The sequence below is a fragment of the Marinobacter excellens LAMA 842 genome, from assembly GCF_001574445.1.
In the GTDB taxonomy this organism is placed as follows: Bacteria; Pseudomonadota; Gammaproteobacteria; order Pseudomonadales; family Oleiphilaceae; genus Marinobacter; species Marinobacter shengliensis.
Genome location: NZ_LOCO01000007.1, coordinates 1 through 57,476 on the forward strand (window position 1 = coordinate 1; position 57,476 = coordinate 57,476).

The 57,476-nt window shown below is 56.7% G+C and carries 54 protein-coding genes and 1 pseudogene (1 of these 55 running past the window's edge); 35 read left to right on the top strand and 20 right to left on the bottom strand.

Annotation, left to right across the window (positions count from 1 at the left end):
- Positions 1-107 precede the first annotated feature (107 nt).
- The 7 genes and pseudogenes from J122_RS08045 to J122_RS08080 all read right to left on the bottom strand — a co-directional run.
- Positions 108-464 (bottom strand): annotated as a pseudogene (locus J122_RS08045) (transposase); the annotation flags it as partial.
- 138 nt (positions 465-602) lie between these two features.
- Positions 603-1,765, bottom strand: a protein-coding gene (locus J122_RS08050; protein ID WP_156471739.1) for an IS3 family transposase whose coding sequence is annotated in 2 segments (ribosomal slippage) — positions 603-1,510 and positions 1,510-1,765 — 1,164 coding nt in all. Because the reading frame shifts where the segments join, the coding sequence is not laid out codon by codon here.
- The gene (locus tag J122_RS08060) at positions 1,734-2,237 is read right to left on the bottom strand and encodes a hypothetical protein (RefSeq protein WP_061331783.1); all 504 of its coding nucleotides are present in this window, start codon (positions 2,235-2,237) and stop codon (positions 1,734-1,736) included. Before J122_RS08060 ends, J122_RS08050 begins: the two co-directional genes overlap by 32 nt.
- Before the next feature lie 330 nt (positions 2,238-2,567).
- Positions 2,568-3,530, bottom strand: coding sequence for a type II toxin-antitoxin system HipA family toxin (locus J122_RS08065; RefSeq protein ID WP_156471740.1), 963 nt, complete (start codon positions 3,528-3,530; stop codon positions 2,568-2,570).
- Between the two features lie 5 nt (positions 3,531-3,535).
- Positions 3,536-3,871: a HipA N-terminal domain-containing protein gene (locus J122_RS08070; protein ID WP_058092321.1), complete on the bottom strand. Its 336-nt coding sequence runs from the start codon at positions 3,869-3,871 to the stop codon at positions 3,536-3,538.
- Between the two features lie 101 nt (positions 3,872-3,972).
- Positions 3,973-4,827 carry a metallophosphoesterase family protein gene (locus J122_RS08075; protein ID WP_061331784.1) on the bottom strand — a complete coding sequence of 285 codons (855 nt, stop codon included), beginning with the start codon at positions 4,825-4,827 and terminating at the stop codon, positions 3,973-3,975.
- On the bottom strand, positions 4,824-5,066 hold the full coding sequence (locus J122_RS08080; RefSeq protein WP_061331785.1) for a hypothetical protein: 243 nt from the start codon (positions 5,064-5,066) through the stop codon (positions 4,824-4,826). The genes J122_RS08075 and J122_RS08080 overlap by 4 nt, the downstream gene beginning before the upstream one ends.
- A 264-nt stretch (positions 5,067-5,330) precedes the next feature.
- Here J122_RS08080 and J122_RS08085 point away from each other — a divergent pair, with 264 nt between their 5' ends.
- Both J122_RS08085 and J122_RS08090 read left to right on the top strand, forming a co-directional pair.
- Entirely contained in the window at positions 5,331-5,936 is a 606-nt protein-coding gene (locus tag J122_RS08085) for a 3'-5' exonuclease (protein ID WP_061331786.1), read from the top strand.
- On the top strand, positions 5,933-6,598 hold the full coding sequence (locus tag J122_RS08090; protein ID WP_061331787.1) for a metallophosphatase domain-containing protein: 666 nt from the start codon (positions 5,933-5,935) through the stop codon (positions 6,596-6,598). The genes J122_RS08085 and J122_RS08090 overlap by 4 nt, the downstream gene beginning before the upstream one ends.
- A gap of 38 nt (positions 6,599-6,636) precedes the next feature.
- Here J122_RS08090 and J122_RS22475 read toward each other — a convergent pair whose 3' ends face one another.
- Positions 6,637-6,840 carry a hypothetical protein gene (locus tag J122_RS22475; protein WP_061331788.1) on the bottom strand — a complete coding sequence of 68 codons (204 nt, stop codon included), beginning with the start codon at positions 6,838-6,840 and terminating at the stop codon, positions 6,637-6,639.
- On the opposite strand from J122_RS22475, the gene J122_RS08100 reads away from it, so the two are divergent.
- A complete protein-coding gene (locus J122_RS08100) occupies positions 6,839-7,306 on the top strand; it encodes a nucleotidyltransferase domain-containing protein (protein ID WP_082780535.1) in 468 nt (155 codons plus the stop codon). The two genes, J122_RS22475 and J122_RS08100, sit on opposite strands and share 2 nt — an antisense overlap.
- A gap of 159 nt (positions 7,307-7,465) precedes the next feature.
- Here J122_RS08100 and J122_RS08105 read toward each other — a convergent pair whose 3' ends face one another.
- The gene (locus tag J122_RS08105) at positions 7,466-7,717 is read right to left on the bottom strand and encodes a hypothetical protein (protein ID WP_058091376.1); all 252 of its coding nucleotides are present in this window, start codon (positions 7,715-7,717) and stop codon (positions 7,466-7,468) included.
- A gap of 264 nt (positions 7,718-7,981) precedes the next feature.
- Here J122_RS08105 and J122_RS08110 point away from each other — a divergent pair, with 264 nt between their 5' ends.
- Positions 7,982-8,842: a hypothetical protein gene (locus J122_RS08110; RefSeq protein WP_061331789.1), complete on the top strand. Its 861-nt coding sequence runs from the start codon at positions 7,982-7,984 to the stop codon at positions 8,840-8,842.
- On the opposite strand, the gene J122_RS08115 is transcribed toward J122_RS08110, so the two are convergent.
- Entirely contained in the window at positions 8,820-14,351 is a 5,532-nt protein-coding gene (locus J122_RS08115) for a site-specific integrase (protein ID WP_061331790.1), read from the bottom strand. The two genes, J122_RS08110 and J122_RS08115, sit on opposite strands and share 23 nt — an antisense overlap.
- Before the next feature lie 286 nt (positions 14,352-14,637).
- Here J122_RS08115 and sstT point away from each other — a divergent pair, with 286 nt between their 5' ends.
- Complete coding sequence (gene sstT, locus J122_RS08120) at positions 14,638-15,858, top strand: serine/threonine transporter SstT (protein WP_061331791.1); 1,221 nt, start codon at positions 14,638-14,640, stop codon at positions 15,856-15,858.
- Positions 15,858-16,364 carry a shikimate kinase gene (locus J122_RS08125; protein ID WP_061331792.1) on the top strand — a complete coding sequence of 169 codons (507 nt, stop codon included), beginning with the start codon at positions 15,858-15,860 and terminating at the stop codon, positions 16,362-16,364. The genes sstT and J122_RS08125 overlap by 1 nt, the downstream gene beginning before the upstream one ends.
- Positions 16,365-16,387: 23 nt before the next feature.
- On the opposite strand, the gene J122_RS08130 is transcribed toward J122_RS08125, so the two are convergent.
- From J122_RS08130 to J122_RS08140, 3 genes are read right to left on the bottom strand one after another with little or no spacing between them, the layout of a single operon-like run.
- Positions 16,388-17,395 carry a hypothetical protein gene (locus J122_RS08130; protein WP_061331793.1) on the bottom strand — a complete coding sequence of 336 codons (1,008 nt, stop codon included), beginning with the start codon at positions 17,393-17,395 and terminating at the stop codon, positions 16,388-16,390.
- Between the two features lie 53 nt (positions 17,396-17,448).
- On the bottom strand, positions 17,449-18,657 hold the full coding sequence (locus J122_RS08135; RefSeq protein WP_061331794.1) for an acyl-CoA dehydrogenase family protein: 1,209 nt from the start codon (positions 18,655-18,657) through the stop codon (positions 17,449-17,451).
- A 17-nt stretch (positions 18,658-18,674) separates the two neighbouring features.
- Positions 18,675-19,979, bottom strand: coding sequence for an acyl-CoA dehydrogenase family protein (locus J122_RS08140; protein WP_061331795.1), 1,305 nt, complete (start codon positions 19,977-19,979; stop codon positions 18,675-18,677).
- Positions 19,980-20,196: 217 nt separating this feature from the next.
- Between J122_RS08140 and J122_RS08145 the strand changes: the two genes are divergently transcribed.
- Positions 20,197-21,945, top strand: coding sequence for an autotransporter assembly complex protein TamA (locus J122_RS08145; RefSeq protein ID WP_082780537.1), 1,749 nt, complete (start codon positions 20,197-20,199; stop codon positions 21,943-21,945).
- On the top strand, positions 21,942-25,721 hold the full coding sequence (locus tag J122_RS08150; protein ID WP_227510138.1) for a translocation/assembly module TamB domain-containing protein: 3,780 nt from the start codon (positions 21,942-21,944) through the stop codon (positions 25,719-25,721). The genes J122_RS08145 and J122_RS08150 overlap by 4 nt, the downstream gene beginning before the upstream one ends.
- Positions 25,722-25,731: 10 nt before the next feature.
- Here the strand turns inward: J122_RS08150 and J122_RS08155 are convergent, their stop codons facing one another.
- The 3 genes from J122_RS08155 to J122_RS08165 are packed head-to-tail and all read right to left on the bottom strand — an operon-like array spanning position 25,732 to position 28,158.
- Complete coding sequence (locus J122_RS08155; protein ID WP_061331796.1) at positions 25,732-26,421, bottom strand: SIMPL domain-containing protein; 690 nt, start codon at positions 26,419-26,421, stop codon at positions 25,732-25,734.
- On the bottom strand, positions 26,421-27,164 hold the full coding sequence (locus tag J122_RS08160; RefSeq protein WP_061331797.1) for a gamma-glutamyl-gamma-aminobutyrate hydrolase family protein: 744 nt from the start codon (positions 27,162-27,164) through the stop codon (positions 26,421-26,423). Before J122_RS08160 ends, J122_RS08155 begins: the two co-directional genes overlap by 1 nt.
- A complete protein-coding gene (locus J122_RS08165; protein WP_058090187.1) occupies positions 27,157-28,158 on the bottom strand; it encodes an amidoligase family protein in 1,002 nt (333 codons plus the stop codon). The genes J122_RS08160 and J122_RS08165 overlap by 8 nt, the downstream gene beginning before the upstream one ends.
- 166 nt (positions 28,159-28,324) lie before the next feature.
- Between J122_RS08165 and lexA the strand changes: the two genes are divergently transcribed.
- Entirely contained in the window at positions 28,325-28,933 is a 609-nt protein-coding gene (lexA, locus tag J122_RS08170; protein ID WP_058090186.1) for a transcriptional repressor LexA, read from the top strand.
- A gap of 40 nt (positions 28,934-28,973) precedes the next feature.
- Positions 28,974-29,465, top strand: a complete 492-nt coding sequence (locus J122_RS08175; RefSeq protein ID WP_061331798.1) for a cell division inhibitor SulA — start codon at positions 28,974-28,976, stop codon at positions 29,463-29,465.
- 6 nt (positions 29,466-29,471) lie between these two features.
- Here the strand turns inward: J122_RS08175 and J122_RS08180 are convergent, their stop codons facing one another.
- Entirely contained in the window at positions 29,472-29,732 is a 261-nt protein-coding gene (locus tag J122_RS08180) for a hypothetical protein (RefSeq protein ID WP_058090184.1), read from the bottom strand.
- A 61-nt stretch (positions 29,733-29,793) separates the two neighbouring features.
- Entirely contained in the window at positions 29,794-30,276 is a 483-nt protein-coding gene (locus J122_RS08185) for a DUF6586 family protein (RefSeq protein WP_061331799.1), read from the bottom strand.
- A 222-nt stretch (positions 30,277-30,498) separates the two neighbouring features.
- Here J122_RS08185 and J122_RS08190 point away from each other — a divergent pair, with 222 nt between their 5' ends.
- The 23 genes from J122_RS08190 to flhB all read left to right on the top strand — a co-directional run bounded on the left by J122_RS08190 (position 30,499) and on the right by flhB (position 52,119).
- Positions 30,499-31,857: a DUF1329 domain-containing protein gene (locus J122_RS08190; RefSeq protein WP_061331800.1), complete on the top strand. Its 1,359-nt coding sequence runs from the start codon at positions 30,499-30,501 to the stop codon at positions 31,855-31,857.
- 90 nt (positions 31,858-31,947) lie between these two features.
- A complete protein-coding gene (locus J122_RS08195) occupies positions 31,948-32,277 on the top strand; it encodes a hypothetical protein (protein ID WP_061331918.1) in 330 nt (109 codons plus the stop codon).
- Positions 32,278-32,347: 70 nt separating this feature from the next.
- Entirely contained in the window at positions 32,348-33,796 is a 1,449-nt protein-coding gene (locus J122_RS08200) for a sigma-54 dependent transcriptional regulator (RefSeq protein WP_061331801.1), read from the top strand.
- 202 nt (positions 33,797-33,998) lie between these two features.
- Complete coding sequence (locus J122_RS08205; RefSeq protein ID WP_061331802.1) at positions 33,999-35,237, top strand: sensor histidine kinase; 1,239 nt, start codon at positions 33,999-34,001, stop codon at positions 35,235-35,237.
- A 25-nt stretch (positions 35,238-35,262) separates the two neighbouring features.
- A complete protein-coding gene (locus J122_RS08210; RefSeq protein WP_058090178.1) occupies positions 35,263-36,720 on the top strand; it encodes a sigma-54-dependent transcriptional regulator in 1,458 nt (485 codons plus the stop codon).
- Positions 36,721-36,970: 250 nt separating this feature from the next.
- Positions 36,971-37,339 carry a flagellar hook-basal body complex protein FliE gene (gene fliE, locus J122_RS08215; protein ID WP_058090177.1) on the top strand — a complete coding sequence of 123 codons (369 nt, stop codon included), beginning with the start codon at positions 36,971-36,973 and terminating at the stop codon, positions 37,337-37,339.
- A gap of 15 nt (positions 37,340-37,354) precedes the next feature.
- Positions 37,355-39,058 (top strand): flagellar basal-body MS-ring/collar protein FliF, encoded by a 1,704-nt coding sequence (fliF, locus tag J122_RS08220; RefSeq protein WP_058090176.1) that lies wholly within the window; start codon positions 37,355-37,357, stop codon positions 39,056-39,058.
- Complete coding sequence (fliG, locus tag J122_RS08225) at positions 39,051-40,097, top strand: flagellar motor switch protein FliG (protein ID WP_058090175.1); 1,047 nt, start codon at positions 39,051-39,053, stop codon at positions 40,095-40,097. Before fliF ends, fliG begins: the two co-directional genes overlap by 8 nt.
- Entirely contained in the window at positions 40,097-40,885 is a 789-nt protein-coding gene (locus J122_RS08230; protein ID WP_061331803.1) for a flagellar assembly protein FliH, read from the top strand. Before fliG ends, J122_RS08230 begins: the two co-directional genes overlap by 1 nt.
- Positions 40,866-42,257 (top strand): flagellar protein export ATPase FliI, encoded by a 1,392-nt coding sequence (gene fliI, locus J122_RS08235; RefSeq protein WP_061331804.1) that lies wholly within the window; start codon positions 40,866-40,868, stop codon positions 42,255-42,257. The genes J122_RS08230 and fliI overlap by 20 nt, the downstream gene beginning before the upstream one ends.
- Complete coding sequence (gene fliJ, locus J122_RS08240) at positions 42,257-42,700, top strand: flagellar export protein FliJ (protein ID WP_058090172.1); 444 nt, start codon at positions 42,257-42,259, stop codon at positions 42,698-42,700. The genes fliI and fliJ overlap by 1 nt, the downstream gene beginning before the upstream one ends.
- A 133-nt stretch (positions 42,701-42,833) precedes the next feature.
- Positions 42,834-43,139, top strand: a complete 306-nt coding sequence (locus J122_RS08245; protein ID WP_058090171.1) for an STAS domain-containing protein — start codon at positions 42,834-42,836, stop codon at positions 43,137-43,139.
- Positions 43,114-44,907, top strand: a complete 1,794-nt coding sequence (locus J122_RS08250) for a SpoIIE family protein phosphatase (RefSeq protein ID WP_227510140.1) — start codon at positions 43,114-43,116, stop codon at positions 44,905-44,907. Before J122_RS08245 ends, J122_RS08250 begins: the two co-directional genes overlap by 26 nt.
- Complete coding sequence (locus tag J122_RS08255) at positions 44,900-45,250, top strand: Hpt domain-containing protein (RefSeq protein WP_061331806.1); 351 nt, start codon at positions 44,900-44,902, stop codon at positions 45,248-45,250. Before J122_RS08250 ends, J122_RS08255 begins: the two co-directional genes overlap by 8 nt.
- 85 nt (positions 45,251-45,335) lie before the next feature.
- A complete protein-coding gene (locus J122_RS08260; RefSeq protein WP_061331807.1) occupies positions 45,336-46,478 on the top strand; it encodes a flagellar hook-length control protein FliK in 1,143 nt (380 codons plus the stop codon).
- Positions 46,479-46,658: 180 nt separating this feature from the next.
- A complete protein-coding gene (fliL, locus tag J122_RS08265; protein ID WP_061331808.1) occupies positions 46,659-47,162 on the top strand; it encodes a flagellar basal body-associated protein FliL in 504 nt (167 codons plus the stop codon).
- A gap of 40 nt (positions 47,163-47,202) precedes the next feature.
- Positions 47,203-48,201 carry a flagellar motor switch protein FliM gene (gene fliM, locus J122_RS08270; RefSeq protein ID WP_058090166.1) on the top strand — a complete coding sequence of 333 codons (999 nt, stop codon included), beginning with the start codon at positions 47,203-47,205 and terminating at the stop codon, positions 48,199-48,201.
- Entirely contained in the window at positions 48,194-48,697 is a 504-nt protein-coding gene (fliN, locus tag J122_RS08275) for a flagellar motor switch protein FliN (protein WP_058090165.1), read from the top strand. The genes fliM and fliN overlap by 8 nt, the downstream gene beginning before the upstream one ends.
- Before the next feature lies 1 nt (position 48,698).
- The gene (fliO, locus tag J122_RS08280; RefSeq protein ID WP_061331809.1) at positions 48,699-49,145 is read left to right on the top strand and encodes a flagellar biosynthetic protein FliO; all 447 of its coding nucleotides are present in this window, start codon (positions 48,699-48,701) and stop codon (positions 49,143-49,145) included.
- A 4-nt stretch (positions 49,146-49,149) separates the two neighbouring features.
- The gene (fliP, locus tag J122_RS08285) at positions 49,150-49,911 is read left to right on the top strand and encodes a flagellar type III secretion system pore protein FliP (protein ID WP_061331810.1); all 762 of its coding nucleotides are present in this window, start codon (positions 49,150-49,152) and stop codon (positions 49,909-49,911) included.
- A gap of 10 nt (positions 49,912-49,921) precedes the next feature.
- Entirely contained in the window at positions 49,922-50,191 is a 270-nt protein-coding gene (fliQ, locus tag J122_RS08290) for a flagellar biosynthesis protein FliQ (RefSeq protein WP_061331811.1), read from the top strand.
- Between the two features lie 3 nt (positions 50,192-50,194).
- On the top strand, positions 50,195-50,980 hold the full coding sequence (gene fliR, locus J122_RS08295) for a flagellar biosynthetic protein FliR (protein ID WP_061331812.1): 786 nt from the start codon (positions 50,195-50,197) through the stop codon (positions 50,978-50,980).
- Between the two features lie 2 nt (positions 50,981-50,982).
- Entirely contained in the window at positions 50,983-52,119 is a 1,137-nt protein-coding gene (gene flhB, locus J122_RS08300; RefSeq protein WP_061331813.1) for a flagellar biosynthesis protein FlhB, read from the top strand.
- 282 nt (positions 52,120-52,401) lie between these two features.
- Here the strand turns inward: flhB and J122_RS08305 are convergent, their stop codons facing one another.
- Both J122_RS08305 and upp read right to left on the bottom strand, forming a co-directional pair.
- Positions 52,402-53,655: a uracil-xanthine permease family protein gene (locus tag J122_RS08305; RefSeq protein WP_061331814.1), complete on the bottom strand. Its 1,254-nt coding sequence runs from the start codon at positions 53,653-53,655 to the stop codon at positions 52,402-52,404.
- Between the two features lie 2 nt (positions 53,656-53,657).
- Positions 53,658-54,296 carry a uracil phosphoribosyltransferase gene (gene upp / locus J122_RS08310; protein WP_058090158.1) on the bottom strand — a complete coding sequence of 213 codons (639 nt, stop codon included), beginning with the start codon at positions 54,294-54,296 and terminating at the stop codon, positions 53,658-53,660.
- A 225-nt stretch (positions 54,297-54,521) separates the two neighbouring features.
- Between upp and flhA the strand changes: the two genes are divergently transcribed.
- Together flhA and flhF are read left to right on the top strand one after the other, a co-directional pair.
- A complete protein-coding gene (flhA, locus tag J122_RS08315) occupies positions 54,522-56,696 on the top strand; it encodes a flagellar biosynthesis protein FlhA (protein ID WP_061331815.1) in 2,175 nt (724 codons plus the stop codon).
- Positions 56,697-56,753: 57 nt separating this feature from the next.
- Positions 56,754-57,476 carry the 5' portion of a flagellar biosynthesis protein FlhF gene (gene flhF, locus J122_RS08320; RefSeq protein WP_061331816.1) on the top strand. It continues 594 nt past the right edge of the window, so the window shows 723 of its 1,317 coding nt (coding positions 1-723); the start codon lies at positions 56,754-56,756; the stop codon falls past the right edge of the window.

Genomic DNA, 57,476 nt, shown 5'->3' on the forward strand with positions numbered 1-57,476 from the left:
AAGAAGAGAAACCCCGCGTCGCTACGCTCCGATGGGTGGCAGCCTTGCTCCGGTCCGGGTGGCAGGCTTCACATGGAATGGGTGGCAACCTTCAGCGGTTTACGCAGGGTGCTCAGGCCCTTGGCGTAAAGAGCCAGGACCTGGTCATCCATCTGGGTCAGGCGGGACTGACCTTTACGGACGAACTGAGGCTCGAAGGAGCCGTCCCGGTCACGGGGAGCCTGTATCGGTACTTCGCCGTGTTGGCCCTTCAGGCGCTTGGCAGAATAGCCGTTACGGCTGTTGCCGGTGCCACGGCCTTCAAGAGCGTGCTTCTCGTATCCAAGATGCTCATCCAGTTCGGCGTTGAGTGCGGTCTCGACGGTGAGCTTGACCAGCTGCTGTGTGAGGGCTCCGAGATCTTTTTCAGACTTGATGTCCTCGGCCAGCTCGGCAGCCATAGCTTTGAGTTTTTCTTGGTCCACTTGTGTACCCACGATGGTATCCTTTTGAAAAGATTACTCAGTCGTGGGCAGTTACACAATTTGGTTTACAGGCTCGCGAGGATTCGTGTTAGGCAATCATTGGGCTTACCTTGGTAGACCTTCGGGCTTTTGTAGTGGTCAACTAATCCCGGACAGTATTTTAAGGTTTTCCTCTGCTGCAACGGGAGAAATGCCACCGTTGAACGTATGAGGCCTTTGCCGGTTGTAGTAGTCCATCAGATAGCCACCTACATCTTTTTTTGCCTCGGGCAAGTTCCGATATCCCAGGGCCGGTATCCATTCGGATTTCAGGCTCCGGAACAGCCTTTCCATCGGGGCGTTGTCCCAGCAGTTGCCGCGCCGGCTCATGCTTTGTGTCATTCGATAGCGCCAGAGCCTCTGACGGAACTTACGACTGGCATACTGACTTCCCTGATCCGAGTGGAACATAACTTTCTCTGGCTGACCACGCTGTTCCCAGGCGTGATCCAGAGCTTTTACAACCAGGTCCGCATCCGGACTGGATGACATGGCCCAACCAACAACTCGCCGGGCGTACAGATCCAGTACCACAGCCAGATAACTCCATCGCTGGCCGCTCCAGATGTACGTAATGTCACCACACCAGACCTCGTCGGGCTGCTCTACCGCAAACTCACGATCCAGGTGATTCGGGATATCCGGTCGCTCAACGGTGGCCTGCTTATAGGCGTGAGGGCCTGGCTGCTTACAGACCAGTCCCAGCTCACTCATCAATCGTCGAACCTTAAAGCGCCCGATGACAACGCCGTCGTCATTGAGCATGCCCTTGATTGTTCTGCTGCCGGCAGAGCTTCGGCTCTTAGTGAACAGGCGGTTTACCTGAGCCTTCAGAGCCAGACGCTCAACGTCTATATGGTTCCGCCGTTGGCGGTATTCGTAATAGCTGGAGCGGCTGATATCGAACGCATTGCAGACCATTTCAACAGGCATTTGCTCACTCAATTGGTCTATCAGCGCGTACGATTCAGGTCGTCCGACATCAAGAGAGCGGTAGCCTTTCTTAGTATGGTCTTCTCCATCTCAAGGCGCTTGCAGCGGGCTTCCAGCTCCTGAATCCGTCGCTGCTCCGGGGTCAAAGCTTTCCCCTTTGGGGTAATGCCTTCTCGCTCATCCGTCAGCTGTTGAACCCAGCGCCGCAAAGCACTTTCACCTACGCCCAAGGACGTACAAGCCTGGGCAATGGTGTAACCTTGATCCAGCACCAAGCTGGCTGCTTCCTGTTTGAACTCAGGAGTAAAGGAACGTCGTTTTCTGGTCATCAGACACCTCGCTTATGGTGGCGATCTTACCACCTACATTGGTGTCCGGAATCATTGAACCACTACACCCTTCACTGGCAAGTTTCTCGAATACGGCATCGACACCCTGGCCGAGAGGAATGAACACGCAGTCTTCAGGCAACGATTTGATCTCCGTCACGAGACCGGTCTGGATTTGATCCCAAAGGTAGCTGCTTGAAATCATGGCTCGGCCGCCCGAGAAATTGTTCCCTTGATCAAGAACTGGATTCCGCAATGCGGAGGTGAAGTGCACCAGGTCCTGTCGAGTTTGAAATAGGTCTCCGCAACTCTTCAAACCCAGCCAGCGCTGTAGCCCAATGAAGTCCATCATTTCCGTCAGATTGCGTCTCATTGCTCCGGCAAAACTGGCTGAGTGTTTGGCACGTTCGAGTATCTCGCCAGTCGGCAGACCTGCTTGGAGTCCTTCCTTTGCGGTTTGTAGCGCAATCACTGCTTGTTGAATACCAGGGGTAATCCCGCAAATGACCACCTTGGCTGAACTGTTAACGAACTCAAACGGAGCATAGTAGGTGGCAAAGCGCCCGTTTTCTGACAGCTTCAGCGGGGCTGGCAGGCGGTCTTTATTGATCGCAAGATCGAGAAGTGTGCTTCGAAGGGTATATGTAGGCCTTTCTTACCTTTCTGCGGCGTCTAACGCATCGAGAAATAATCCGGTCCTGGGCCTTCAGGAAACGCCGAATGAACCCGGTCCCCTATTTAGGTCTACCCAGAGTTGGAGAAATCCGGATCCTGAGTTTGGGAACGGTATGCGCAAGGGCTGTTATCCGAGATCTAAAAGTTCGACGAACCGTGCGCGGCGTTTAACCAGATCTAAATAATGATCTTTCATGTCTGGTGGCATGAGGGAGGTCTGAACTGTTTTTGGTGCCTCAGCTTTAATTTTTGCGACAAGATTGAGGATGGTTTCTCGAGCTACTGGCGCATCCAGCCCGGCCGCCTCGGCCAATTGAACGAAGTCCCCGCCGGAATAAAACCCATTTCCCATTTGTTGTAAGTACTCCGGTTCGCCATGGGTCAAAAAACTTAGAGCCATGGTCGACGACAGAGGTGAATTCGAGAACAAGGACGAGGCAAGAACATCGTATACCGGAGCCAATCTGAATGGTTGTTTCACGAAGGCAATGTTTTTCATATGATGATCGTCGTTGCCAATGAGGTAGCTAAAGACCAACCTGCGGAAAAGCTCCAGGCCGGAAGGCAAACCGCCATGTTTAATTGCCAGCTCTAGTACCACCTGATAGCTAGCGGCGGTGTATTTGTTCTCAGATCGCAGGTTAGAAGCCCCAAGTGCCTGCATCGCGTCTTCCTGGTGGATCTTTTTACCATCAGTTGTTCTGTCGAAGCGTCGAATGACGAAGACCTTGTGGCCGTCGCCCAATGAGAGGAGGGAGCACGGTGGCACGTCGAATCCAAGGTTCCTCATCAGCACCATTGAGGCGTGCTCGTTCTCGGCCGCAAAAGGGTACCGTTCCGGCGATGGCTTGAGGATAAAAGTTCCGCCCACGTCAGCCAGGTTAAGCCCGCCATCGTTGATGGTGAGATGGCACTTCATTTGGACGCCCGCGATTGAATAACCCGAAGCAAACGATGGCAGGGACTGTGTGAGCGCTCGTCTGTCCGCGGCCAGCTCGATATTGAGTGTGCTGCTGCCGAACAGCGTTTCCAGGCAGGATGAATGATGCTGAATGTAATGGCCTTCAGGGAGCGGTTGCAGGCAGGTCAAGCAATTCACGATAGTGCGTTCTCAAGCGGTTCGATGGTTACAGCTCCCGAGAGATCACGGCCATTGTTGACCAGCAGTCGCAATTCGTCGGTTTCATCAATCTTTTGTGAGAAAGACTGTAGCCGCCGGAGCCAGCCCTCACTGATCAAACCGCTAAAGAAACCATGGAGCGTGTCAGATACAAATGGCTCGAGTTGAAGGGGAAGGCTCAGGCTCAGTGGCTCCGAGGCGCCGGCAAGAAATTCTGGATCGTACTGAAACGTGAAAAGTCCGCCCCGCCGCGAAAGTTTACCCGCGATACGGTCGTGGAATTTCACGGTAGCATTGATGTTGTTGGGCAAGCGGGTATCTCCATCTCTTCGGAACAACCAAAAATTTCTAATCTACGACTGTCGTGGCCGCTCTTTTGACCAGGCCTACGCCAGCTGCTTTGTCATCGACCTTACGCTTTAGAAGACCGTTCGTCCTGCTCTTGCTCACCGGTGTCCTGGTTTGGCACCACTACAACAACTCTCCCGTCCACGTTTAATACTTGCCCCTCCCCCATCGGAATCAGCCAGGGCTCCTCCCATCGTGTATGGCCGAACACTGTCAGGCCCTCAAAACCAGAACGTAGGGAAAGCTCAAGATCGTGATCTCCCCGTCGGTCCGGGCGACTCGGGTCGGTTGGCCCTTGGTGGAGCAGAAGGATATCGGGCTTTTGATCCGTCACACTTTCCGTCATCTGTAAGAACGACTCAGCGCTTCTTCGTTGACTGCGATGTGGATCGCCAACGATACCGGACACGCCACCAACGGTGAGCCCATAGACATCCTCAACAACATCGCCATCAAGAAGATCGACTGCATTTGAAAGTCGCTGGGGGTCGGTTAATTCATCGTGGTTGCCCAGAACGCCAATCACGCGTGACGCCGCCCTGGTAAACGCCTCAAACACAGCATCCACGGGCCCCGAGCCGCCGCGTTTATGGCAATCCGGGTAGTCATAAAGATCGCCACAAGCGAAGATGGCGGCCGGCCGCGGAGTCTGGCCAGTTTCCACTAGGGCGTTTAACTCATCCGCGACGACCTCACCAAGCAATCGATTGGCACCTCCAATTTCGCGGCCCTGCAGATCCGACACGAACACCAACGATTGAATGCCCGGCGGAATGCCGTTTGCAAAGGCCCGGTGGAAGGACAGCCGGCATCGTTGAGGTTGCCGAGCGCCACTGGTTTGGTAAGGCAGTTCGTGAAAGGGTGTGGTCTCGATGCCCGTAATGACGAGCGAGCCTTCGTGACGCGACTGGCTATTCACTCATCACGCTCTCGGTTCGACGGTTGATCGCGATCCTCCATAAAATCCTCGCTGACGCCTTCACTGTCAAAGAACTCATCCCAGACAGGGTCGGTCGGGTGGTCATACTTCTTCACCGACCCACGGAGCTTTTCCAATGGTGTGAGCTCCTGCTCAAGGGGCTGAGCCAGCTCATCCGCATGAACTGTGTGGGCATTCAGACCTTTTAGCAATTCGCCCTCTGTGAGCCGCTTGACCATTCTTTATCTCCATCCGGAATCATTTTTCGGTCTCTCGCCAACGATGGGCGCGCCAGAAAATGCTCCTTTAACGATAGGCCGCCCGGCAAAAAAAATCTACAAATGATTTTTTGAAAAAGCCAATAAAATCAACAAGTATGCTCAACGCATACAATTGTATTTGAGATTTTTTTGAGGCATCTTGGGTAAAAGTCGGGTGACGCCTTCACAAATGTCTGATGGCAACGGCCCAAAAATCAGCCACACCGTGCGAGTGCCCGAGAGATGAAACCTGAAACCCTTCTCGTGATCGATCTGGAAGCTACCTGTTGGGGCGACCAGCGCACGCCCGATGGCGAGCCACAGAGCATCGAGAACATGGAGATCATTGAGCTCGGATGTGCGCTGGCCACCCGGGAAGGGCAGGTGTTGGATAGCCAGTCGTTTCTGGTGCGCCCCACTCGATACCCGGTTCTCAGTGGATTCTGTGCGGAGCTCACCAGCATCACGCAGGCGATGGTTGTTGAGGCGCCGGATTTCCCACGGGCAATTCAGTTACTGAACGAATGGCTTGGAAGCCCGTCGGAGGATTTCCTGTGGTGCAGCTGGGGGAACTACGATCGCCTGCATCTGTTGGCTCAAAGCCAATTAGACGATGCCAGGCCTTTGCTATTGAACTACCCACACTTGAACCTCAAAAGACTGTGGCGCCGTACCACGGGCCAAAAGAAAAAGACCGGGCTGAGCAGTGCCCTGGCATTCCACGACCTGACCTTTGAGGGCAACCACCATCGCGGGTTAGACGATGCCCGCAATATCGTGAGGCTGTTACCGTTTATGGATTGGTCTTTGGAATCTGAACTGTTAACTCCACCGGAGATCTCCGAATGAAGCTGGTCTGCATATCAGATACCCACAGTCTGCACTGGCGAATCCCCGAGATCCCAGACGGCGATGTGTTCATTCATGCGGGTGACTGTTTGGGGCAAGGCACGCTGGAGAACATCGAAGATTTTAACGACTGGCTGGGAACGCTGCCGCACCGGTATAAAATCGTGATTGCTGGCAACCACGACTGGGCCTTCCAGGAAACCCCGGAACTGGCACGGCAAGCCCTGACCAACGCCATTTATCTGCAAGACAGCGGGGTCGAGATCGAAGGTGTCCGACTCTGGGGTTCTCCCTGGACACCCACGTTCATGGATTGGGCGTTTATGCTGGAGCGGGGCGAACCGCTAAACCAGAAATGGCGGCTCATCCCGGACAATACTGATGTGCTGATCACCCATGGGCCACCCAGAGGCATTGGTGACGAAGCCAATATGGGGTTCAAAAGCCAGAACGTTGGTTGTGCTGACCTCCTTGATCGCATTCAGGAACTTGCACTCAAAGTACACATTTTTGGCCACATCCATGAAGGCTACGGGGAATACCAGCAGGGACAAGCAAAGTTGATCAATGCAAGCACCTGCAACGCACGGTATGAGCCGCGGAACTCGCCGATCGTGATTGATCTTGGAGGTGGCCAACGTTCAATAGGGGACGCAGAATGACAGCCGAAGAACTGATCGCACAGCTACAAAAGCTACCGTCAGAAACGCCAGTGCTCGTTGAGGGCTACGAAACTGGCTTTGATGACATTGTCGAGCTCACCCCCGAACAGGTTGTCCGGTACCGGCGTGCTCAGGAGTGGGATGGCGAATATCAGACGCTGGACCGGTTCTCCAATACAGAAACCAAAAGGCTGCCAGCCGCGGTAATCCATGGTCGCCGAGGCCACCGGAGGTAACGTCATGACAGAGAAGAAGACCTGTCACCTGGATGACCTCATAGCCCAGTGTGATCTAAACGCGCCCATGCCGGAGGCAGTTCGGGAGTGGGATCAGGCAACATCGGTCGGCCTGGAACAAACTGTGATGGGTGACCAGGTGGACATCCGGAATGCGGTTCTGGTGTTTTGCGACAAACTGACCGATCAGTTCGACGCCGTTCAACTGATCCTGTTTGGCAGCCGAGCCCGAGGCGATTATCACGACGAAAGCGACGCGGACGTAGCGGTTATTCTGGTTGGACAGCCCGGTGATTTCGTAGATACCAAGCTGGCGATGGCTGCCCTGGCGTTTGATGTGCTCACTGAAACCGGCGTTCTGATTCAGGCCCTGCCGGTTTGGGAGAGTGAGTGGTGTAATCCAGACAACTACTCCAATCCTGAACTGCTTCATGCCGTCGCACGGGATGGCATTATTCTCTGGCAGAGATGACACCTGCCGACAATTCCTGGCTTCTCTTAAGGCACGTCCACGAAAAATGAGCTCTTGTAAAATGGGACACGAGCGTCCGAGAAGATCGATCGCAGTATTCCCCATTCGGGCCTTAATAGGCACAACGCCGCTTAAGTTTGTATGGGACCCAACCACTCCTCAGGAGCTGTAGGTGTTTCGCAAATAACGACCTAGCAATTCCACCATCTGCTCGCCACTGATCACGTTGGCTCTGCGCAGAGCAACAATCAGATCCTCAACATCGTCAGTGACAACTTCGTCGCCTGTGAGGCGAGTGGCAACCGTGGCAATGTCGTCATCAGGTAGTCGCTGATAAGTCACGCCATTCTGCCGGGCTAAATGCCGGATGTAGTTTTCGATGTTGCCAGTCTTCTCTGCGGGATCATCCATCGGAGGGAGGCCTTCAATCCTGATCTTCGCCCAAATTTAGCAGTTTTATCCATAGCAGATTGGGAATGACACCGTTCAACATTGCTGCATTCGATGTTCGACATCCCATAAAAATGTGCGGAAAAACCCCAAAGTTTCCAAAACGACACAAGAACGCCTGCGTATGGCCGTCCACTCCTCAGTGGGCTCACTGCGTGTGTTAAAAGTCTATACACAGACGAAAATTCAAAGTGTTCCCAAGTTTACCAATGTTGAGGATCATGCATGCAGGAACTTCATTCGTTAGGAAGCATCATAACGTCCATCCGACTAAAAAACAGCGCCTTTAGTCCACTTTCAGATCATGTGTACCGTATTAATCGGAAGCGCACCAAAAATCCTGCGCTCGATAATTTCCTCGGAGGGGTGCGTGCGTTATTTGAGGATTATGCCGAAACGTTCATGTTGGAGAACGAACTGACATTTACATCCCAAGACTGCTTAATAGAAGCTTGGGATCCGGCAGACCCATTTTTTATCCTTCTCCTCGTAAACTCGGCATCAGGGCACGTCGGCGATTATACGATAGAGCAGCTGCGTCAGGTACTGTTAGAGTTTACCTCGTCAATTCTGGAGTTCGGAGCGGATATTTTCTCACCGCCCTCGAGCAATCTTACCGCCCAGCAACGCAAGTTTGTGGGGGCGGCAGCCACAGAGTACCGTCGACAACATAAAAATCAGACAATCACCGCACCGTTTGAGTGTTCGTTTCCCAATTCAGGTCTCCAATCACTTCCCATTCAGGGCAAAATCAAACCGGCCCTATCGGAGGTCATAGACTCGAGTGACGAGGTTTTTCTGGCACTATCCGATGGGATCAAAGCGGACGATTTATCCATCTTTCTTCGGAAGCTCAACGATATGGGGCAACCTCAGACGGACCGCACAGACACATACACCGCTGAACAGGAAAACCAGCTGCGCATCGCTGCTGAAGCTTTTCTCGCGCCCATCAAGGCTATTGAGGTAACCGTGTGCAAGAGACAAGACCTCAGAGGCGTTGTCAGACGCTACGTGAAGGATATCCGGCCAGTTACCGAGGGGGAGGTTCAGACAAAAATCGCTAGCAGTCAGTTGGCGCTGTAGAGCGCCACTGACTGTCGCCCTGGGCGGTACTGATGGTGCCGGGGTCTATTTGGATCAGTACACCGACAGCGAGAAATGCCAGAGCGAGCTCAAACGAATTGCGCACAATTCCAGTCTTAGATCGCGAGAGTATCAGGCCGCCATAGTCGGTCACGCGAGCATTCGTGCGTCGATCATTCATATACACTGGAAAGCCATCCAGGTTGAATCTGATTGAGGAGTCCGGAAGCACATCGAAACCAGCAGCCCGCATTTCGGTCATGATCTCCGCGTGTCCATTTTTTGCAACAACCTTAAATTGACTACTCGGTACTTGAAACAAATCCGTAACGTGTTTTGCCAATGCGAAATGTGAAGCCTGGTACATGAGCAGCTGGCGATTTGGGCTCACCATGTAGCGAAGTTCATCCAGGTAATCGGCCGAGACACCGCTCCAACCAAGGACCTTTTCTTCACTTAAAGACTCAGCGTGATGGATCAATCTACTCCAGGCTTGATCCGAAAGGGTCTCCAGCAGAGCATTAGGACAATCCTCACCCTTCAGTTTTACGTTTTTGTCAGTGGGTGAGCTGAACCTCATGCGATTGTTTGCTAGGTTGATGAGGGACTTCAACTGCGCCTGAACGTTAGGATGAATCTTCATGAGCTCTGCGGCCCGCTCGTAGCGTTGCCCCAACCCCACAAGCCGAAGTGTTCTCAAGAGGGCACCTAACGTAGGGGCCGGGTAATCCAGTGCAGCTACCATTTCCGGAGAGGCCGTTGCCGGTCTCGTTGGCAGTTCGGAAATTTGAACAACGCCGGCTAACTTGCGGGCTCGCTGGTGGACTACCGGAGTCAACCGATCGATCCAATCCGTCACCAGGTGACAGTAATTTTTGAGCCCTGTACTCGGAAAGCGATGCCCCATCAAGCGGCCTGCAGCCATTGCACTTCGACGTGAGACACCATCCGCTTCACCCAGTATCAAACGTTTCAAGGCAGGATGATCGAGGACGTCAGTTAGCTTATTCGACAGAGGGCTATCGAGGCCGAACAGCGCTGGAACAATCCGGTTGTAAAAACTGTGGCGACAGTGATGAAGAACCAGTGTGGGATTGCCCGTGACACTGCGAAGAATACGAATCAACGCCTCGGATATCCGCGGCGCAAGACTGGTGAGCACCGGAACCCCTTTGTCCGAGGTCTCACAGAGAATGGGCCGATTGGTTTCTGGCCAGGCAATCGTTTGATAGCGGGCCAGAACACCATCAATGAGATCTTGCTCGATCTCAGACAGCGTGAAAAGCAAAGGCACAGCACGACGACTTGGTTTGCTTTTCAATTTCCGGTACTGGTTATTTTGAACCAGGACCCAGTGGAACCGCTCATCTTCGCACCAATCTCTGCGCAATAGATTGATTGCCTCCTTGGCTCGCAAGCCAAAACGGTAGGTCAGGAGAAGAACAAATCCCAGCATCCTCTTATCATCGACCTCCAGACTACCGTCTTCCTGAATGACCTGTTGCGCAGCCTGGTACTCAGTTTCAGTAATTAGCCCAGGGCTCACCGACCGATAATCACTGGTGATATCCAGCTCATCCCACTCAGGCGAGGCCACGCCGTACCGTGAGGCCCAATTAAAAAAATCCTTGAGTCTTTTCCCGAACGCTCCGGTGTACCGGGATGTTAGAGTTTTGTACTCCAGCATTTCGGCGCACAGTTCCGTGATCTCATCGCTGTCGAGGCCCACCAAATCAACGTCATACAGCAAGCCCCTAACCGCCGGGGACAACAAGCTCCAATACGTCGTCAGCGTGTTCCTGGCGAAAGGATCAAATCTCTTTCGCCATTTCGCTTTTCCACGCCGAGCATGATCGGCAATCCATAGTCCACTGAGAATAATGCTCGGGCTGATCAAGCCGCGATAGTTCTCGCAAATCGTTTGAATACTATTATCGCACTCAAGGGCTTTGGACTGTCGCGGCTCATAATCATTCAATGCCGCCGTGACGAGTTGCGTGAAGGTTTTTGCGTTTTCCTGGAGTCGCGTCTTATCGGTTTCCTGATCTCGTAGGCGCGCAGGAAGTCTTGACGGAAGTTCGGCAGCCTGAGCCTCGTCACTTGGCAAATCAATAACGCGGTCATGAAGGATGCGGGCGAAATCCCATAGAGAAACACTGGTGGGTGGCGCGCGGTCACTCAACGCTGCCGCAACGATGCCAGGCATATCAGCTAGGTTGGATTGATTGATGACATTGCACAGCCAGTCAATCAGTTCCAACATTGATGGATCAGGATGACCTGAATGGTTGTCATGATAGATCGCCAACAGGCCCTTGAATTCGATGATATCTCTAGGAGCCGGCAGAGTGACATCATTCTTCTTACCCCGCCCGTGGGCCAGCAAGCTGGCAACCTTAAAACTGACCTCAAGCCTCTGAACCGGCAAAACGAAATCATCCGCCGTAAGCGTTTCGCTATACTCAAAGAAATACTGACGCCTGTGTTGTATCAGACGAAAATTATCGCCCTTGATCACATCGAGCAATAACTGCTGGTAGCCGAGTCGCTTTTCCACTGACAACAGCACGGTTCCCACGCAAAGGGCTCGGGATTTCGATAGCGCCGCCTTAAACGAGGATTTGTTGGTTAACTCAGCCCAGTGTTGCAAATGGCCATACACCGTCAGAGACGCTGCAATGTCTGGGTTTATCAACGATCGCTCATCGCTGACCTTGATGAGCCGTTTTTTCAGTATTTTCTGTCTTGCTGCGCCAGAGGCCAGCGCCCCATCCCGTACTTTCTGGTCGCCACCTTCGGGCTCAGTTTCAGTTATAGAATCGGTCTCTTGCTCGGGTTTTGTCATGAGCTTGGTAAAGACCCGAAAACGAACGCTGGCCTGCGGATGCGGCAAGTGGTTTTCTCTCAACAGCATCCGGGTACTCAGCCGGACCAGTTCGTTATCACTGATTTCGTTGAGTGATCGCCCATTCAGGATCAGCTCAATATCTGCCCGCGCTTGTTGAATCGCGGCTTTGAGTTTTTTCTTTCGCTCACGGGCTCTGGCTCTCTGCCCAAACATTTCGGGCTCTCTATAGCTTCCTGGTGGGGTTTCGGCTAGAAACAGCAGGGGCGGCTCCTGGACTGATGCTGGAAGCGCAAAGGGCAGTGAACGAACCACCTGTTCAATCACTTCGCGATAGTGCTTTGCGTCTTCTGCCCAACAGCGGGCGGAAAAATCACCATAACTTGCCGCCCCGCGTTCCGCATGCCCCATCCACCCTTCGATGACTTCCGGGTCAACCCCTTCTTTCAATAGCCGCTGGGCATACCTATGGCGAAACAAGTTATTGGGCAGACCCCAGTCGAACAGCGAACAACCCAGGTCAGCTGCATCAGCCATGGAGTGCCAGCGAAGATGATCATCAAGAAGAAAAAACAACGGTATGCTTGGCGTGGCCGGGCGCCCCTGGACCATGTCGGCTATTTGCTCCGCCAACTCTGGACGGTGGGTACCGATAGCCTGACTCAAGTGGTTCAGATGACCAAGATAGAGTGCCAGCAGCTCCATCGCAGCCTGCGGTAATGGCACCAAACGACCGTTATGGAGCCCTTCATCATTCTTGTCGTTGATGTAGACGCAATGGCACGCGAACGAGAAGTGACGAATCGATTCAAATGGATCCCTCAGCGGGCGGGCGCCGCTTGCAGCATAAAGTGCCGTTACAACGTATTGGGCCAGCGTATTGTGATAAAAAACAAGCCCACGCCCACTTGCTTGCTCGAGCTTTTCCGTGGCTTTCTGAATTTCCTCGGACAGAACCGACTCAAGCGGGGCCAGAAGACTTCCCATCACATGAATGGAGTCTTGCTCGTTGGGCCCTTGCGTTACTTCTAGCTGTAAGCCTTTTTCGATCGCTTTAACGTCCCAAGTGGCATAGCTACAAGCTCCCGGAAGTGCGCTTCTCGGGTGTGACGCTAACAACCGTGAAAAGCTGAAGTCTCCGCTTCGACCGAATAACTGCTGACCTTTGCATTGCGCCAACTTTGCGCTGGTGACCCGAGGAAAGTGCTTCTCAGCCTGGCCATTGAACCAGGTTTCCAGCTTGATCTCCGACAGCCTATTCCAAACCGCCCCTAGGGTTAGCTCCGTACTAGACTCGTTAGCATCAACCACCCACTCCAGGGACTGCTTAATCCTTTCTGGAACGATGATGGTTAGATCGTCACGGAATGGCTCGACGAGATTCCGACTAACCTCATCAGGACGCCACGCACTGTGGCGTCTCGGCGATCGCCGCTTCAGAAACATGAAGTCTGGGCTCAGACTCCATTCATCGGCCATCTCGGTTCCAATTGGTATTCGCTCAACCAGCTGAAGTGACCGAGATAACTGCATGGCTGCCCAAACCAGAACACCGCCAAACCGGTCTCTCCTGTCCATCGTTTGCAATGTGCGCTCAACCCAGGACTCGACCAACTGAACCTCAGGAGGCAAAAGGCGATCCCAGGTCCACGGCAGATAATGGGCCAGCTCCATCGTCTGCATGAACACACTTCCGGAGCTGAGAGTTTGCTGGGCCGCACTATCCGTTGGATCAACTTCGGTGACGTACGAAAAGGTTTCGCCCTCATCGTCATCAGAAACCGAGGGGATAACACTGTACGCCGAGTCTCCAGACTCGAACGGCAACTCATCAATCGGGGAGGATTTGGATTTTAAATGGAGGGGAATCGCAGTGGTTTTTGCTGAAGTTCGCGATTCGATTTGGCGACACGAGCCACTTGCGATGGAGAGTATCGCATTGAGAAATTCGTTATGGCTTTTCGGGCGAGACTTTACTTCCCTCATCACACCTGCCGCATTCTCCATTGCAGAGGTGAAGTTCTCAAAGGAATGTGGAGCGGAGCCGATCAGCTTCTTTGTTCTACCCAGCAACTCGTCAATCAATGCCCAACGACTGTCGAGCGAGTCGGCTTGTAAGAACCTGGCCGCACTGCTAACAGAGGTATCTGCAACACAACCAAAATCAATGAGCCGAATAGCTGCATGAACAATGAGCCAGATCCGCAAGCGCCGTCGATTACAAAAGACTTCCTCATCCGTGTTAACGGCCAGCGGGTTAACAATCAAGCTCAACAAAAAAGTTCGGCTTGCGAGATCTTTGAACTGTCGCTTGTTCCTCTTAGCACCCCCGCCGTGCCCAATGCTGGGGTAGAGTTTGGGTAACCTTGAATCAGAGGCAAACCCGTCAGCGAATTTCTTCAGCTCGTGGACAACTGGGTTGAATGACCAGTCTGAGAGGATGGACTCGGATTCAGGATGCCGTAACTCCTGCACCAGGTTTTCAAAGCCAACCGTGAACTCGTCTAAGCCTAGGATGTGGAAACTCAGCTCGACCGGAAACTCCAGTCCTTGATCTACCGCCCAATGACACAGGTCACCAAAGCGCTCTCCGAGCCTTAAGGTCATATTGTCCGCAACAGCCACCGAAGATCTGTGCCAATCCTGCGCCACTTCTTTTGTCATTGATTGCTCTTAATGCCATGGCGAAATTATGAGCAATCATCACTTATCATGTGATTTAATGCAATCTTAGGTATTTTAGCGACTATTTATAAGTCGCTATCGCTGTCCTTCTCATAACCGTTGGTTCGAATCCAGCCCCCGCTACCAATAAAAAAGGCAGATCAGTACTAACTGATCTGCCTTTTTGCTTTTTGTATCCAAAAAATACGATTTACCGATCTGAAGGTCGCCGATGGGTGTGCCCGCCTGGTGGACGGCCCCTTAGTCAACAAACAGGAGCTTTTACATGTCCAGCCGGCTGCCCGCTTTCCTCCGCCCGTTACTGCAAATGGGCTTGATCCCCCAAATTACCATCGGCATTTTTGCCGGCATACTGTTGGCCATTGTTGCGCCAGAGGCGGCGCGGTCAGTATCGCTGCTTGGGCAATTATTCATTTCGGCTCTGACAGCCGTGGCGCCGATTCTGGTATTTGTACTGGTGGCGTCGGCTATTGCTGCCCATCAGAAGGGGCAACCTACCCACATTCGCGGGGTGTTGTTGCTGTATGTGGTTGGCACCCTGCTGGCCGCTGTGGTGGCCGTTGTTGCCAGCTTTGTGTTCCCCTCTGAGCTTACTCTGGATGTGCCGGAAGTGGCCGGCAATCCGCCGGGCAGCATTGTTGAGATTCTGCAGAACCTGGTTTTGAGTGTGGTTACCAATCCGGTCACGGCACTGATGGATGCGAACTTCATTGCCATTCTGGCCTGGGCTATCGGCCTTGGGTTGATGTTGCGACAGTCCGGCGATGCTACCCGGTCGGTTCTGAACGATTTGTCTGACGCTGTTTCCGGTATCGTGAAGCTGGTCATCCGGCTGGCACCTTTGGGCATTTTTGGCCTTGTCGCCAATACCCTGGCGGAGTCTGGTGTGGCGGCCCTGCTCGAGTATGGTCATTTGCTGGCCGTGATTGTGGGCTGCATGCTGTTTGTGGCGCTGGTGACCAATCCATTGATCGTCTTTGCTTACACACGAAGGAACCCGTACCCCCTGGTGTTTACCTGCCTGCGGGGGAGCGCGATTACCGCCTTTTTTACCCGCAGTTCGGCCGCCAATATTCCGGTCAATCTCAACCTGTGTGAGCGCCTGAAACTCGACCCGGACACCTACGCGATTTCTATCCCGCTGGGGGCAACCATCAATATGGCCGGAGCAGCCATTACCATCTCGGTGATTACCCTGGCCACAGCCCATACGCTCGGCATTCCGGTTGACTTGCCAACGGCGCTGCTGCTTTGCGTGGTATCCGCGGTTGCAGCCTGCGGCGTGTCCGGAGTGGCAGGTGGTTCCTTGTTGCTGATTCCTCTGGCTACCAGTCTGTTCGGCATCTCCGCCGAGGTTGCCATGCAGGCGGTGGCCATCGGGTTTGTAATCAGCGTGGTGCAGGATTCCACCGAAACGGCGCTGAATTCCTCCACCGATGTCCTGTTTACCGCAGCCGCCTGCCATGCGGCGGAGGATCGGGTGTGATGTTGGATCCTACTGGCCGCAATCTGATTTTCATCGGCATGCCCGGCAGTGGCAAAAGCACCATTGGTGTGCTGGTGGCCAAGCGCCTTGGCATGGGGTTCATCGACACCGACCTGCTGATTCAGGAGCAGGCCGGCCGTACCCTGCAGGAGATTGTTGATCAGGACGGCTATGTGGCCTTGCGTCAGATCGAGGAGCAGGTGCTGCTGGCGCTGGACGTTCACAATCAGGTGATCAGTACCGGCGGCAGTGCAGTGTACAGTGATGCTGCAATGCAGCATTTGAAGCGCAACGGTACTGTGGTGTTCCTGGACATTTCACTGGAGACGGTGATTCACCGTATTGGCGATTACAGCCTTCGGGGGATTTCACGGCGGCCGGACCAGTCTCTGGCCGAGTTGTTCGAGGAGCGTTTCGCGCTTTACACCCGCTATGCAGACCTGACCATAAAAGGGGAGGGCTTCAATCAGGACCAGTTGTGTGAGGCTATTATCCGCAAGCTCTGAAGGTATTTGTCCGGGGGGACAGATTACGGCAGGTTTGCCCGCCAGTGTTTCACTCGTACCTGGTCCTTGATGGCGTCAATGACTTCCAGAATCAGGTTGATCAACGCCTCTTGTTCCTGGTCTGCTCCTTTCTCTTCTCCCGGCTCCGGCAGCATCACGTTCACAATATCTTCGATAAAAGCGTGATTGCTGGAAGACGCCAGATCTTCCAGGATCTGGTGGATCACGTTTGCAACAATATCGCCAACGGCATTTTCCAGCGTGTCCTGTATGGTTGGGCCAACCACCGGCAGGTATTTCAGTCTCGACAGTTCAAGATTCTGCTTCAGGGCGTTGTCTACACGGTCTTCCAGATAGACTCGCAGGGCACCTCTATTGGGAATATAGCCGTGCTGCGCAGCCAGGGCGACGCGTTCCGATAACCAATCCGACAACATGGACCGTCTCGGGAACAGAATGTCAGCCTGGATACGTTCGAACAGGGGCGAACCACGCTTTACCTCATCCTGAACGCCGCTCAGAACCTTCAGAACAATCCGGTCTGATAACTCTTCCATGAAGGCTTCGTAGTAGAACGACACAAACTGGTACAAGCGAGTGCTGGTGAAGTCGATGATCTTGTATTGGTGCAGGCGGTAGATGATCGAAATGATCCGCAGCGCCCGCAGGAAGCGGAAGCCGCCAACGGGGATGCAGCCCACCAGATCGTACCAGTGTATGAACGGGTAGAAATACCAGCGGTCGTAGACCTTGGCTTTGACGGAGTAGCCCCAGCGGACAAAAAACTCGGTCAGGAAGATGGAGACGAAGATCAGATCATAGAAAATAAAGCGTTCATGGATCGGCTGGTAGATCGCATTGACGGCGGGGAGGTTTTCTTCCAGCAGGTTCTGAACCGCAACGAAACTGTATATCGAATCCCAGATGATAAAGGCCAGGTTGATGATCAGTAGGCCCAGCATCAGGAAATCGATAAGGAACCAGATCAACTGATGGCTGGACCGAAGGTTTTCGCGGTTAATCCTGAGCATCCGGGCTACCTGTCATTGGTCAGGGGCATAATATAAGTCCCTGACAGGTTAGCTTATTTCAGCTCGGAGGACGACTTTCCGAGTAATCGTCGGGCGATGATCAGAAGCTGGATCTGCTGGGTGCCTTCGAAAATGTCGAGTATTTTGGAGTCCCGGGCCCATTTTTCGAGCAGTTCCGTTTCCTGGTACCCCAGTGATGCACACAGCTCTACGCAGCGGAGCGTGATCTGGTTACCCACCCGGCCGGCCTTGGCTTTGGCCATGGACGCTTCTTTGGAGTTGGGTTGGCCGTTGTCGGCCATCCAGGCGGCTCTGAGCGTCAGTAGTCTGGCGGCCTCCAGTTCCGCTTCCAGCAAATGCAGTTCCCGGACAGCGGCGGTGGTTGTCCAGCTTTGTTGCTGGTAGGCCAGGTCCAATCCTGCTGTCTTCAGAATTTCCTGAGTGCGCTCCAGGGCGGCCCGAGCCACTCCGATGGCCATTCCAGCGACCACCGGTCGGGTGTTGTCAAAGGTTTGCATGGCGCCGGCAAAGCCTTTGTCCACGCTGATCTCGGGATCACCCAGCAGGTTTTCTTTGGGAACCCGGCAATTGTGAAAACGGATAGCGGCTGTGTCTGAGGCGCGGATTCCCAGTTTCTTCTCCAGTCGCTCCACGGTCATTCCTGGTGTCCCTTTCTCCACCACGAACGACTTGATCGCGGCCCGGCCCTGGGATTTGTCGAGTGTGGCCCAGACCACAACGGCATTGGCCCTTTCACCGGCGGTCACATAGATCTTCTCACCGTTGATAATATAGTGGTCGCCGTCTTTGGTGGCCGTCGTCCGAATGGCGGCGGAATCCGAACCGACACCGGGTTCGGTGATCGCCATGGCTGCCCAGGTCTTGCCAAACCGTTGAAGCTGTTGCTCGTTGGCAACGGCGGCAATGGCGGAGTTACCCAAACCCTGGCGAGGGATGGACAGAGCCAGGCCAACGTCGCCCCAGCAGAGTTCCGTGAGACCCAGAACGGTTTTCATGTTGGTGCCATTCTGGTTGCCGGTGCCGGTGTCTCCGGCGGACCGGGCCAGGCGGCCAGCCCCAGCACCACCATCGGCCGCGCCATCGTTCATGCCGTCCATGATGGAGGCGAACATATCCAGTTCCTTGGGATAGGCGTGCTCGGCGCGGTCATAATGTCGGGAAATCGGTCGGAAAACTTCCCGGGCCACCTGTTGGGCCTGATGAACAATCGGTGCAAACTTTCCAGGAATGTCGAGATTCATAGCGAATGTCCTTGGTGTCAGGCGTGAACGCCGCCATGGTGAGTGGCGGTGGAGCGAAGATCCCGATACCAGCGCTCTACCGGGTGTTCTTTGACAAAGCCGTGGCCACCGAGCAGTTGGACACCGTTGGTTCCAATCTCCATGCTTTTCTCATTGCATAGCAAACGGGCCAGGCAGCTTTCCCGGTGGAAGCTTCGGCCGGTTTCGGCCCTACTGGCGGCGCGCCAGGTGAGCATGCGCATACTGTCGGTCTCAATGGCCATATTGCTGATCATGAACGCCACCGATTGCCGGTGGCTGATAGGCTCGCCAAAGGCCTGACGGTCGTTACAGTAGGGAATGACATAATCCAGCACGGCCTGCGCTGTACCGATGGCCAGGCCGCAGCGCATCAGGGCGGCTCTGTCGATGAAAGCCTGAAAACAGAAATCGTCATCGCCGAGCAGTGCGTCGGCCGGTACGTCCAGGTTGTCGAACCGGACTGAGGTGGCCTCCGCCGCGCGCAACCCCATCCCCGGGGTATCCGCTATTGCCAGGTTTAGGCCAGTGGTTTCAATAATAAAGACCCGGGGTGTGCCATTGAGGGCAGCCGAGACCAGCAACAACTCGCACTCGGCGCCTGCAATCACAAACGATTTTTCGCCGTTAATCCGGTAGCCCTGGTCGGTCTCGGTAGCCGTGGTGGATGGTTGCATTGGGTCAAACAGCGGCGTTGGTTCGTCAATGGCGAGACTGGCCACCGGAGGCGTATCCTCGCAGAAGGCCGGCAGATAGCGGGACTGTTGCTCTCCATTGCCCCAGCAACTGATCGCCTGGGCGACACTGAAGGGTGCCAGTAGCCGAATTGCCAGAGCCATATCGCCCCAGGCCAGTTGCTCAGCAATCAGCACGCTGGTCACCGGTGACTGCTGTTCGGCCACCCCACCGAATTCGCTGGGTACCGCGTACATGGGCAAGCCAAGGGCAGCGGCCTCGTGTTTAACGGCTTCAGGCAATCGGCCCTGTTCGTCGGCCTCCTGGGCTGCGGGCCTGAGGACATCCCGGGCCAGGCGTTTCAGGCTGTCGACAATCATTTGCTGGTCGTCGTCCAGGCTAAGGTCAAACAGGTCGCCTGGGGCCCCGGGTGGCAGTCGCTTCCGGGGTAGCCAGTTGCGAACCCGTTTGAACTCACGGCCCGCCAGGGCAATGGTCCGGAAACCGGTCCGAGTGCCTTGGTATGCCGTACGTTCAAGTGGAGATCTCAAGCCCAGTCGATCGAGCAAAGGGTTGCCGGATATCCGGTTCATGATCGAGAGTGCAAGTCCGATTGGATCCCTGGTCACGCTGAACTCCTGAGGTTGTCTGATTGATCGCACCACGTGGAACCGAGCATGGCTCCGTAGGTCACAATGGCCATTGGCAGGTGTAGCATTCCCTGATGGCATTGTGGTCAATTGTGATTTTGGCGCGCCAGGCGTAGAAGCGCGCATCCGCTATCGGTAAACTCACCCCCTGACTCAGGGATTCGTCAATCATCCAGGTGGGAAACCCAAACACCGCATGCTGTTACCCCGACATCACATACAGAGAATCCTGAAGCTGACCGGGCTTGCGGTGCTGTTGAGCGCGTCTGCCAGCCATGCCAGTCAGGTCAGGGTTGAGGTTGAGGGCGATCACAGTGACTTGAGAGACAATGCCCGGATTTTTGTGGGTGAGGTAGAAGGCCGCTCAGCCGATGGCCTGCGCCGTTACGCCTCCACGGCGATAGCCCAGGTTGAACAGGCCATTCGGGCCCTGGGGTACTACAATCCGGTGATCACATTCGAAGTCACCGAAAACGCGGATGGGCTGGCCGAGCTGGTGTTGACGGTGGTACCGGGGGAGCCCGTACGCATTCGTTCCCGGTCAGTGCTGATCGAGGGGCCAGGCAGCGAAGATCCGGTACTGGTTGATCAGATTCCGAAAGAGCCAGCGGAAGGAGATGTGCTTCATCATGGCCGTTACAACACGCTGCGGCAGGCCATACAGAATCGGGCGCGACGTCTGGGTTACTTTGACGGTGAGTTTGTGACCCGCCGACTGGAAGTAGACCCGTCCGAGAATTACGCAGATATTACCTTGCACTACCGTACCGGCGAGCGGTATCGCCTGGGAGCAGTTACCTTCCTGGAAGGCCATGGTTTTGATGACGGTTTACTGAACCAGTTTGTGACCTTTGAGCCTGGCATTCCTTTCCATGCCGATGAAGTGGCGAAGCTCAACAGCGATCTCTCAAGCAGTGGTTACTTTTCCGGTGTGGATATTGATGCTTCACCGAATCGGGCAGAGGATGGTGTGATACCGGTGGATATTGGTCTTACCCCCAGACCGCCCCGGTCGGTAGGCGCCGGTGTTGGCTTCTCAACAGACGTCGGCCCTCGGTTCCGCGGTAACTGGCGAGAGCATTACACCAACCCCATGGGTCATCGCCGCGGGGCAGACACGGAGCTTTCGGAGCTGCGGCAGAACGTCAGTGGATGGTATGAGCTGCCATTGGACCCGCCAATGACGGATTCCATACGGCTGGGCACCGGTTACCAGCGAGAAAATATCGAAGATGTGGAATCGGAGCGACTGACTCTGGGGCAGCAATGGCGGCATCAGTTGGATACCGGTTGGATGCAGGTGCTTTCAATACGTTGGGAAGGCGAGCGCTTCAAAATTGGGGAAGATGAGCGAGGCAATTCCAGTCTGTTGCTGCCAGGGCTAAGTTATTCAAAGCTCCAAGCCAACTCTCCCCTGGACCCATCGAGGGGTTATCGGCTGCAATTTGACGTGACCGGCGCCCATCGCGCGATTATTTCCGATGCAGATATCCTGCATGTGAATGTGCTCGCAAGGGGGCTGTATACCCTGGCTGATAATCACCGGTTCCTGACCCGTTTCAACTTTGGCGGGGTGGCGACCAACAGTTTTTCCGATGTGCCCCCCTCATTGCGCTTTTTTGCCGGTGGTGATCAGAGTGTCCGGGGCTATGGTTATGAAACCCTGTCGCCCCGTGATGACAACGGTGTAGCCGTTGGTGGCCGTTTTCAGCTGGTCGGTGGTGTCGAATATCAGTACGAGTTTGTCCGGAACTGGCGGGTGGCGGCGTTCGTCGACAAGGGCAACGCGGTGAATGATGTGTTTGACCGGCTGGCGACAGGTGCGGGCCTGGGGATTCGCTGGGTGAGCCCGGTCGGGCCGCTGCGTCTGGATTTGGCGAAAGGCCTGGACGAGGAATTTGACGGCGGCTGGCGTATTCACTTTTCCATGGGGCCAGAGCTGTGACCGATCATCCACCGGTGCCACCAGAGCAGGCTGAACGTCAGCCGAAGAAACACAAAAAGCCGCTGCGCCGGCGCTGGTGGTTCTGGCTGTTGCTGGTTGTCGCATTGTTGCTGTTTTTGCCTCTGGTGGTCGTTGGGCTGATTTTGCTGGCCCTGCATACCGAAAAGGGCACAGCCTGGACCATTGATCAGATTCCCGGGTTGCAGACCGAGGCCGACCGAGGTTCCCTGCTTGGCCAGTGGCAGGCCGACCGCCTTGAATGGCAGGGCTATGGCGTGGGTGTGGTGGTTGAGGCTCCGGAAGTAGACTGGTCTCCGACGTGCCTGTTCGAAAAAACCATCTGCCTGGACACGCTCAAGGCCGATCGGAGTGCAGTGACCCTGCAGCCCTCTGAATCTGATGATGAACGTTCCGGTGATATCAGCCTTCCCAGGATTAACCTGCCGCTGGCGGTGGTGATCGGGGATGTTGCCCTGGGGCCGCTGACGGTCAATGACGGAGCCATCTGGGACCGGTTTGAGCTGCAATCCCGGGCCTCCGGTGCCAGCCTGGAGCTTGAACACGTGCTGTATCAGCTGGAAGAGATGCGGGTATCGGCGAGTGGTCGCGCTGACATGCGGCGGGATTGGCCCCTGGATATCGATGTTGACGTATCCTTGCCGCCGCCATCGGGAGATGACTGGCAGGTCACCGTTAACCTGGGTGGCAGCGTCAGGGACTTGCGGTTGCGAGGTGCCAGCAGTGGTTATCTCAATGCGAATATACAGGGGCAGGTTCAGCCGCTGGAAAGCCGTCTGCCAGCGTCCATCAGACTCGAATCCGAGCGTTTTCTTGCCCATCATGATCTTCCGGAAACACTGACGCTGAAGAACTGGCGATTAACCCTTGACGGTTCCCTGGCCAACGGCTTCAGGACCCGTACCCAGGCGCTACTGCCGGGTACCGAGGGTGATATCCAGACGTCTATCCAGGGATTGGTCACCACAGAGAAGGTGACAGATCTGGTACTGTCCATGGCCGGCCCGGAAAGAGGGGGTGGTGAGCCACCCGGAACCCTGGAGGTGCAGGGCGAGGCCTCCTGGGCTGATGGTCTGGCCGCTGATGTGGGGCTGGCCCTGAACCGCTTCCCCTGGTACACCCTGGTGCCGGGGGTGGGCGAGCCTCCGGTTTCGCTCAACCGTCTGGAAGGTCGGGCAAGTTACCAGGAAGACCGCTACCAGGCGGATCTTGACGCGCAGGTTGCCGGTCCCCTTGGGGATGCCGAGCTGAAGGCCCGCCTTGATGGCGATACTCAGGCTGTCCGTATCACCCAGCTCGACATGACGACCGGAGCGGGTTCCCTGTCTGGCGAAGCCGAGCTCGATTTTTCTTCCCAGCTGGCTTGGCAAGCTGCCCTGGTTCTGGATCAGTTCAATCCGGGCTATTGGGTGCCTGTGCTGGAGTCCCGGTTGGATGGCAACGTAACCAGCGAAGGCCAGCTTCAGGACGACGCATTGCCCCGAATGTCGGCGGGCTGGAATCTGCAGGGACGATGGCAGGGGAACAATGCTCGCGCCCGGGGCCAGTTGGTCAGTGACGGTCGCGAATGGCAAGTGGATGATCTTGTACTTGTCGTGGGTGAGAACCGTATAGAAGGGCAGGGTCGTTACGGCAGCCAACTGGCAGGTGACTTGTCCATCCTGTTGCCTGAACCGGCGATGTTTGCCGAAGGTTTGGCTGGTGAACTGGAGGCCAGCCTGCAGTTTGCGGGCACCGTGGATGATCCCACCGCCGAGCTTGTCGTGGCTGGCCGCGGATTGAGCTGGCAGGATCTGTTGCAGATTGAGGCCGTGGATCTTGATGCCAGTCTGGCCAAAGGCCGTGTGCTGGATGCAGCGCTGGAGATCAATGAGATTCGTGCTGCCGACCAACAGCTGGAGAGCGTATCCCTTCGCCTTGAAGGTACCCGGGATGAGCATCAGCTAACAGTCAATGCCAGCCACAGTGAGGCGACCCTGCTTGCCGTATTTGCCGGCGCCCTGGGTGAAAGCCTTGATGCCTGGCAGGGTGCCCTGAACCGTGGTGAAATCGACATACCCGGCCCGGGCCAGACGTGGCAACTGGAATCTCCCGCTGACCTTGCCTACACCGAAGAAGGCAAACTGAGCCTAGGCGCTCACTGCTGGCGCTGGCAGGACAGTTCTGTGTGCGCTGACGATCAGCAGCTATTGCCGGATGCCCACATCGCCTTCCAGATTCGCCAGTTTCCGACCACGGCCCTTGAACCACTGTTGCCTGATACCTTCCGATGGAGTGCGCACCTGGATGCCGACGTGGATCTGTCACTGACCGACGCAGGGCCGGATGGCAGAATCACACTGGATGCCGGTGAGGGAACCTTCGAATTCCTGGTGCTGGATGACTGGGAAACCCTGAGTCATGAGGGTTTGACCGTTGATGCTCGTCTTCAGCCCAGCATAGCTGAGCTTTCAGTTGCCCTGCGAGGCCCGGAGCTGGGCGATTTTAATGCCGAGCTGGCGGTTGACCCGATGGCTGAAGAACGACCGGTACAGGGCCGTTTCAGCCTGAACTCACTGGATCTGGCTTTTGCATCCGCCTTCGCCGGGGTGGAAGAGATTGGAGGTCAGGTTAACGGCCAAGGCGAAATTACCGGCCCATTGTTACGTCCCATGATTCATGGCGAGCTGGCTCTTACGAATGGTCGTTTTTACGATCCGGGCCTGCCACTACCACTGAACGATGTGGTTCTGGTGCTCGAGTTTCTCGGGGATTCCGCTGATATCAGCGGGCGCTGGAACAGTAACGACCGCAGTAGCGGGCAACTTTCGGGGATGATCAATTGGCAGCAGGAGCCCGAGATTGAGCTGTCGATTGTTGGCGATAGGCTGCCAGTGAATGTCGAACCCTATGCCCGGGTTGAAGTCGGGCCAGACCTCACCATTGCTTTCCGCAGTGGTGAACTCTCTGTGTCTGGACGGGTGGAAGTACCCCGTGGTGAGATCGAGATCAAGGGGCTTCCGGAGTCAGCGGTTTCTATCTCCGAAGATGAGGTGATTGTCGGAGTTGAAACCGAGGAGCCGACCATCCGGCGTATGGTGATGGACGTGACTGTGGTGGTCGGCGAAGACCGGGTAGCGTTTGATGCTTTCGGTGTGACCGGGAATCTCGAGGGGACTCTGCGGATTGGCAACGACATGGATACCCGGGGTGCGCTTCAACTGGTGAATGGTCAATACCAGGCATTTGGGCAGGATCTGGAACTGCGGCGAGCGAGAATCCTGTTTGTGGGTGCCCTGACGGAACCCTACCTGGACATAGAGGCAGTGCGCAGAGTAGACACTGTTGTTGCCGGTATCAGGCTTAGCGGCCCCGTGAACGCCCCTGAAACCGAGGTGTTCTCTGAACCTTCCATGCCCCAAAGCGATGCGTTGTCCTACATCATTCTGGGCCGTCCGCCCCAAGGCCGCGGTGATGACGGCCAGATGGCGCAGGCTGCGTTGTCGTTGGGGCTGACCCAGGCCAGCAGATTGACCCAGGGCATTGGAGACGAGCTGGGCATTCGCAATCTCACCCTGGAAACGGAAGGCTCCGGAGACGAGGCCGCGGTGGTGGCCAGCGGATACATTACCGATGAATTGAGCCTGAGGTACGGCGTCGGGATATTCGAACCGATCACCACGGTCGCACTGCGATATGATCTGGGCCGGTATTTCTATCTGGAGGCGGCCAGTGGCCTGGCCGCCTCGCTGGATATCTTCTACACCCGGGATTTCTGATCGATGGTTGTTAATCCAGGTTGAAGGTGGCGTTGACGCTGGCCTGGATTTCCCGGGGGGCGATACTGGAAACGGTGTCGCTGGCGGCTCTTGCTTCCGCCATCATCATGGGCATCGGGCGGTGGCCGCCATTGATGTTGATGGTTTTCACCTCACCACAGGTTTTGCCCAACTGTTCCGCCACAAAGGCACACCGGCTGCGGGCATCCTCGATGGCCCTGGCCAGTGCCTGACGTTGCAGGCGCTCTTCGTCGGAATGGAAGAACTGGTGTTCGCTCAGATGGTATTGCAGACCAGCCTTGTGGGCCTGTTCCAGCAGAGGGTTCAGGAGTTCAAGATTGTCGATGGAAAAGCTGACTGTCTGGCTTGCCACCGCCATTCGCTCCGGTTGTTGCCCACGCTCCTGAACCGGTAGTGACCGGGTATACAGGTTAACGTTGGCGTCTGAATAGTCCACCAGTTGGTCGCGCATGCCCTGTATCGCCTTGCGCCATTGCTCCATGGTCTCGGAAAGGCGATCAGAAGCCCGCTCTGGGAGGTTGTGCTCGGCACTGGCGGTAAATTGCAAACGGGCGCTGTCCGGAGTGTAGCGAACGCTGCCCTCCCCACTCAGGCTCACTTCGCCAGCGGAAACGGCCAGTGGTGCCAATGAAGCCACGAACACCGTTGCGGCCAGTGCTTTGGTGTATTTTTTCATCATCAGTCTCCTTGCTGGCCAAAGGCCATATCTTGGCTTTGCAGCCGCTCCAGTTTCCGAGCCCGGGCGGCATGCACAAAGTGGCTGAAAATCCGCCGGTGGCCGGTGTGATACAGCAGGTATTCCGGATGCCACTGAACCCCCATCAACCATTGTTGCCCGGTGTTTTCGATGGCCTGCACGAACAGGTCGTTGTCCAGTGCCGTTACCCTGAGATTCCGCCCCAGGTGTTTAATCGCCTGGCTGTGAATACGGTTCGCGCCAATCAGGGTGCTGTGCATCAGCCGGCCTATCCGGCTGTCCTGGACCAGCTGGACCGTTTGAAGGGGCAGCAGCAAAGGGCGGTGGCGGGTTTTCATTCGCAGCGGGGTCACGTTCTGGCACAACGACCCGCCATGAAAGACATTGATGAACTGGGCCCCACGGCATATACCCAGTACCGGAATGTCTATTTCCTCGGCTTGCTCAAGCAGCCTGAAGTCGGTTTCGTCCCGTTTCAGGTCGTATCTCGCGGTCACTTGTGGCTGTTGGCCATAGCGGTTGGGGTGTACGTGGGTGCCGCCAGAGAGGACCAGGCCATCGAGCAGGGAGACGTCCGTGCTGGATCCGGGGCGAATGTAGTGCGTGTGGGCGCCATGCAGCCGCAGGCCCAGATTGATCAGTCTGTGGGCGGTGCTGCGCCTGGCGGGGCCGCTGATGCCAATGGTGATCCCCGGCGATTCTGGTGCTTCTGAGATCTCAGACATAGCCGCGCTGTTTAAGCCATTGTTCCGTGGTGTCACGCCATGAGCGGGTGAGATTGCGAAAACTGAATGTCTGGGCTTCGCGGAACAGTTCCCTGAGTTCTTTCAGGTGCTCTGGATGGTTTGCGATCTGCTCCAGTACCACCCAGTCGTTCCAGACCGTGGAAAAATGCCATCGGGGGTTGTCGATATCGCAATCGGGTAACCGGTAGTGAAGCGTCGGCCGGCTCTTGATTCTCGGGTCGTCCACATAGTCGTGCAACAGCTCTGAATCCAGATGTGCAAACAGTGGCAGAAGGTCCAGGGCCTTGTTCCGCGTCGGGTTGAAGTTCAGGTAGTCTTTCATCAGCGAGGCCTGGTCGGGAGCATAATCTTCCGCCATCAGCATGTCCGTGTAACGGCTGCTCCAGGGCTCGATGTAAGTGGTAAATTTTCGGCTTATGTCAATCTGATGCCGGGATTTGAGCCAGTCATAAAGTGCCGCGAAGGCCTGCAGGTAGGTGACAATGGTTGCGGGTTCCAGGTCCGGCAGTTCGGGATTGAGTTGCAGGCCGAAAGCAAAATAAATCGCTTCCCGGCTGCCTTCCGCGCCAAGTTCGCGCAGCTCGTCTACCAGTTCTTCGATCAGGCCCAGTCTGGAAAAGGGCAGAGGTGGCCCGACAATCTCAAGAGGCACAATGCGTTCTGCGGCAAAATCGATAACATCCATGGCGTGGGTGCCCAGCTCGCGGATTGACTCGGGCAGGCGTTCGTCCGCCAGGTCAAGATCCTTCACAGGGTCAGAGTCCAGCTCAATGGTGAAGGTGCCGGCGTCAGTCTCCAGACGGCTGACATAACGCGACTCCAGCTCCGGGCTGCCCTTGAGCAGGCGGGCGACATGTTCGACCAGTTCATCGTAGCCCAGTCCGGAGAGCTCAATCTCCACGCCAACTCTACGCTCTTCTCCTTGATGATTACGAAGCCGCTCCGGCATCGCACAACGCTCTGTCGAATTCATTGGCACCTTGCATCCATATAATTCACGGACTTAAACCATAACACACCGATATGCAGCGGCCCGATTACATGACAGAAAATTTCAATCGGGCTTTACACTGGATAAAACACTGTATATAGTCAAATCACTGTATATAAAACCAGGATGAAAAACCCGGAGTACATGCATGAAGCTGACCGCGCGACAGTCCCAGGTGCTGGATATCATCCGGCGGTACGTAGACGAAACCGGTTACCCGCCAACGCGGGCAGAAATCGCTGCCGAACTGGGGTTTCGCTCCGCCAATGCGGCAGAGGAGCATTTGCGGGCCCTGGCCAGGAAAGGCGCCATCGAAATGGTGCCTGGTGCCAGCCGGGGGATTCGACTGCCGGAAGTGGAGCAGGACCCGGGGTTACCGGTTGTCGGCCAGGTTGCGGCGGGCAGCCCGATTCTCGCCCAGGAACACATTGAAGAGCACTGCACTTTGCAGCCGGAATTTTTCTCGCCATCCGCCGATTACCTGCTCCGGGTGCGCGGCATGAGCATGAAAGACATTGGCATTCTCGACGGTGATTTGCTCGCAGTACATCGCACTCAGGATGTTCATAACGGGCAGGTGGTTGTGGCCAGGGTTGGTGAAGAAGTGACGGTAAAACGGTTTCGCAGGGACGGCTCGAAGGTCTGGTTGATTGCGGAGAACGAAGAGTTCGCCCCGATTGAAATTGATCTGGCCGAACAGGAGTTGTTTATCGAAGGTCTGGGTGTGGGCGTGATCCGCCGATCAGATTTGCATTGATAACCAGCAATAAGAAACGATTAGCGCAGGTAGGTGAGCAATGGAACAGTTAAGCTTCACTCAGAACATGGCGTTCCAGCCGGCGGCCATCATGCCCGCCCGCACGGTGTCTACAGGAAAAGCACGGGCCACAGCCCTTCACTCATCGTCAGACGCCGGTCGGGGAACCAGGGATTTTGTCGGTAACGTGACGGAAATTATTCTTCCTGAAGGCCAGGTAGAGAATGTCCAGTTGCTGCTCCCTATGCTCACCCAGCTGAATCAGGAGAAGCGCTGGCTGGCCCTGATTGACCCGCCACAGTCCCTGGTTGGCAAGTGGCAGAAAATGCACGGTATTGTGGCCAGTGAGTTGCTGGTATTGCGCTCAACCAACGATTACTCCGCACAGCAGCTGGCTGAGCGGGCTTTGAGTGCTGGTACCTGTCATGCGGTGGTGCTCTGGACTAACAAGCTCGGGCGTTCAGCCTTTGAGTCCCTTCAAAAGGCTTCGGCGCAAGGTAGCAGCCACGGCGTGGTGCTGCGTCATCGGTAAAGGAGTTCAGTGGAGGGTGTATTGGGGCTGGGATTCGGCCAGATCATTGTCGTCATCGTCCCAGTCAATATCGTGTGCGATATTGCCAGCGGCCTCAATCCCTGCCGCAATCATCGCCTTGGCAACGCTCATGTCGCGGTCTTCCATCATTTCCCTGGCCTCCTGCGAGAAGGAAATGCGCACCAACGGCGCTGCGTCGTCATCAATGCGGCGCAAGGCGTAGTCGCCATTGGCAAGTTGTACGATTTCAAAAAACGATGGTGACATTCGTTCAACCTTTGTCTTGGTGTATTCGATTCGGTGCGGGAATTTAGCCAACAGGGTGGGGCTACCACTCGCTGTGTTGTTCCTCAAGCCGTTTGGCCAGTTCAGTCATGGCCGCCAGAGTCTTTCTAAGTGTGGCGGCGGAACGGTCCGGGCCCTGTTCGACGGAAACCGCAATGATATTCTCTTCCGTAACATTCTTGCGTGTGGTCGGAGGCTGGCTCAAAGCTGATTCAACCTGGTCAAGATGGTCCCACCAGCTTCCCGATGTCTCTGCCAGTTCTCTTAAAAGCCGGGTCTCGTGTACCTCGTAAGGAAACAGCGCTTCCAGTTCTGCTAATGTCTGCGGTTTTTCGGCTTTGTGCTGATGGTATCGGGCAATCATGACCAGCAGCGTTTGCCTTGCCCGCAGCAGGAGCTCGGCGGAGCCCTGAGACAGCGCTTCCGTTTCCGCAGCGGAGCGCTTGGTGTCCGACTCAAGCCTGGCGAGTAAGGTGTTGGCCAGAAAAAGCTTTTGGGCTACCAGTGAGTACCATTGTGATGCCATCTACCACCCGCACTACGTGAGCGTTCAAGAGTCCAATCAGAACAACCGCCAGAGTCTATCATTTTTGCGCGCAAATTTCTCCTCCCCTGGGCTCCCCGTAGTAGCTGCATTTCACAAGAAACTACAAACAATCACTTGAAACGGTCGTTTGAAACTGGCAAAAAGGCGCACAGATTGAACAAGCTTTGATCGTCTTGTGGTCCATTATTGGAGGTAATAAGGATGCGGAACCGGATAATTGCTGCTATTGCAGCGGCGGTATTGGGGTGTTCAGGTCCGGCCTTGGCAAAGGTGTCGCCGGCAGAGGCCGAGCGTTTGAAGAATGATCTCACGCCGGTGGGTGCAGAGCGGGCGGGTAACGAGTCTGGCACCATTCCGGCTTGGACTGGCGGGTTGGCTTCACCCCCGGCCAATTGGCGCGAAGGCACCGTAGAGATTAACCCGTTCCCGGAAGACGAAGCGCTGTACGTTATTACCCGTGACAATCTGGACCAGTACCGGGACATACTGTCGGACGGCCACATTCAGATGCTGGAGCAATACGGCCCGGAATTTTTCATGCCGGTGTACCAGGCCCGCCGAACAGCAGCGTTCCCCGAGCATGTCTACGAGAAGTTTTACCAGAACGCACTGACAGCTGAACTTCTGGATAACGGTAACGGTGTTCGAGACACCATCATGACCAGTCCGTTCCCCATTCCACAGAACGGCCTGGAAGCGATCTGGAACCATATTCTCCGGTACCGGGGTGAGGAACTGTCGTTCCGCAGTGCATCGGCTACGCCGCAGCGGGACGGCTCGTTCAACCCGGTCGTTAACCAGTACGACTATTTCTTCGCCTACAGTCGCCCCGGTGCTGAGCTGGAAGACATTGATAACAAGATTTTCTACCTGAAAACCGAAACCGTCGCGCCGTCCAGCCTGGCTGGCACTATTACCCTGGTTCATGAAACCCTTGACCAGGTTCGCTCACCGCGACTGGCATGGCGTTACGATTCCGGTTCCCGCCGTTTGCGCCGGTCCCCGAATCTGGCCTATGAGACGGATCTGCCGAACTCATCGTCACTGCGTTCAGTCGACCAGAAGGACATGTACAACGGTGCCCCTAACCAGTACGACTGGGAACTCAAGGGCAAGCGTGAACTGATCGTTCCCTACAACGCCTACAAACTGCACGATGAAAGTGTTCGTCCAAATGACGTGATCCGGCCGAACCACATCAATCAGGACCTGACCCGATACGAGCTTCACCGGGTGTGGGTAGTCGAGGCGAAGCGACGCACCGGCATCAGCCATATCTATGATCGCCGCGTTTACTACATTGATGAGGACAGCTGGCAGATTCTGGCCACGGAAGAATATAACGAGGCTGGCGAACTCTGGCGTGTATCCGAAGCCCACAACATTGTCTATTACAGTGTGCCGGTCTTCTGGACCACCATGGAAATGACGTATGATCTGAAAGCACAGCGTTACTACATCGATGGCCTGGATAACGGCTACCCGGCCTATAATTTTGAGCCTGGGTATCGGGGCAACGAATTTACCGCTGCCGCCGCCCGCAGGGCCGCGCGCCGGTAAACCTTCCCCGGGTGCTGCCTGCTTATGGGCAGCACCCGCCTCAACCGACTGCCAGGCTCCGACATCCTGTTGAAATGTGGAGTACATCCCATGGCAGACCCCCAGGCTCTTCTTGAAAGTCTTGATCAACTCCGGTCCGAGCTGGACCAGGCCCTCGCTGCCCAGGACTGGGAGCAACTTGCGGAACTGAATGCCCGCGTTAAACCCGCAATTGAACCGTTAATGGTGGAGCTGGAACAGGGGCGCATCGATCCGGCCCTGATCAGGGACCGCCTGGACGCTTTGAATCAGTTCGTGGAAGCGGCAAACCAGGCTGCGGTCAAGGCCCGGGATGAAGCCCGGGAATCGCTCAAGGGCGTCAATGAAAACCGTACGGCGGCCCGTGCTTATCAGAACGTTTCAACAAACCGCCAAAGATAGCGTCATAAAATTGACTCCTGAGCTTATACAGTCTTAAATACCGCACAAATTCCCAAAGAGATTCTCGTGAATGTCCAAAAATAACAAAGTGCTGGTGCTGAGTGAGGATGACTCCAGGCGCAGGGACCTGATCACCATTCTCGAATTTGTCGGCGAAGAGCAGGTGCTGGCCGGTGACGAAGCATTGGCGCTTTTGGAGAGTGACGACGAGCAGACCAAAGAAAGTATCGGCGTAGCCGTGATCAACGGCGAAGAAGCCGCCAGCACCGCGCATGTTCAGAGGGTGTGCAAACTGGCCCAGGGGCTACCGATTCTTCTGGTGGGTGACCCGGATCTCAAGGGCGTGTCAGAAGACGATGCGAACCGCATTATCGCCAGGATGGAATGGCCCCTGAACTACACCAAGTTTGTGGATTCACTCTACCGGGCCCAGATCTACCACGACCAGTTCAGTCGCAGCAAGGAGCGGGGGCAGCAGCGGGGTGTTCAGTTGTTCCGCAGTCTGGTGGGCACCAGTCGCAAGGTTCAGCAGGTGCGCCAGTTGATGGAACAGGTGGCTGATAAAGACGTCAGCGTTCTGATCACCGGTGAATCCGGCACTGGCAAGGAAGTGGTCGCCCGTAACCTGCATTATCATTCCTCCCGCCGGGATAAGCCTTTTGTGCCGGTCAACTGCGGCGCCATTCCCGCAGAGTTGCTGGAGAGCGAGCTGTTCGGGCATGAGAAAGGAGCCTTTACCGGCGCCATTACCGCCCGGGTAGGGCGTTTTGAGTTGGCCGAAGGAGGCACCCTGTTCCTGGACGAAATCGGGGATATGCCGCTGAACATGCAGGTTAAGATTCTGCGGGTGTTGCAGGAGCGTACCTTTGAGCGTGTGGGCAGTAACCGTACCCAGTCTGCTGATGTGCGGGTGATTGCCGCCACTCACAAGCATCTCGAAGACATGATTGAATCCGGCGATTTCCGGGAAGACCTCTATTACCGTCTCAATGTATTTCCCATTGAAATGCCGGCGCTGCGAGAGCGGGTTGAAGACATACCGTTGCTGATCAATGAGCTGATCTCCCGGATGGAGAAAGAGAAGCGCGGCTCACTGCGGATGAACTCCGCTGCCATCATGAGCTTGTGTCGCCATGACTGGCCGGGTAACGTGCGGGAGCTGGCGAACCTGGTGGAGCGTTTGGCGATCATGCATCCCTACGGCGTGATTGGTGTGCAGGAGCTGCCCAAGAAGTTCCGCTACGTGGACGACTATGACGAGAATCGTCCGGTAGAGGACACCGGCATGCCATCGGCCATTCCCGGCCTGGTAGGACTGGATGCGCCGGCCCTGTTGCCGGTGAACGGTATCGATCTCAAGGATTACCTCTCCAATCTGGAGAAGCAGCTTATTCAGCAGGCGCTTGATGAAGCTGCCGGCGTAGTGGCGCGGGCGGCCGAGAAACTCAGAATCCGCCGTACCACCCTGGTGGAAAAAGTCCGAAAATACGGCCTTCGGGAAGAGTCAGACGAAGGTTGATCGCTCCCCCTGAGCGGCGTCAAAGGTTTGTAACCTTCGGCGCCGTTCGCATTTCTGACCGACGGAAACTTGTCGGTCTCCAGTTTGTATTTTTCTTAACACTCTAAAAAATATAATAAAATTCAAGTTGGCACAGTGTTGGCTTTACCAAACCTGAACGAAAGATCCGTTGGCCCGGTCAGGGCTCGTCAGGGGGAAGGTTATGAGTCACGCACGCGTTGCCATGGAATCCGGTCACCAGAAGTCAGGTGCCAATGCCGCTGCTGATGTTAATGACAAGGTCACCGCTCTGTTTCCACAACAGGGTGATGAGGCCGTGGACTCTGCGCTTGAGTTGTTTAATCGCATGTCCCGGCAGATTACCGACTCCTACCGAACCCTGGAATCCCGCGTAAACCAGCTTTCCGGTGAACTCTCCCACGAGACGCTTCAGCGTCAACAGGAGTTGGAGGAAAAGGAACAGTTGGCAGACCGGTTGTCGACTCTGCTCAAGGCCCTGCCGGCTGGCGTGGTGGTGCTGGATCAGCAAGGCGTGGTCAGCCAGTGCAATCCGGCGGCCATTGCGCTGTTGGGGGAGCCCCTGGATGGCGAGCGTTGGGTGGATGTTATCCGACGCTGCTTTTCTCCCCGCAGCGATGACGGTCACGAAGTGTCCCTCAAAGATGGCCGGCGCGTCAGCATTGAAATCCGGACCATGGAAAACCAGCCCGGCCAGTTGATTCTGTTAACCGACCTGACCGAGACCCGGCAGCTGCAGTCGCAATTGGCACATGCCCAGCGCCTGTCTGCCATGGGCCGGATGGTGGCGTCCCTGGCCCATCAGATCCGCACTCCGTTGTCTGCCGCCATTTTATACGGCGGTCACCTGAGCCAGCCGGATCTGGACGAAGAGCTGCGTCAGCGGTGCGCTTCACGACTGATGTCGAGGTTGACTCACCTGGAGCAGCAGGTGCGGGACATGCTGATTTTCGCCCGTGGCGAAACCCGCCTGGCGGAGGAGTTGTCGGCCGGCAAGCTGGTGGTCTCCCTGTCAGCGGCTGTGGAGGGCCTCAAGCCCGCCAGTGGCGTTACCGTGGCTCTGGATAGCCGGATTGATGAGCAGTGCCGTTTGATGTGCAACCGGGATGCCCTGGTCGGCGCCTGCATGAACCTGGTGAACAACAGCCTGGAAGCCGGTGCCACCGACGTGCAAGTTCAGCTGGCGTCCTCCGCTCAAGGTATGGAGATACGGGTGCTGGACAATGGCCCGGGCTTTTCGAAAGAGCAGTCTGGAAGGATCACCGAAGCATTTTACACCACCAAGTCTCACGGCACCGGTCTAGGCCTGGCCGTGGTGCAGGCGGTGGTCAAGGCCCATAATGGCCGGTTTTCTATTTTCTCGCCGGAGCAGGGCGGCGCAGTGGCGACACTGCAGCTGCCGACCCTGGCCGACAGAGCATAACGAATAGACGTTGGAGGCAGATACCATGGCGAAGGCCCAGATTCTGATTGTTGAGGATGACAGGGACCTGCGGGAGGCGCTGGTCACCACCCTGGAGCTGGCAAAGTTCCGGGTGCGGGAAGCTGCCAGCGGCCAGGAGGCGCTTGCCGCCCTGGCTCGCGACCCCGTCGATATGGTGGTCAGCGACGTCAACATGCCGGGAATGTCTGGTCACGAGCTGCTGGCGGAAGTACAGCGTCATTATCCCGGGCTGCCGATGATGCTGATCACTGCCTATGGCCAGATCAGCCACGCGGTGTCTGCCATGCAGTCCGGAGCCATTGATTATCTGGTCAAACCCTTCGAGCCTCAGGTTCTGGTGGAGGCGGTCACCAGGGTGGTTGGCGGAGCAAAACCCAAATCCGGTGACGAACCGGTGGCGGAAGATCCTATCAGCAAACGAATGTTCCAGTTGGCGGCGAAGGTTGCCGGCAGCGATTCCACGGTCATGATCTCCGGCGAGAGCGGCACCGGTAAAGAGGTGCTCGCCCGCTATATTCACCAGCAGTCGCCCCGGGCAGACCAGCCCTTTGTGGCGATTAACTGTGCCGCCATTCCCGAGAACATGCTTGAGGCCATACTGTTTGGTCACGAGAAAGGCGCCTTCACCGGGGCGGTGGCGTCGTCCCCGGGCAAGTTCGAGCAGGCCAATGGCGGCACCATCCTGCTGGACGAAATTTCCGAAATGGATCTTGGCTTGCAGTCTAAACTCCTACGGGTGTTGCAGGAGCGTGAAGTGGAGAGGGTAGGCGGGCGAAAAACCATCCCGCTGGATGTTCGTGTCGTGGCAACCACCAACCGCGACCTGGCGGATTACGTCCGTGAGGGCAAGTTCCGTGAAGACCTGTATTACCGGCTAACGGTGTTCCCCATGCACTGGCAGCCGCTGCGGGAGCGACCGCTGGATATACTGCCGCTGGCCAAATTCCTGCTCAAGAAGCACTGCCGTAAAATGAAGCTTACCGGTATTGCTCTGGCGGAGGATGCGCGCAAGGCACTGATCAGCCACCGCTGGCCCGGTAATGTTCGCGAGCTTGATAATGCCATTCAGCGGGCGCTGGTATTGCAGCAGGGCAATGTGATTCACGAGGGTGATTTATGCCTGGAGCTGGGGATCACTGGCCGGGCCGATTTCGGCTCACCGGGTTTGCACAGTGTCGCACCACAGATTAATCACCAGCCGTCAGAGCCCGACCCCCTCCATTCCGTTCCTATGGAGTCGGCACCGGAAACGCTTAGTGAGGAGCTTCACGAGGCCGGTTCACTGGGGGATGATCTGCGACAGCAGGAGTTCCGTATCATTATCCAGACGCTCAGGAAAGAACGGGGCCGTCGCAACCGGGCCGCAGAGCAGCTGGGTATCAGCCCAAGAACGCTCCGCTACAAACTGGCCCAGATGCGCGATGCCGGAATCGACCTTGAGTCCGAACTTGCGTTGGCCTGAAAGCCGTTTTTGTTTGTTGTCTAGACCTATACTCCTTCGGGCACCCTACGGGGTGCCGGTTTTTATACGCCTGTCCTTGCTACCTGTCTTCGTCAAATGTCCGTCACTGATTAACCCTCTCTGACATTAATGCTACTCAATCTATTGAATTGAAACGATAAAGTGTTTCTGGCCTGTCATTTGCTTAGCCATATCCATGTAACGAACAAGTGAAGCCCGAGGGCTTAGCCTGGTTAGCGTGGAGAGAAATATGGTTCAGCGTGCCGACATCAACAGTGTTCTGTCAGATATCCGTTCCCTGCGTTCCCAGATGATGCAGAACCAGCGTATTGAGCAGGATCAATCGGTTCGTGGCCGTGTTGACGGCCCGCGCAACGTTCAGGAACCCCGGGAAATTCCCAGTTTCAGCGATATGCTGGGCAATGCGGTCAACAGTGTGAATGATGCCCAGAAGCAGGCCGGCGACCTGCGCACGGCCTACGACATGGGCGACCCCAATGTCGATATCACCCGAGTGATGATTGCCGCCCAGAAATCCAGTGTGTCTTTCGAGGCGCTCACCCAGGTGCGTAACCGGGTGGTACGAGCGTACGAAGACATCATGAATATGCCGATCTGATAACGGAGCACCAGCATGGCAAGCGTACCAGCACAAACCACTGCCACTGACGTGCCGGCAACCCAGGACGCGGATGCACCTGAAAGCCGCAGCAACCTTCTGCTGGGCTTCAACCGCCTGAATCTGTTACGACAGGTTGGCCTGATGGTCGGCCTGGCGGCCAGTGTTGCGCTAGGGGTTGCCGTGGTGCTTTGGGCCCAGGAGCCCAACTACCAGCCGGTTGTGGGGGATCTCTCTGCTTACAACCCACAGGATGTCACGACCATTCTGGACAGCAATGGCATCAAGTACCGGATGGATCCGCGCACTGGCGCGCTCCTGGTTCCTTCTAATGAAGTTCATAACGCCCGCCTGAAACTGGCCGCCGAAGGGGTGACCGATCGGCGTACCATCGGTTACGAGTTGCTGGATCAGGACCGGGGGCTGGGTACCTCCCAGTTCATGGAAACCATCAGCTATCGCCGTGGTCTCGAGGGTGAGCTGGCCCGCACCATCGCCACCATGCGTGGTGTACGCAATGCCCGGGTACACCTGGCCATTCCCGAGCGTTCGGTGTTTATCCGGGATGCCCGAGAGCCAACGGCGTCGGTGTTCCTGGAAGTGTTTGCCGGTCGCCGGCCTGAACAGGAACAGATCCGCGCCATTGTTAACCTGGTCGCCGGCAGCGTGCCGATGATGAGCCGGGAACAGGTCACGGTGGTGGATCAGAACGGCAATCTGCTGACCGGGGACGAAACCCGGGCTAATGCCGACCAGATGAAAGACCAGTACGAGTATACGGCGCGGGTTGAAGACCGTCTTTCGCGCCGGGTGGCGTCAATGATCGCCCCGATTGTCGGCATTGGACGCTTCCGTACGGAAGTCACCGCAGATCTCGATTTCTCCGCCGTGGAGCGGGCAGAAGAACTGTATAACCCGGAACAGCAGGCGGTGCGCAGCGAACGGGAGCTGAGTGAACAACGCGGTGCCGGTGCGAACGGTGGCATTCCGGGCGCCTTGAGCAACCAGCCCCCGGGCAATGCAACCGTGCCCGAACAGGCAGCGGGCCAGGAAGGTGATGGTGCTCCCGCGGCACCTCCGGTGAATGTGCGTCGTGAATCCACCCGAAACTATGAACTGGACCGCACCGTCAGCTATACACGTCAGCAGTTGGGCGGTATCAAGCGGGTAACCGTTGCCCTGGCAGTGGATGACATGAAGGTGGTGAACCCGGAAACAGGGCAGGTTACCTACGAGCCCTGGCCGGAATCCGAACTTCAGCGCCTGAGTATGCTGGTGCGGGATGCGGTCGGTTACTCGGCCGCCCGAGGCGACAGTGTGACGGTTATGAACACGGCGTTTTCGCCGGAAGAATCGGTGGAGTTTGAGACGCCTGGATTCTGGGAGCAGCCCTGGTTCTGGGACCTGATGAAGCAGGTTCTGGCCGGCCTGGTGATTCTGATTCTGGTGTTAGGCTTGCTACGGCCCGCGCTCAAGAGCCTTTCTGGCGCGGGAACCAAAGAGCGCAGTGATGAATCTGACGGTGGTGGTTACGGTGGCTTGGATGGAATCGAGGGCGGCGATGCGCTCAGAGACGCCATGTCAGCTCAGGATGATCTGCTTTTGCCGGGTGCCACAGACAGTTATGATAGGCAATTGAATGCTCTCAAAGGCCTGATTGCGGAAGACCCGGCCAGGGTTGCTCAGGTCATGCGCCAGTGGGTGAATGTCGATGACTGAAGAGAACGCTCAGTTCCAGGGGGATAACACCCCCAGAAAACAGCAGCGCAAGATTCCGCGTGTCGAGCAGGCGGCCATACTGTTGATGTCCCTGGGCGAGGCAGATGCCGCCGAGGTGCTCAAACACATGGGCCCGAAAGAAGTACAGCGTGTGGGCGTTGCCATGGCCCAGATGAGGGATATCAGTAAAGACGACGTCACCTTTGTGTTGAACCAGTTTGTCGAAGCCGTGGGCGGCCAGACCGGGCTCGGGGTTGGTAATGACGATTACATCCGGGCCATGCTGACCCAGGCCCTGGGCGATGACAAAGCCGCCAGTTTGATTGACCGGATTCTGGTGGGCGGCAACACCACGGGCCTGGATACCCTGAAATGGATGGAGCCGCGGGCCGTTGGCGATATTATCCGTTACGAACACCCCCAGATTCAGGCCATCGTCATTTCCTACCTTGATCCGGACCAGGCCGCCGAAATTCTGGCAACCCTGGATGAAAAAGTCCGGCTTGATGTCATGATGCGGGTAGCTTCTCTGGAAAGCATCCAGCCCCAGGCCCTGCAGGAGCTCAACGACATTCTCGAAAAACAGTTCTCTGGCGGTTCCGCAGCCCAGACCAGTCGGATTGGCGGTGTCAAACGGGCGGCGGATATCATGAACTTCATGGACCGTGGCATTGAAGGTAACCTGATGGACTCCATCAAGGACATGGACCCGGATCTGGCCTCAACCATTGAAGACCTGATGTTTGTCTTCGACAACCTCAAGGAAGTGGACGATCGCGGCATTCAGGCGCTGCTCCGGGAAGTATCTTCCGAAGTGCTGGTGGTTGCCCTTAAGGGCGCTGATGATGCGGTCAAGGACAAGATCTTCAAGAATATGTCGAAGCGTGCCGCTGAACTTCTGCAGGACGATCTGGAAGCGAAGGGTCCGGTGAAAGTCAGCGAGGTGGAAGCCGCCCAGAAAGACATCATTACCGTGGCACGCCGGATGGCGGAAGCCGGTGAGATTTCCCTTGGTGGTGCCGGTGAAGAAATGATGTGATGAAAGATTCAGACCAGGACACCAAGCGCATTCCGAAAGAACAGCTGACCGCCTGGGAACGGTGGGAACTTCCCCTGCTTGATGAACGGGGCAACCAGGTGGTTCAGGAGCAGGAAGTCAAACCGCTGACAGCGGCGGATCTTGAAGAGATTCGTCAGGCCGCCAGGGAAGACGGCTTTCAGGAAGGCCGGGAGGCAGGCTACCAGGAAGGCTTTGAGAAAGGCCGTGCCGAGGGGCACCAGCAGGGGCTTCAGGCCGGCGAAGCAGAGGGCCGGGAACAGGGCCAGCAGCAGGCCGAAGAAGCGACTCGAAAGGAAGTGGAATCCCGGGTTGGTCGCCTGGAGCATTTGCTGGGCGAACTGGTGTTGCCGATCCAGCGCCATGAGGAAGAACTGGAATCTGTATTGGTCAATTTGACCACCGCGCTGGCCAGGGCGGTGGTTTACCGGGAGCTGAGCCTGGACTCTTCCCAGATTCGCCAGGTGGTCCGTAAAGCCCTTGCGGCCTTGCCTTCCACCGCCGATAACCTCCGAATACATATTCACCCGGATGATCTTGAGCCGGTTCGCGAAGTGGCCGAACGGTTGGAAGTCAGTCCCTCAATCATCGAAGACGACACCCTGATGCCTGGCGGATGTAAAGTAGAGTCCCGCTACAGTCTGGTGGACTACACCGTTGAGAAACGCTTTCAGAAGGCGGTACAGGGCATGCTTGAGGGGCAGTTGAGTAATCGCGCCGGCGCCGAAGATGAAGAACAGGGCGAGGACGATGACCTACCGCCTGGCTGAACGCCTGCGCCAGCTTCAGGGCGCCATTGTTGCTGAACCCGAACCGGAATTGTCTGGTCGACTGACCCGCATGGTGGGCCTGACCCTCGAGTGTGTTGGCTGCCCGATGGTCGTGGGTGATCGTTGCATCATTCAGGGTGAAGGCAGCGGCAGTGTGGAAGCAGAAGTGGTTGGCTTCGAGGAAGACAAGGTTTACCTGATGCCGCTAACGGCCATCGAAGGCTTGAAGCCCGGCGCCAGGGTGATTCCACTGTCATCGGCCAGCCTGGTGCCGGTCGGCCCGCAAATGCTGGGGCGGGTAGTGAACGGTGCCGGCGATCCGTTGGATGGCAAAGGGCCTTTGCAGGCTGAGGCCAGGGTCCAGCTGACTGGAGACATCATTAACCCACTGAACCGGGCTCCGGTTCGGCAGTCCATGGACGTGGGTATCCGGGCGATCAACGCCTTGCTGACTGTGGGCCAGGGCCAGCGGCTGGGGCTGTTCGCCGGCAGCGGTGTGGGTAAAAGTATGCTGCTTGGCATGATGACCCGGTTTACCGACGCCGATATCACCGTGGTTGGCCTGATTGGTGAGCGGGGTCGGGAGGTAAAGGAGTTCATCGAAGACATTCTGGGCGAGGAAGGTCTGGCCCGCTCGGTTGTGGTGGCTGCCCCGGCGGATGATTCGCCGCTGATGCGGCTGCGAGCCGCCATGCTGACCACCCGTATTGCCGAGTACTATCGTGATCAGGGGAAGCGGGTGCTGCTGTTGATGGATTCGCTTACCCGTTATGCTCAGGCCCAGCGTGAGATCGCCCTGGCTGTGGGGGAACCGCCCGCCACAAAAGGCTATCCGCCCTCGGTCTTCGCAAAATTGCCACAGTTGGTTGAACGGACCGGCAACGGACGGCCAGGTGGTGGCTCCATCACCGCCTTTTATACCGTTCTGACAGAAGGCGATGACCAGCAGGATCCGATTGCCGATGCTGCCCGGGCGATTCTGGATGGCCATATTGTGTTGTCCCGCCGGTTGGCCGAAGAGGGCCATTACCCGGCCATCGATGTGGAAGCGTCTATCAGCCGGGTCATGCCTCAGGTTACCGAAGCCGAACATTTCTCCCGCGCCCAGCGGTTCAAGCAGGTGTATTCCCGTTACCAGCAGGCTCGGGATCTGATCAGTGTGGGTGCTTATGTCAAGGGCTCTGACCCTGAAACTGACTTTGCAATTCAGCACATCGGTAATATGCGGCAATTCCTGCAACAGGGGCTGAACGAGTCCGCCCCCTTGAGCGAGAGCATAGAACAGTTGCTGGAGGTGGTTCCGGAGCGCCGCTCGCCAGAACGGCGCAAGACGGCCGTTCATAACCCCGCCGCTGAGCGTGGTGAAGGTTAATGTTACGCTCGAAGCGGCTGGAACCGGTACTCGCCCTGGAAGAACGTAAGGAGCAGGAAGCTCTGGAGCGCATGGGTGAGGCCCGCAAGCTGGCTGAAGCGCATCGGGAACAGGTGGAAAACCTGGAACGCTATCAGCAGGAATACCGTGACCAGATCCGTGCCAACCAGCAGGGGGTGGTGCCCGTGGCTCGCTTGCAGGCCTGGCAAGCCTTTATTGCCCAGCTCGATCAGGTGATTGCCCAGCAGAACCGCCAGTTGCAGCAGGCCGAGCAGGTGTTCGAGGTTCGCCGCAAAGAGTGGCAGCAGGCCTGGGAGAGACGTCGGGGCATGGAAAAGTACATTGAATCCTGTCGCCAACAGGAACAGCGGGACCAGGACATGAAGGATCAGAAGTTGGCGGATGAAGCCGCCGGCCGTGCCTTCGCCCGCCGAAATCGATGACATGCCGGGTTGATCTCAATCAGTAATGTCAGATGCATTTTTCGCTAACTTGGCTATGCTTACCCAGATACGGTAGAAGCTGAACAGGGAGAACTGCCATGATCGTTGAACACAGGGGCCGGGGGGTGACGGAATGCCAATAGAAACGCGCCGGAGTGACGACGGTCAGACTCTGACAATCCGGGTAGAGGGCCGTTTCGATTTCAGCACTCATCAGGCCTTCCGAGACGCTTATGAGCACAGTGATGCCAGCGTCAACCGTTATGTGATCGACCTCTCCGACACCACTTACCTCGACAGCTCCGCCCTGGGTATGTTGCTCCTGTTGCGGGACCATGCCGGTGGAGACAGTGCCAGTATCTCTATCGAGAACTGCAACAGCGATGTCCGGCGCATCCTCTCTATCTCCAATTTTGAGCAACTCTTCAGCATCGGCTGAGGCCGACGCCCTGAAGGTACTGATCGCTGAAGACAGCGACAGTGACCGGCTGATCCTCTCTGCCCTGGTTCGGCGACTTGGCCATCAAGTTGTTGAGGCCAGGGACGGCGTAGAGGCGGTTGCCATGTTCTGTGATCATCAGCCGGATATCGTCCTGCTGGATGCGCTGATGCCCAGGATGGATGGCATGGAGGCGGCCCGGCAGATCAAGGCCCTGGCCGGTGAACGCCTGGTCCCCCTGATCTTCCTGAGCTCCCTGTCCGATGCCGCTGAGCTGGCTCGTTGCCTGGAGGCTGGGGGGGACGATTTTCTGGCGAAACCCTATAACCGGGTGATCCTGGAAGCCAAGATCAATGCCTTCAATCGCATGCGCAAGATGCACCAGGTGTTATCAGACCAGCGGGACCAGATCCGCCGACAGCACGAACAACTGGTCGAGGAACAGATGGTCGCCCGGCGGGTATTCGACAACGTTGCCCATACCGGATGCCTGAATGCCCCCCATATTCGCTACCACGCTTCCCCGCTGTCTGTCTTCAATGGTGACGTACTGTTTGCGGCGGAACGTCCCGGGGGCGGTACATTGATATTTCTGGGAGATTTCACTGGCCATGGCTTGCCTGCGGCCATCGGCGCGATGCCCGTTGCCGAGATTTTCTACGGCATGGCAACCAAGGGGTTTGGCGCGGCGGACATTCTCTCTGAGATCAATCGAAAGCTGAAAAAGATCCTGCCGGTGGGGATGTTCTGTTGTGGGGCCATGCTCGATGCTGATTTCAAGCTGGGCCAGCTGCGCGCCTGGAATGGCGGATTGCCGGATGGCTGGTTGGTGCGTGCCAATGGCAAACACCTGACCATCCCCTCCCGGCATTTGCCGTTGGGGGTTCAGGCCCCCGATCAGTTCCAGGCCTCCATGACGGTACTGCCTGTGCAACCTGGTGACCAGGTTGTCATCATGACTGATGGCTTCCCGGAATCACGGAATGTCCGGGGTGAGCAATTCGGGGAAGCAGGCGTACACCGGGTTCTGGCGGATCTTGATCCACCAAAGGAGCCCTTTGATGCGTTGATGGAGCACATCCGGATGTTCACCGGAAAACCGGATGCCGCGGATGATCTGACGCTGTGTGCGCTGGAAATCATTCATCACGAACAGCTCCAGGCACGGAATGACCGGGCGCCGGAATCGGCGCTGTCCGGGCCGGTCGACTGGCACTGTGTCTATGAAGTGCGAGAGCGAACGCTAGCGGATTTCAATCCGCTACCCCTACTGCTCCACATTTGTATGGAAGTCCCTGGTCTTCGTCGCAAGAGCGGTGAGGTTTACACCCTGTTGTCCGAGCTCTACAACAACGCCCTGGAACACGGCGTGCTCGAACTGCCGTCGGATTGGAAAACATCCCCCGACGGATTTGGCCACTACTACAAAGAAAGAAGACGTCGACTGGCCCATACCAACGGCCACTATATCCGGTTTGCCCTGAGCCATCAGCCCACGGATACCGGCGGTCGGTTGCATGTGGTTTGTGAGGATAGCGGGCAGGGCTTTGATTTTGAGAGTTATTCTGAGAAGGTGTTGGAACAGAGGTTACCGCCCGGTACACGTTACGCGGGCCGCGGCCTTGAACTATTGCGCCGGATGACCCGGCAGTTGAGGGTGCATGGGCGCGGCAATCATGTAGAAATCGTTTATGATTGGGAGTCAACCGCACTCGCCGACAATGCGCCTTCCGGCCACAACGATACGCAGAGGATTGCAGATGACTGACAAACCACATCTTGACGAAGAGGCGTTGGCTGAATTGCAGGATGTCATGGAAGATGAGTTTGAAGTATTGATTCAGACCTATCTGGCAGACTCGCGAACGCGCCTAGACAGCCTCAGGCAGAACCTGGAAGCAGGCGACGCCGATGCCTTTGCCAAAACCGCCCATAGTTTCAAGGGCAGCTGTATCAATATCGGTGCGCCGTGTCTCGGGGCATTGTGTATGGAGGCTGAGCAGGCGGGTAAAGCTGGCAACCTGGATGAAGCAGAACCCATTGTCAAAGCCATAGAGGTGGAATTCTCAGAGGTAACCACACGGCTGACACCCTTTGGTGAATCAACCTGAGGCTTGTTCTGGCATCGCTTTTGCAATCTTCTGCTCAGAGCCCGATTGCGGGTAACTCAGGTTGATAAAGCGGCAAGAGGTTGCCATGCAGCAGATGATTCTTCCCCAAGCGCCATTTCCAGGGGCACAGAAGGACACAGCGACTAACAAACCGGCGGGCAATCGGGATTCCGGCTCTGAATCTCGGTTTGACGAGGTCTCCCGCGCAGAAAGGAAGCGCCTGGACCAAAAGCAGGCAGACCGTCAGGACCAGAGCCGAGCGGTTCAGGACAAGCGCGAAGCCCGGCGTGCCGACAAGAAAGACGTCAATGCGCCCAAAGAGTCCACTGCCTCGGAAAGTGCCGATAAGCCGGGCGCCCCGGTTACAGCGGGTAAAGAGCCTGGTTCACAGCGCACGGCGGCCGAACAGGACGATCCTGCCCAGATTGATGCAGTGACCATGACCTTCGCCAGTCTGCAGTCCTTGCTAACGCCAGCAGGCAATGCCTTGCCGGCTACGGATGCCGATCCCCTGATGAACCCCGCCCTGATGCCGATGGCTGGCATGCAAGGCGCCATCAGTGGCCAGAACGGACAACAAGGCCCGGCTACCGCCACCATGAATCTGAGTACGCAATTAACTGACCTGTTGTCGGCCGGCGTGGCCGGTGAAAGTACAAGACCGGTTGATCCCGCCAACCTGTTGTCGGCCCCCAGATTCCAGGCAGCCCTCGAGGTTGCTTCACAACAGGCGGCCCAGCCCGCACGGCTGGCGGCAGAGGCTGCTGTGCCCCTGAAGGGATATGCCACATCGGTAGAAGTGCCCGTGGGGCAGGCGGAATGGGGCGACAAGGTGATGGGCAAGCTCAGCTGGCTGACCGCCCGAAACATGTCTGTGGCAGAAATTCACCTGACGCCGCCGGATATGGGACCGATGGAGGTAAAGGTTCGGGTGCAGAATGACCAGGCCAACATCACCGTGCATGCCGCCAACCCGGTTGTACGGGAGCAGCTGGAACTCAACTCCCACAGGCTGCGGGATATGCTGGGGGAGCAGGGTTTGTCTCTGAGTCAGTTTGATGTTTCCGACCAGCCGGGCAGGCAGGGTGGTGAGCAGGGAGATGGTTCCGGAGAGCATGCGTCGGCTGGCGCAAGTGGCGGGCCGTTGACCGGAGATACGGATGAGTCCCTGCAAGAGATGGCTGGCCTCGACCTGGCCTGGAAGGGTGAGGTGGATGTGTTTGCCTGATTTTGTTCGTTTTCTGACCGCTTTGCGTTAACTCTCCAATCCTCTTTGCCCATCCCCTCCGGCAACGCTAAACTGCGGTTCTGAACCGGGGGGATGGGAGTTCTGGCCCGCCCCTTGCATTAATCATGGAAAGTCAGGTGCAGATTGCCTGACTGACAAAAATCTGACAAAGCGGACATTATGGCTGAGAACACTGCTGCACCGGCACCCGCCAAGAAAGGTAAACTGAAGCTCATCATCATGCTGGTGGTGATCATTGTTCTGGCGGTTGCGCTTTCGGTCGCAGGAACGCTCTGGTTCCTTGGCGGGGGGCTTCCAGGTGGCGGAGAGGGAGAGCAGCAGGCCTCTCCGGCAGAGCCGGCCTTTGTCGCCAGCAGCTATATTGACCTGGAGCGCCCGCTGGTGACGACAGTTCAGGCCCAGGGGCGCCAGCGTTATGCCCAGGTTCATCTGTCACTTGAGGCGCCGGACCCAGCCGCCCTGGCCGCGGCGGAAACGCACATGCCGTTGATTCGCAGCCAGTTGGTGATGGTGCTTGGAAACAGTGAATTCAATGAGCTGCAAACGCCGGAAGGGCGGTCAACCCTTGCTGAGCAGCTGCTGGCTACCGTGAATCAGGTGCTCGAGGAAGAAGGCGAGCCGTCGATCAAGCGGGTGCTATTCAGAAATTTTGTAGTGCAATAGGTACCCGATCGGGTAAACGAATCTCAGGGCAGGGTCAGGTATGCAGGATTTATTGTCACAGGACGAAATTGATGCGCTTCTCCACGGTGTGGATGACGGTGACATAGATACCTATGAAGAGACTGATGAAACCGGCGTAAAGACCTACGACCTGGCCAGTCAGGACCGTATCGTCCGTGGCCGTATGCCCACCCTTGAGATGATCAACGAGCGGTTTGCCCGCTACACCCGTATCAGCCTGTTCAACCTTTTACGCCGGAATGCTGACGTCTCCACCGGTGGCGTGCAGATCATGAAGTTCGGTGAATATATTCACACCCTGTATGTGCCCACCAGTCTCAACCTGTGCAAGGTGCGCCCACTGCGTGGCACCTCGCTGTTCGTTCTGGACGCCAAGCTGGTGTTCAAGCTGGTGGATAACTTCTTCGGCGGGGAGGGCAGGCACGCCAAGATTGAGGGCCGTGAATTCACGCCCACCGAAACCCGCATTGTCCAGATGGTTCTGAACCAGGTTTTCCACGACATGAAAGAAGCCTGGCATGCGGTCCTGCAGGTGGAATTCGAATACCTGAGCTCGGAAGTGAATCCGGCGATGGCCAATATTGTCAGCCCGAGTGAAGTGGTGGTGGTCAGTACCTTCCATATCGAACTGGATGGCGGTGGTGGTGAGCTGCACTTTGCTTTGCCCTATTCCATGATTGAGCCCATTCGGGATGTGCTGGATGCCGGGGTGCAGAGCGATATCGACGATGTTGATGAGCGGTGGGTCAACGCCCTGCAGGAAGACATCAAGGAAGTGAATGTTCCGATCAATACAACGGTTTGCCGGCGCAGGATATCACTTAGGGATATTGCCAGGATGAAGGCCGGGGATGTGATCCCTGTAGAAGTGCCCGAGCATTTGACGGTTACCGCCAACGGAATTCCGATCTACAAGGCCACGCTGGGAACCCGAGACGGAAAGCTGGCGCTGAGAATTCATGAGCGGGCGACATTGCCCAAAGTAAAGAAACAACTGAAGGTGGGACGCAATGGCTGAGGACGACAAGAAAGACGATAAGGAGCTCAGCGAGGACGAAAAGCTGGCTGCTGAGTGGGAAGCTGCCATGGAGGAAACCGGCGGTTCTGAAGAGAGCGATGCGGATGGCCGTGAGGACGAATGGGCAGCAGCGATGGCCGAAGCCGAGGGAGCCGATGAGCCCGGGCAGGATGTCCGTGCCGCCCCGATGGAAGAATTCCCTGACGACGCAGGTATGGGTGGTAGCGGGGAAGCTCCGGATATCGACGTTATCCTCGATATTCCAGTGACCATCTCCATGGAAGTGGGCAACACCCAGATTCCAATCCGTAACCTGCTGCAGCTTAACCAGGGCTCTGTGATTGAGCTGGACAGACTGGCGGGTGAGCCGCTGGATGTGCTGGTGAATGGCACCTTGATTGCCCACGGTGAGGTTGTGATGGTGAATGAAAAGTTCGGTATCCGCCTGACCGATGTGATCAGCCCGGGTGAGCGCATCAAACGGTTGCAGAAGTAACATGGTGCGACTTCTGAACGGCCTGGTGCCCCTTATTTTTGCTGTTCCAGCATTCGCCGAGGAGGCCAGTGCACCGACTCGGGACGCTGGCCGAAACGCGCCGGAGACTCTGGGGACCATTGTCAGCCTGGGCCTTGGGTTGCTGGCGGTTGTCGCGGTGATCTACGGCTGTGCCTGGCTGATCCGGCGTATGAACGGCATGACCGGCATGAATAACAACGCGATCAAGGTGGTCTCTGTGCTGGCCATTGGGGCCCGGGAGCGGATTGCCCTGGTGGAGGTGGGTGGCCAACAGATATTGCTGGGTATTACCCCTTCCACCATTCGAACCCTGCAGGTGTTCGACCACCCGGTTGTGGATTCCGCCAACCCTCCCACCGGTGAGTTTGCCCGCCGGTTACAGGGCATGATCGGCAAGTCCTGGTCGGCACCGGAAAGGAAAGACTGACGCTATGACCGTGGCCCTGCTCAAACGCTGTCTGCTATTGCTTGTGCTGTTCCCTGGGTTGTTGCTGGCGCCTGTGGCTTTTGCCGACCTGCCAGGCATTCCGGCCTTTACGGTGCAGCCTGGAGAAAACGGAACCGAGGAATACTCGGTCACCCTGCAAATCCTGGCGTTGATGACAGCACTGACCTTCCTGCCCGCGATGTTGATGATGATGACATCGTTCACCCGCATCATCGTGGTCTTCGCCATTCTCCGGCAGGCCCTGGGGTTGCAGGCAACGCCATCCAACCAGATTCTGCTGGGTTTGGCACTGTTCCTGAGTATTTTTATTATGAAGCCAGTGCTGGAAGAGGCCAACCGGGTGGGGTTGCAGCCCTATATGCAGGAGGAGGTCACCTCCCTGGAAGCCGTGGAGCTGGCCAGTCAGCCGTTCCGCCGGTTCATGCTGGAGCAGACGCGGGAGTCAGATCTCGCGTTGTTCATGCGCATCGCCGATGTGCAGTATGAAACCCCCGAAGACGTTTCCTTCTGGGTGCTGATGCCGGCATTTGTGACCAGTGAACTCAAGACGGCGTTTCAGATCGGGTTTATTCTGTTCATACCCTTTCTAATCATCGATATGGTGGTGGCCAGTGTTCTGATGGCCATGGGTATGATGATGCTGTCGCCCATCATCATCTCCTTGCCATTTAAAATCATGCTCTTTGTTCTGGTGGATGGCTGGGCGCTGATCATGGGCACCCTTGCCGCCAGTTACGGGATATAGGAGGCCAGCCATGACCCCTGAGACCGTGATCGACATTTTGCGCGAAGCGCTCTGGATGATTGTTCTGTTGTCGGCTGTCATTATCGGGCCGGGCCTGGTGATTGGTTTGGTCGTGAGTACCTTTCAGGCGGCAACCCAGATCAACGAGCAGACTCTGAGCTTTTTGCCGCGCCTTCTGATTACACTGATAGTCATTATCGTTTGGGGTCCCTGGATGCTGACATTGTTGTTGGACCATGCAAACGGCCTCATTTCAAGCATTCCATTTCTGATCGGCTGACGGATGGTACCGGCAGAACTCAGTGCAGACCTGATCAGTCAATGGGTGGGTCAACACCTGTGGCCGTTGTTCCGGCTGGCCAGCTTTTTAATGGTCATTCCCATTTTCGGTACCCAGCTGGTGCCCGCACGGGTGCGGCTTGGGCTGGCCCTGCTGATGACCGTGCTTATTGCTCCATTGATTCCCGAAGTTCCCCAGGTTGAGGCGTTCAGTGCGGATGCCGTGGTGATCACCCTGCAGCAAATCCTGATCGGCGTCGGGCTGGGGTTTGCGCTGACCGCTCTGTGGCAGCTTTTCGTGATTGCCGGCCAGATGATCGCCATGCAGATGGGGCTTGGCTTTGCCTCCATGATGGACCCTTCCAATGGGGTGAGCGTTCCAGTGCTTGCGCAAATCTACACCATCACCATCACCCTGTTGTTTCTCGCCATGAACGGACACCTGGTGGCGTTCGAGGTGTTTATCGAGAGCTTCTATGTTCTGCCTATTGGTATGGAGGGACTCGGCCAGGCGGGGGTCTGGGAACTGGCTCACAGGATTACATGGATGTTTGCATCTGCGATGCTGTTGGCGCTGCCAGCGGTAACGGCAGTATTTATCGTCAACATTTCGTTTGGCGTGATGACACGAGCAGCCCCGCAGATGAACATTTTTGCACTAGGTTTCCCCATTGGCCTGATTTTTGGGTTGTTCGCTATCTGGGTGTTGCACGCCAATTTCCTGCCGCATTTTGACCAATACGCTCGTGAAACCTTCGATTTCATGCGACTGCTGCAAGGACAACCGTAGCGATGGCTGAAGAGAACGATAATAGCCAGGAGAAAACCGAGGAGCCTACGCCCCGACGGCTCGAAAAGGCCCGAGATGACGGCGAAACTGCGCGCTCAAAAGAGCTGGCGACGATGGCAGTCTTGCTGGCCGGTGCAGGCGGTCTCCTGATGTTTGGTGTCAGCATAGCCACCATGCTTGAGGAGCTGATGCGGGACGCCTTTATTATCGAGCGTGCTGCCGTTTTCGATACTCGGTATATGAGCGTGCAGCTCATACTCTCTACCAAAGCGGCTGTGGTTGCGTTGCTCCCGATCATGGTTCTGCTTCTTGTTGCTGCTATTGCGGGATCTGTAGGAATCGGCGGATTGCTGTTCAGCAGCAAAGCCATTGCGCCCAAACTCAATCGGATAGACCCTATAAAGGGCTTGGGCCGGATGTTTTCCATGCGATCCCTGATCGAGCTGGTCAAAGCGATCGCTAAGGTTGGGTTAGTACTTGTCGTAGCTATTCTCATTCTGGACCTCCGCACAGAAGACTTGCTTGCTATTGCTGAAGAGCCTGTCATACCTGCAATGGAACATGTGATGTGGACTGTTGCCTGGAGCTTTTTCCTGCTCTCTTCTGCCACCATCATCATTGCCATGATTGATGTGCCGTTTCAGATCTACGACCACCAGAAGAAACTGCGCATGACCAAGCAGGAGGTGAAGGACGAGTACAAGGACACCGAGGGTAAGCCAGAGGTAAAGGGCAAGATTCGCCAGTTGCAGCGTGAGATGGCCCAGCGCCGTATGATGCAGGATGTGCCGACAGCGGATGTGGTGATTACCAACCCGACCCATTATGCGGTGGCGTTAAAGTACAACCAGGATTCGATGGGCGCGCCGGTGGTGGTGGCCAAGGGGGCGGATGAGATTGCCTTCAAGATTATGGAGATTGCCCGTGAGCACAAGGTGGAGATTCTGCGCACGCCGCCGCTGACCCGGGCGGTGTATCACAACACCGATGTGGGGCAGGAGATTCCCGATGGTTTGTATATGGCCATTGCGCAGGTGCTGGCCTATGTGTTCCAGCTCCGGCAGTTCCGCAAGGGGCGCGGGGCCAAACCGGGTATGCCTGATTTTCCGATTCCGCCGGAGATGCGGCGCGATATTTAGATTTTGGAGTTTGGCTCTGATTGTAGCCTGATGGTTTGGTGCGGCGATCCGTCGGCATGGCCTCCCAAAAAACGCTACGAGCTCATCCATGAGCGCTCCGCTCCGGCCATCCATGGCCTTCGAGATTTTTGGGAGGCCATGCCTACGGCTCGCGACCGAATTGGCCACTATAGGAATCAGAGGGGTCGTGAATTGTATCGGACAGCGCCGGGATGGAAATCCGGCTGCTGTTAGGGGAGAGAGGTCAGGCCGAGCTCGTGTCGACCTGACCGGTTTCATTTACTAAGCCTTGGGCTCCTGAATTCGCTTACCCCAGGCTTCTTTCTCGCCAGGCAGAATCAGGTTCAGTGCGATCGCGACAACCGCACACAGTGCTATGCCTTCCAGCGTTCCAATCACCATGTTGCCGATACCGAACACCAGGGTTACGCCTACGATCACCAGGTTACGGGACTGGGACAGGTCTACCTGGTGGCGGATCAGGGTGTTCAGGCCGACCACGGCGATGGAGCCGAACAGCAGGCACAGGATGCCGCCCATAACCGGAACCGGGATGGTCTGCAGGGCTGCACCGAACTTGCCGACAAAGGCCAGGACGATGGCGGTACCGGCGGCCCACCACATCACTTTCGGGTTGAAGTTGCGGGTCAGCATCACGGCGCCGGTGACTTCTGAGTAGGTGGTGTTGGGTGGTCCACCGAGCATGGAGGCGGCACTGGTGGCCAGGCCGTCGCCAAGCAGGGTGCGGTGCAGGCCGGGTTTCTGCAGGTAGTTTTTGCGGGTGACGTTGCCGATGGCCAGTACGTCGCCGATGTGTTCGATGGCCGGAGCAATGGCGACCGGGATCATGAACAGGATCGCGCCCCAGCTGAAGGCAGGGGCGACGAAGTTGGGAACGGCGAACCACGGAGCTTCCTGAATTGGCGTGGTGTCTACAATGCCGGCAAACCAGGACAGGATGTAGCCGACGATAACGCCAAACATGATCGGGATCAGCCGGAAGATGCCCTTGGCCCAGACCGACATCACGATGGTAACGGCCAGGGAGATCATGGCGATGGTGATGGCGGTATTATAGGGCACCAGTTCGGCGGCGCCGTCGCCGGTGCGTCCAGAGGCCATGTGCACGGCCACAGATGCCAGCCCAAGGCCGATGGTCATAATCACCGGGGCGATGACCACAGGCGGCAGCAGGCGGGTGACAAAGCCCGTGCCCCGTGCCCGCACGGCGCCGGCGAGGATGATGTACAGGATGCCGGCCGCCATCAGGCCCCCAAGAGTTTCTTCCAGCCCGAAGCGGCCTTTGGCGGCGATGATTGGTGCGATAAAGGCAAAGGATGAGGCCAGGAAGATGGGAATCTGGCCACCGGTGACCACGTGGAAAATCAGGGTGCCGACGCCGGCAGTAAACAACGCGACGTTGGGGTCCAGCCCGGTGATCAGGGGCATCAATACCAGGGCGCCGAAGGCGACCAGTAGCATCTGGGAGCCGGCTAGTGACTGCTTCCATACGGGTTCATTGGTGTGTTCCTGCATGCTCAGACGTCCTTCTGCTTGGTGCCGAAGATCTTGTCACCGGCATCGCCCAGGCCAGGCAGGATGTAGCCTTTTTCGTTCAGGCGCTCATCAACAGAAGCGGTGTAGATGGAAACGTCCGGGTGTTTCTCCAGTACTTTCTCGATACCCTCCGGGGCAGCCACCAGCACCAGGGCCCGAATTTCGGTGCTGCCGGCTTTCTTGAGCAGGTCGATGGTGGAGATCATGGAGCCACCGGTGGCCAGCATCGGGTCGATGATCAGTGCCATACGCTGGTCCAGCTCGCCCACCAGTTTTTCCAGATAGGTTTCAGCTTCCAGGGTGTCTTCGTTACGGATCTGGCCTACCACGCTCACTCGTGCCACCGGGATCAGGCTCAGCACGCCGTCGAGCATACCCAGGCCAGCGCGCAGAATCGGCACGATGGTGACTTTCTTGCCGTGAATCTGTTCCACGGTCACCGGCCCGGCCCAGCCATCAATAGTCTTTTCCTGCAGGTTGAAGTCTTTGGTCGCCTCGTAGGTCAGAAGCGCGCCAACTTCCTGTGCCAGTTCACGAAAATTCTTGGTGCTGATGTCTGCGCGGCGCATCAGGCCGAGTTTGTGGCGGATCAGGGGGTGCTTCACTTCGTGGATCGGCATTGGGGTCACCTGTGTGTTCGAATGTTCGGGCTTGAATTCGGATGCAATAAATGGCGCAAGGATACCGTATCTGGGCGCCCGCGTCAGGCGCTGGTGGCGCCGTAAATATCAAAAATTGTAAGGCCTGGTACGGTTCTTGCGATAACCCTCCCAGATTGGCGCGCCGCGTCAGATTTTCGACCCTGACAGTTCCGGAAAGCACGGCAGAGCGGAGAAGTATCCAGCATGGACAGAGCGTTAGTTCTGAGTAACGTCAAAACCCTGACGCGGGGCAGTATCGGTATTCCGCTGATGCTGATGGGTTTGTTGGGTATGATGATCCTGCCCATGCCGGCCTTCCTGCTGGATGTGTTTTTTACCTTCAACATCACTTTGTCCATCGTCATCCTGCTGGTGTGTGTGTACGCGCTTCGGCCCATGGAGTTTGCGTCGTTCCCGACGGTACTGCTGGTTGCCACGCTCCTGCGTCTGGGGTTGAACGTGGCCTCTACCCGGATTGTCCTGCTCAACGGTCACGAAGGTGGCGATGCCGCCGGTAAGGTGATCGAATCGTTCGGTGAGGTTCTGATCGGCGGTAACTACGCCGTCGGTCTGGTGGTGTTTGCCATCCTGATGATCATCAACTTCCTGGTAGTGACCAAGGGCGCCGGCCGGGTGTCGGAAGTCAGTGCCCGCTTTACCCTGGACGCCATGCCCGGCAAACAGATGGCCATTGATGCAGATTTGAACGCGGGCCTGATCAACCAGGACGAGGCCAAAAGCCGCCGTTCGGAGATTGCCCAGGAAGCGGATTTCTATGGGTCCATGGATGGTGCGTCCAAGTTTGTGAAGGGCGATGCCATTGCGGGGTTGCTGATTCTTGCGATCAATATCATCGGTGGTATCTCGATCGGCATGCTCCAGCATGGCCTGAACTTTGGCCTGGCGATGCAGCGGTACGCGCTGCTGACCATCGGTGACGGCCTGGTTGCCCAGATTCCATCACTGTTGCTGTCTACTTCCGCTGCCATCATGGTAACGCGGGTAACGGCCAGCCAGGACATGGGCGGGCAGATCATTCATCAGATGTTCAACGCGCCGAAGGCCATCGGTATTGCCGCCGTCATCCTGATTATCCTGGGCCTGATTCCGGGCATGCCCCATGTTGCCTTCCTTGGATTGGGCAGCCTTGCGGCCGGTGCGGCCTGGCTGATCTGGAAAAAGCAAAGCCAGACTGTGGAAGAAGAGGGCGTTTACGCCGGTCGTGGCGGCATGGCTGGTGGAGCGCCCCGTGCCGGTGGCGAGGTGGTTCAGGATCGGTCCGGCGCAGAAGGACAGGCGCTGCCGGCGCCCGGTGAAACCCGGGAGCTGGGCTGGGATGATGTGGCGACCGTTGACATCGTTGGTCTGGAAGTGGGCTACCGGCTGATTCCTCTGGTCGATAAATCCCAGGGCGGGCAGCTGCTCAGTCGCATCAAGGGGGTTCGGAAAAAACTGTCTCAGGATCTGGGTTTCCTGATGCCGTCAGTGCACATTCGGGACAATCTGGACCTGATGCCAAACGTCTACCGCATTACCCTGATGGGTGTGACCATTGCCGAGGCGGAGATTCACCCGGAACGTGAGCTGGCCATTGATCCGGGCCAGGTGTTTGGCAAGGTGGAAGGCATTGCAGGCAAAGATCCGGCCTTTGGCCTGGATGCCATCTGGATTGAGCCAGACAAGAAAGACCAGGCCCAGACTCTGGGTTACACCGTGGTGGATGCCAGCACGGTGGTGGCTACCCACCTTAACCAGATTCTGCAAAAGCACGCCCATGAACTTATCGGCCATGAAGAGGCCCAGAAGTGGCTGGACCAGTTGGAGAAAATGGCTCCGAAACTGGCGGAGGAGCTGGTGCCTACGACGATTTCCGTAAGCGTCCTGCTGCGGGTACTGCAGAACCTGCTCCGGGAAGAAGTGCCGGTCAGGGATATGCGCTCCATTGCCGAGGCCATTGTTAATGTGCACCCCAGAAGCCAGGACCCGAAACTGTTGACCACCCTGGCTCGTCAGGCGTTGCGCCGAATGATCGTTCAGAGCATCTGTGGTAACGATGCCGAGATACCGGTGATCACTCTGGATCCAGACCTGGAACAGTTGTTGCTTAAGTCAGTTCAACAGAGTCAACAATCCGGCGGACAGGAAGATATTGGCCTGGTGCTTGAGCCAAATATGGTGGAAAAGCTGCAGCGGTCCCTTCAGGACAGCGTTCAGCGCCAGGAAATGCTGGGCAAGCCGGCGATTCTTCTGGTTTCCGGGCCCTTGAGGCCAGTGCTGGCAAAATTTGCCAGTTATGGGGTAGAGCGTTTGCATGTGCTCTCGTACCAGGAAATTCCAGATAACAAACAGATCACGATAGTTGCCTCTGTAGGCCAGTAGGGCCGGCAGGGCAAGGCGAACACCCGATTCGGGCACGCCGGTGGAGGATGAAACGCTATGAAAGTACAACGGTTTTTTGCAAAGACCATGGCCGAAGCCCTGAAACAGGTCAGTCATGAGATGGGACCGGATGCCGTTATTTTGTCCAATCGCCGGGTGGACGGAGGCGTCGAAATTGTGACGGCCCTGGACTATGACGAAAATATGGCACGCCAGCGCCTTGGCGAGAAAGCGGCACAGGCCACCAACGGCTCGCGCCTGGCGGAGCTGCAGGCAGACCAGCATCGTCGGTTGGAAGAAGAGTTGAACCGATCGCGCAGTCGCATTCGCGAAGTGCGGGAGAAGCGGGCGGGTGTCGGCGCGGAATATGATCGTGCACTGGCTGATGATCGGCCGGCTGCCGACTGGTCAGGTGAGTTGGCTGGTGGATCGACCTCGGTGGGCAATGCAGGTGGCCGACCAGAGGCGGGCTACTCGGATGAGTTGGCGAGCATGAGAGCGGAAATCAACTCCCTGAGAGAGATGGTCAGCGGCCGTACCTCGGTACCCGAGAAGCCTGCAGTCGCGGCATCTAATGCGGTTCAGCAGAGGCTTGCAGAGCGGCTGCAGGAATTTGGCCTGGGCGCGGAACTGGCAACCTCTCTGTCCCGTCAGCATCGCGCCGGCAGGTTGGAAGACGGTTGGAAGCAATCCCTGAAGATGCTGGCCACCGGCGTACGTACCGCTCGGGAACACTGGCTTGAGGCCGGCGGCGTCTATGCGCTGGTGGGGCCAACCGGG

Excerpts from the sequence above, each read along its gene's own strand:
- J122_RS08305 (WP_061331814.1), bottom strand. The coding sequence starts at position 53,655 with ATGCAGGAACACACCAATGAACCCGTATGGAAGCAGTCACTAGCCGGC.
- J122_RS08080 (WP_061331785.1), bottom strand. The coding sequence starts at position 5,066 with ATGGTCAAGCGGCTCACAGAGGGCGAATTGCTAAAAGGTCTGAATGCC.
- J122_RS08125 (WP_061331792.1), top strand. The coding sequence starts at position 15,858 with ATGTTGGATCCTACTGGCCGCAATCTGATTTTCATCGGCATGCCCGGC.
- J122_RS08100 (WP_082780535.1), top strand. The coding sequence starts at position 6,839 with ATGACAGAGAAGAAGACCTGTCACCTGGATGACCTCATAGCCCAGTGT.
- J122_RS08110 (WP_061331789.1), top strand. The coding sequence starts at position 7,982 with ATGCAGGAACTTCATTCGTTAGGAAGCATCATAACGTCCATCCGACTA.
- fliO (WP_061331809.1), top strand. The coding sequence starts at position 48,699 with ATGGTGCGACTTCTGAACGGCCTGGTGCCCCTTATTTTTGCTGTTCCA.
- fliF (WP_058090176.1), top strand. The coding sequence starts at position 37,355 with ATGGCAAGCGTACCAGCACAAACCACTGCCACTGACGTGCCGGCAACC.
- J122_RS08135 (WP_061331794.1), bottom strand. The coding sequence starts at position 18,657 with ATGAATCTCGACATTCCTGGAAAGTTTGCACCGATTGTTCATCAGGCC.
- flhA (WP_061331815.1), top strand. The coding sequence starts at position 54,522 with ATGGACAGAGCGTTAGTTCTGAGTAACGTCAAAACCCTGACGCGGGGC.
- J122_RS08245 (WP_058090171.1), top strand. The coding sequence starts at position 42,834 with ATGCCAATAGAAACGCGCCGGAGTGACGACGGTCAGACTCTGACAATC.
- J122_RS08255 (WP_061331806.1), top strand. The coding sequence starts at position 44,900 with ATGACTGACAAACCACATCTTGACGAAGAGGCGTTGGCTGAATTGCAG.
- J122_RS08165 (WP_058090187.1), bottom strand. The coding sequence starts at position 28,158 with ATGAATTCGACAGAGCGTTGTGCGATGCCGGAGCGGCTTCGTAATCAT.
- J122_RS08155 (WP_061331796.1), bottom strand. The coding sequence starts at position 26,421 with ATGATGAAAAAATACACCAAAGCACTGGCCGCAACGGTGTTCGTGGCT.
- J122_RS08160 (WP_061331797.1), bottom strand. The coding sequence starts at position 27,164 with ATGTCTGAGATCTCAGAAGCACCAGAATCGCCGGGGATCACCATTGGC.
- fliM (WP_058090166.1), top strand. The coding sequence starts at position 47,203 with ATGCAGGATTTATTGTCACAGGACGAAATTGATGCGCTTCTCCACGGT.
- lexA (WP_058090186.1), top strand. The coding sequence starts at position 28,325 with ATGAAGCTGACCGCGCGACAGTCCCAGGTGCTGGATATCATCCGGCGG.
- J122_RS08190 (WP_061331800.1), top strand. The coding sequence starts at position 30,499 with ATGCGGAACCGGATAATTGCTGCTATTGCAGCGGCGGTATTGGGGTGT.
- fliJ (WP_058090172.1), top strand. The coding sequence starts at position 42,257 with ATGTTACGCTCGAAGCGGCTGGAACCGGTACTCGCCCTGGAAGAACGT.
- fliL (WP_061331808.1), top strand. The coding sequence starts at position 46,659 with ATGGCTGAGAACACTGCTGCACCGGCACCCGCCAAGAAAGGTAAACTG.
- J122_RS08200 (WP_061331801.1), top strand. The coding sequence starts at position 32,348 with ATGTCCAAAAATAACAAAGTGCTGGTGCTGAGTGAGGATGACTCCAGG.
- fliP (WP_061331810.1), top strand. The coding sequence starts at position 49,150 with ATGACCGTGGCCCTGCTCAAACGCTGTCTGCTATTGCTTGTGCTGTTC.
- sstT (WP_061331791.1), top strand. The coding sequence starts at position 14,638 with ATGTCCAGCCGGCTGCCCGCTTTCCTCCGCCCGTTACTGCAAATGGGC.
- fliN (WP_058090165.1), top strand. The coding sequence starts at position 48,194 with ATGGCTGAGGACGACAAGAAAGACGATAAGGAGCTCAGCGAGGACGAA.
- J122_RS08205 (WP_061331802.1), top strand. The coding sequence starts at position 33,999 with ATGAGTCACGCACGCGTTGCCATGGAATCCGGTCACCAGAAGTCAGGT.
- fliQ (WP_061331811.1), top strand. The coding sequence starts at position 49,922 with ATGACCCCTGAGACCGTGATCGACATTTTGCGCGAAGCGCTCTGGATG.
- fliG (WP_058090175.1), top strand. The coding sequence starts at position 39,051 with ATGACTGAAGAGAACGCTCAGTTCCAGGGGGATAACACCCCCAGAAAA.
- fliE (WP_058090177.1), top strand. The coding sequence starts at position 36,971 with ATGGTTCAGCGTGCCGACATCAACAGTGTTCTGTCAGATATCCGTTCC.
- fliR (WP_061331812.1), top strand. The coding sequence starts at position 50,195 with ATGGTACCGGCAGAACTCAGTGCAGACCTGATCAGTCAATGGGTGGGT.
- J122_RS08260 (WP_061331807.1), top strand. The coding sequence starts at position 45,336 with ATGCAGCAGATGATTCTTCCCCAAGCGCCATTTCCAGGGGCACAGAAG.
- J122_RS08175 (WP_061331798.1), top strand. The coding sequence starts at position 28,974 with ATGGAACAGTTAAGCTTCACTCAGAACATGGCGTTCCAGCCGGCGGCC.
- upp (WP_058090158.1), bottom strand. The coding sequence starts at position 54,296 with ATGCCGATCCACGAAGTGAAGCACCCCCTGATCCGCCACAAACTCGGC.
- J122_RS08085 (WP_061331786.1), top strand. The coding sequence starts at position 5,331 with ATGAAACCTGAAACCCTTCTCGTGATCGATCTGGAAGCTACCTGTTGG.
- J122_RS22475 (WP_061331788.1), bottom strand. The coding sequence starts at position 6,840 with ATGACGTTACCTCCGGTGGCCTCGGCGACCATGGATTACCGCGGCTGG.
- J122_RS08210 (WP_058090178.1), top strand. The coding sequence starts at position 35,263 with ATGGCGAAGGCCCAGATTCTGATTGTTGAGGATGACAGGGACCTGCGG.
- fliI (WP_061331804.1), top strand. The coding sequence starts at position 40,866 with ATGACCTACCGCCTGGCTGAACGCCTGCGCCAGCTTCAGGGCGCCATT.
- J122_RS08230 (WP_061331803.1), top strand. The coding sequence starts at position 40,097 with ATGAAAGATTCAGACCAGGACACCAAGCGCATTCCGAAAGAACAGCTG.
- J122_RS08090 (WP_061331787.1), top strand. The coding sequence starts at position 5,933 with ATGAAGCTGGTCTGCATATCAGATACCCACAGTCTGCACTGGCGAATC.
- J122_RS08105 (WP_058091376.1), bottom strand. The coding sequence starts at position 7,717 with ATGGATGATCCCGCAGAGAAGACTGGCAACATCGAAAACTACATCCGG.
- J122_RS08185 (WP_061331799.1), bottom strand. The coding sequence starts at position 30,276 with ATGGCATCACAATGGTACTCACTGGTAGCCCAAAAGCTTTTTCTGGCC.
- J122_RS08180 (WP_058090184.1), bottom strand. The coding sequence starts at position 29,732 with ATGTCACCATCGTTTTTTGAAATCGTACAACTTGCCAATGGCGACTAC.
- J122_RS08195 (WP_061331918.1), top strand. The coding sequence starts at position 31,948 with ATGGCAGACCCCCAGGCTCTTCTTGAAAGTCTTGATCAACTCCGGTCC.
- J122_RS08130 (WP_061331793.1), bottom strand. The coding sequence starts at position 17,395 with ATGCTCAGGATTAACCGCGAAAACCTTCGGTCCAGCCATCAGTTGATC.
- J122_RS08115 (WP_061331790.1), bottom strand. The coding sequence starts at position 14,351 with ATGACAAAAGAAGTGGCGCAGGATTGGCACAGATCTTCGGTGGCTGTT.
- J122_RS08145 (WP_082780537.1), top strand. The coding sequence starts at position 20,197 with ATGCTGTTACCCCGACATCACATACAGAGAATCCTGAAGCTGACCGGG.
- flhB (WP_061331813.1), top strand. The coding sequence starts at position 50,983 with ATGGCTGAAGAGAACGATAATAGCCAGGAGAAAACCGAGGAGCCTACG.